The sequence below is a fragment of the Nocardioides sp. genome, from assembly GCF_036405735.1.
Classification (GTDB): Bacteria; Actinomycetota; Actinomycetes; order Propionibacteriales; family Nocardioidaceae; genus Nocardioides.
In genome coordinates, this window is the sequence record NZ_DASWXC010000096.1 from 1 (window position 1) to 56,220 (window position 56,220).

General features: G+C 72.5%; 50 protein-coding genes and 1 riboswitch (1 of these 51 only partly in view). Of the genes, 23 read left to right on the forward strand and 27 right to left on the reverse strand.

Translation table 11 applies throughout. The features are described from left to right. Positions 1–82: 82 nt before the first annotated feature. The 3 genes from VGE38_RS15525 to VGE38_RS15535 all read right to left on the reverse strand — a co-directional run bounded on the left by VGE38_RS15525 (position 83) and on the right by VGE38_RS15535 (position 3,428). Entirely contained in the window at positions 83–913 is an 831-nt protein-coding gene (locus tag VGE38_RS15525; RefSeq protein WP_331143461.1) for a hypothetical protein, read from the reverse strand. After that, positions 906–1,409: a SigE family RNA polymerase sigma factor gene (locus VGE38_RS15530; protein WP_331143462.1), complete on the reverse strand. Its 504-nt coding sequence runs from the start codon at positions 1,407–1,409 to the stop codon at positions 906–908. The genes VGE38_RS15525 and VGE38_RS15530 overlap by 8 nt, the downstream gene beginning before the upstream one ends. A 195-nt stretch (positions 1,410–1,604) precedes the next feature. Then, complete coding sequence (locus tag VGE38_RS15535; RefSeq protein WP_331143463.1) at positions 1,605–3,428, reverse strand: hypothetical protein; 1,824 nt, start codon at positions 3,426–3,428, stop codon at positions 1,605–1,607. Positions 3,429–3,507: 79 nt separating this feature from the next. Between VGE38_RS15535 and VGE38_RS15540 the strand changes: the two genes are divergently transcribed. The 5 genes from VGE38_RS15540 to VGE38_RS15560 all read left to right on the forward strand — a co-directional run bounded on the left by VGE38_RS15540 (position 3,508) and on the right by VGE38_RS15560 (position 8,628). Further along, positions 3,508–4,785: a cell division protein PerM gene (locus VGE38_RS15540; protein WP_331143464.1), complete on the forward strand. Its 1,278-nt coding sequence runs from the start codon at positions 3,508–3,510 to the stop codon at positions 4,783–4,785. A 10-nt stretch (positions 4,786–4,795) separates the two neighbouring features. Continuing rightward, a complete protein-coding gene (gene purN / locus VGE38_RS15545; protein ID WP_331143465.1) occupies positions 4,796–5,446 on the forward strand; it encodes a phosphoribosylglycinamide formyltransferase in 651 nt (216 codons plus the stop codon). A 12-nt stretch (positions 5,447–5,458) separates the two neighbouring features. Further along, a riboswitch (ZMP/ZTP riboswitch) is annotated at positions 5,459–5,535 on the forward strand. A gap of 38 nt (positions 5,536–5,573) precedes the next feature. Continuing rightward, entirely contained in the window at positions 5,574–7,196 is a 1,623-nt protein-coding gene (gene purH / locus VGE38_RS15550) for a bifunctional phosphoribosylaminoimidazolecarboxamide formyltransferase/IMP cyclohydrolase (RefSeq protein WP_331143466.1), read from the forward strand. A 160-nt stretch (positions 7,197–7,356) separates the two neighbouring features. Continuing rightward, the gene (locus tag VGE38_RS15555) at positions 7,357–8,211 is read left to right on the forward strand and encodes a bifunctional methylenetetrahydrofolate dehydrogenase/methenyltetrahydrofolate cyclohydrolase (protein WP_331143467.1); all 855 of its coding nucleotides are present in this window, start codon (positions 7,357–7,359) and stop codon (positions 8,209–8,211) included. Between the two features lie 21 nt (positions 8,212–8,232). Next, positions 8,233–8,628 carry a DUF3017 domain-containing protein gene (locus VGE38_RS15560; RefSeq protein WP_331143468.1) on the forward strand — a complete coding sequence of 132 codons (396 nt, stop codon included), beginning with the start codon at positions 8,233–8,235 and terminating at the stop codon, positions 8,626–8,628. Here VGE38_RS15560 and VGE38_RS15565 read toward each other — a convergent pair. The 3 genes from VGE38_RS15565 to VGE38_RS15575 form a co-directional block, all read right to left on the reverse strand. After that, a complete protein-coding gene (locus VGE38_RS15565) occupies positions 8,625–9,281 on the reverse strand; it encodes a TetR/AcrR family transcriptional regulator (protein WP_331143469.1) in 657 nt (218 codons plus the stop codon). The two genes, VGE38_RS15560 and VGE38_RS15565, sit on opposite strands and share 4 nt — an antisense overlap. A gap of 11 nt (positions 9,282–9,292) precedes the next feature. Beyond that, the gene (locus VGE38_RS15570) at positions 9,293–10,273 is read right to left on the reverse strand and encodes an AurF N-oxygenase family protein (RefSeq protein WP_331143470.1); all 981 of its coding nucleotides are present in this window, start codon (positions 10,271–10,273) and stop codon (positions 9,293–9,295) included. A gap of 67 nt (positions 10,274–10,340) precedes the next feature. Continuing rightward, positions 10,341–11,321: a malate dehydrogenase gene (locus VGE38_RS15575; protein WP_331143471.1), complete on the reverse strand. Its 981-nt coding sequence runs from the start codon at positions 11,319–11,321 to the stop codon at positions 10,341–10,343. A 79-nt stretch (positions 11,322–11,400) separates the two neighbouring features. Between VGE38_RS15575 and VGE38_RS15580 the strand changes: the two genes are divergently transcribed. Then, a complete protein-coding gene (locus VGE38_RS15580) occupies positions 11,401–12,057 on the forward strand; it encodes a hypothetical protein (protein WP_331143472.1) in 657 nt (218 codons plus the stop codon). Here the strand turns inward: VGE38_RS15580 and VGE38_RS15585 are convergent. Further along, positions 12,054–12,401 (reverse strand): hypothetical protein, encoded by a 348-nt coding sequence (locus VGE38_RS15585; protein ID WP_331143473.1) that lies wholly within the window; start codon positions 12,399–12,401, stop codon positions 12,054–12,056. The genes VGE38_RS15580 and VGE38_RS15585 overlap by 4 nt on opposite strands. A gap of 25 nt (positions 12,402–12,426) precedes the next feature. Further along, positions 12,427–13,422, reverse strand: coding sequence for an aquaporin (locus VGE38_RS15590; protein ID WP_331143474.1), 996 nt, complete (start codon positions 13,420–13,422; stop codon positions 12,427–12,429). 130 nt (positions 13,423–13,552) lie between these two features. On the opposite strand from VGE38_RS15590, the gene VGE38_RS15595 reads away from it, so the two are divergent. Both VGE38_RS15595 and VGE38_RS15600 read left to right on the forward strand, forming a co-directional pair. Beyond that, the gene (locus VGE38_RS15595) at positions 13,553–15,751 is read left to right on the forward strand and encodes an NADP-dependent isocitrate dehydrogenase (protein ID WP_331143475.1); all 2,199 of its coding nucleotides are present in this window, start codon (positions 13,553–13,555) and stop codon (positions 15,749–15,751) included. Positions 15,752–15,944: 193 nt separating this feature from the next. Continuing rightward, on the forward strand, positions 15,945–19,496 hold the full coding sequence (locus VGE38_RS15600; RefSeq protein WP_331143476.1) for an ATP-binding cassette domain-containing protein: 3,552 nt from the start codon (positions 15,945–15,947) through the stop codon (positions 19,494–19,496). A gap of 57 nt (positions 19,497–19,553) precedes the next feature. On the opposite strand, the gene VGE38_RS15605 is transcribed toward VGE38_RS15600, so the two are convergent. Both VGE38_RS15605 and VGE38_RS15610 read right to left on the reverse strand, forming a co-directional pair. After that, positions 19,554–21,170, reverse strand: coding sequence for a methyl-accepting chemotaxis protein (locus tag VGE38_RS15605; RefSeq protein WP_331143477.1), 1,617 nt, complete (start codon positions 21,168–21,170; stop codon positions 19,554–19,556). Positions 21,171–21,230: 60 nt separating this feature from the next. Then, positions 21,231–21,812 (reverse strand): phosphatase PAP2 family protein, encoded by a 582-nt coding sequence (locus VGE38_RS15610; protein ID WP_331143478.1) that lies wholly within the window; start codon positions 21,810–21,812, stop codon positions 21,231–21,233. Between the two features lie 120 nt (positions 21,813–21,932). Here VGE38_RS15610 and VGE38_RS15615 point away from each other — a divergent pair, with 120 nt between their 5' ends. Beyond that, the gene (locus tag VGE38_RS15615) at positions 21,933–23,195 is read left to right on the forward strand and encodes an MFS transporter (RefSeq protein ID WP_331143479.1); all 1,263 of its coding nucleotides are present in this window, start codon (positions 21,933–21,935) and stop codon (positions 23,193–23,195) included. Positions 23,196–23,234: 39 nt separating this feature from the next. Here VGE38_RS15615 and VGE38_RS15620 read toward each other — a convergent pair whose 3' ends face one another. Next, positions 23,235–24,332, reverse strand: a complete 1,098-nt coding sequence (locus VGE38_RS15620; protein WP_331143480.1) for a GNAT family N-acetyltransferase — start codon at positions 24,330–24,332, stop codon at positions 23,235–23,237. 115 nt (positions 24,333–24,447) lie between these two features. On the opposite strand from VGE38_RS15620, the gene trpS reads away from it, so the two are divergent. From trpS to VGE38_RS15640, 4 genes are read left to right on the forward strand one after another with little or no spacing between them, the layout of a single operon-like run. Further along, entirely contained in the window at positions 24,448–25,488 is a 1,041-nt protein-coding gene (gene trpS, locus VGE38_RS15625; RefSeq protein ID WP_414690979.1) for a tryptophan--tRNA ligase, read from the forward strand. Positions 25,489–25,498: 10 nt separating this feature from the next. Beyond that, positions 25,499–26,023 carry a 2'-5' RNA ligase family protein gene (locus VGE38_RS15630; RefSeq protein WP_331143482.1) on the forward strand — a complete coding sequence of 175 codons (525 nt, stop codon included), beginning with the start codon at positions 25,499–25,501 and terminating at the stop codon, positions 26,021–26,023. 31 nt (positions 26,024–26,054) lie between these two features. After that, positions 26,055–27,107, forward strand: a complete 1,053-nt coding sequence (locus VGE38_RS15635) for a YihY/virulence factor BrkB family protein (RefSeq protein WP_331143483.1) — start codon at positions 26,055–26,057, stop codon at positions 27,105–27,107. Further along, positions 27,104–27,331 (forward strand): SCO4848 family membrane protein, encoded by a 228-nt coding sequence (locus VGE38_RS15640; protein ID WP_331143484.1) that lies wholly within the window; start codon positions 27,104–27,106, stop codon positions 27,329–27,331. Before VGE38_RS15635 ends, VGE38_RS15640 begins: the two co-directional genes overlap by 4 nt. Positions 27,332–27,387: 56 nt before the next feature. Here the strand turns inward: VGE38_RS15640 and VGE38_RS15645 are convergent, their stop codons facing one another. The 3 genes from VGE38_RS15645 to VGE38_RS15655 are packed head-to-tail and all read right to left on the reverse strand — an operon-like array spanning position 27,388 to position 30,888. Continuing rightward, positions 27,388–28,131, reverse strand: a complete 744-nt coding sequence (locus VGE38_RS15645; RefSeq protein WP_331143485.1) for a succinate dehydrogenase/fumarate reductase iron-sulfur subunit — start codon at positions 28,129–28,131, stop codon at positions 27,388–27,390. Next, positions 28,128–30,176 (reverse strand): fumarate reductase/succinate dehydrogenase flavoprotein subunit, encoded by a 2,049-nt coding sequence (locus tag VGE38_RS15650; protein WP_331143486.1) that lies wholly within the window; start codon positions 30,174–30,176, stop codon positions 28,128–28,130. Before VGE38_RS15650 ends, VGE38_RS15645 begins: the two co-directional genes overlap by 4 nt. A 16-nt stretch (positions 30,177–30,192) precedes the next feature. Continuing rightward, positions 30,193–30,888, reverse strand: a complete 696-nt coding sequence (locus tag VGE38_RS15655; protein ID WP_331143487.1) for a succinate dehydrogenase cytochrome b subunit — start codon at positions 30,886–30,888, stop codon at positions 30,193–30,195. Between the two features lie 146 nt (positions 30,889–31,034). Here VGE38_RS15655 and VGE38_RS15660 point away from each other — a divergent pair, with 146 nt between their 5' ends. From VGE38_RS15660 to meaB, 3 genes are all read left to right on the forward strand, one after another. Further along, positions 31,035–32,849: a methylmalonyl-CoA mutase family protein gene (locus tag VGE38_RS15660; RefSeq protein WP_331143488.1), complete on the forward strand. Its 1,815-nt coding sequence runs from the start codon at positions 31,035–31,037 to the stop codon at positions 32,847–32,849. A 23-nt stretch (positions 32,850–32,872) separates the two neighbouring features. After that, entirely contained in the window at positions 32,873–35,011 is a 2,139-nt protein-coding gene (gene scpA / locus VGE38_RS15665; protein ID WP_331143570.1) for a methylmalonyl-CoA mutase, read from the forward strand. Between the two features lie 138 nt (positions 35,012–35,149). Next, entirely contained in the window at positions 35,150–36,148 is a 999-nt protein-coding gene (meaB, locus tag VGE38_RS15670) for a methylmalonyl Co-A mutase-associated GTPase MeaB (protein WP_331143489.1), read from the forward strand. Between the two features lie 4 nt (positions 36,149–36,152). Here meaB and VGE38_RS15675 read toward each other — a convergent pair whose 3' ends face one another. Then, positions 36,153–36,704 carry a DUF1697 domain-containing protein gene (locus VGE38_RS15675; protein ID WP_331143490.1) on the reverse strand — a complete coding sequence of 184 codons (552 nt, stop codon included), beginning with the start codon at positions 36,702–36,704 and terminating at the stop codon, positions 36,153–36,155. Positions 36,705–36,738: 34 nt separating this feature from the next. Between VGE38_RS15675 and VGE38_RS15680 the strand changes: the two genes are divergently transcribed. Continuing rightward, on the forward strand, positions 36,739–37,935 hold the full coding sequence (locus tag VGE38_RS15680; RefSeq protein ID WP_331143491.1) for an amidohydrolase: 1,197 nt from the start codon (positions 36,739–36,741) through the stop codon (positions 37,933–37,935). A 35-nt stretch (positions 37,936–37,970) separates the two neighbouring features. Here VGE38_RS15680 and VGE38_RS15685 read toward each other — a convergent pair whose 3' ends face one another. The 4 genes from VGE38_RS15685 to VGE38_RS15700 all read right to left on the reverse strand — a co-directional run bounded on the left by VGE38_RS15685 (position 37,971) and on the right by VGE38_RS15700 (position 43,166). Beyond that, the gene (locus VGE38_RS15685; RefSeq protein WP_331143492.1) at positions 37,971–39,257 is read right to left on the reverse strand and encodes an ABC transporter permease; all 1,287 of its coding nucleotides are present in this window, start codon (positions 39,255–39,257) and stop codon (positions 37,971–37,973) included. After that, positions 39,257–40,468 carry an ABC transporter permease gene (locus tag VGE38_RS15690; RefSeq protein ID WP_331143493.1) on the reverse strand — a complete coding sequence of 404 codons (1,212 nt, stop codon included), beginning with the start codon at positions 40,466–40,468 and terminating at the stop codon, positions 39,257–39,259. Before VGE38_RS15690 ends, VGE38_RS15685 begins: the two co-directional genes overlap by 1 nt. Next, on the reverse strand, positions 40,465–41,979 hold the full coding sequence (locus VGE38_RS15695) for an ABC transporter ATP-binding protein (RefSeq protein ID WP_331143494.1): 1,515 nt from the start codon (positions 41,977–41,979) through the stop codon (positions 40,465–40,467). The genes VGE38_RS15690 and VGE38_RS15695 overlap by 4 nt, the downstream gene beginning before the upstream one ends. A gap of 95 nt (positions 41,980–42,074) precedes the next feature. Beyond that, on the reverse strand, positions 42,075–43,166 hold the full coding sequence (locus tag VGE38_RS15700) for a BMP family lipoprotein (RefSeq protein WP_331143495.1): 1,092 nt from the start codon (positions 43,164–43,166) through the stop codon (positions 42,075–42,077). Between the two features lie 238 nt (positions 43,167–43,404). On the opposite strand from VGE38_RS15700, the gene VGE38_RS15705 reads away from it, so the two are divergent. Together VGE38_RS15705 and VGE38_RS15710 are read left to right on the forward strand one after the other, a co-directional pair. Then, on the forward strand, positions 43,405–43,815 hold the full coding sequence (locus tag VGE38_RS15705; RefSeq protein WP_331143496.1) for a cytidine deaminase: 411 nt from the start codon (positions 43,405–43,407) through the stop codon (positions 43,813–43,815). Further along, positions 43,812–45,107 (forward strand): thymidine phosphorylase, encoded by a 1,296-nt coding sequence (locus VGE38_RS15710; RefSeq protein ID WP_331143497.1) that lies wholly within the window; start codon positions 43,812–43,814, stop codon positions 45,105–45,107. Before VGE38_RS15705 ends, VGE38_RS15710 begins: the two co-directional genes overlap by 4 nt. Before the next feature lie 4 nt (positions 45,108–45,111). Here the strand turns inward: VGE38_RS15710 and VGE38_RS15715 are convergent, their stop codons facing one another. Next, a complete protein-coding gene (locus VGE38_RS15715; protein WP_331143498.1) occupies positions 45,112–45,567 on the reverse strand; it encodes a MaoC family dehydratase in 456 nt (151 codons plus the stop codon). A gap of 52 nt (positions 45,568–45,619) precedes the next feature. On the opposite strand from VGE38_RS15715, the gene VGE38_RS15720 reads away from it, so the two are divergent. Further along, entirely contained in the window at positions 45,620–46,714 is a 1,095-nt protein-coding gene (locus tag VGE38_RS15720) for an adenosine deaminase (RefSeq protein WP_331143499.1), read from the forward strand. 162 nt (positions 46,715–46,876) lie between these two features. Here the strand turns inward: VGE38_RS15720 and VGE38_RS15725 are convergent, their stop codons facing one another. Genes VGE38_RS15725 through deoC form a run of 3 tightly spaced genes read right to left on the reverse strand, consistent with a single transcriptional unit; the run spans position 46,877 to position 48,675 of the window. Then, complete coding sequence (locus VGE38_RS15725; protein WP_331143500.1) at positions 46,877–47,425, reverse strand: hypothetical protein; 549 nt, start codon at positions 47,423–47,425, stop codon at positions 46,877–46,879. Then, positions 47,422–48,033 carry an ATP-binding protein gene (locus tag VGE38_RS15730; protein ID WP_331143501.1) on the reverse strand — a complete coding sequence of 204 codons (612 nt, stop codon included), beginning with the start codon at positions 48,031–48,033 and terminating at the stop codon, positions 47,422–47,424. Before VGE38_RS15730 ends, VGE38_RS15725 begins: the two co-directional genes overlap by 4 nt. Positions 48,034–48,036: 3 nt before the next feature. Next, entirely contained in the window at positions 48,037–48,675 is a 639-nt protein-coding gene (gene deoC, locus VGE38_RS15735) for a deoxyribose-phosphate aldolase (protein ID WP_331143571.1), read from the reverse strand. A 66-nt stretch (positions 48,676–48,741) separates the two neighbouring features. Here deoC and VGE38_RS15740 point away from each other — a divergent pair, with 66 nt between their 5' ends. Further along, positions 48,742–49,299 (forward strand): hypothetical protein, encoded by a 558-nt coding sequence (locus VGE38_RS15740; protein WP_331143502.1) that lies wholly within the window; start codon positions 48,742–48,744, stop codon positions 49,297–49,299. 152 nt (positions 49,300–49,451) lie between these two features. On the opposite strand, the gene VGE38_RS15745 is transcribed toward VGE38_RS15740, so the two are convergent. Both VGE38_RS15745 and VGE38_RS15750 read right to left on the reverse strand, forming a co-directional pair. Beyond that, positions 49,452–50,438 carry an HNH endonuclease signature motif containing protein gene (locus tag VGE38_RS15745; RefSeq protein ID WP_331143503.1) on the reverse strand — a complete coding sequence of 329 codons (987 nt, stop codon included), beginning with the start codon at positions 50,436–50,438 and terminating at the stop codon, positions 49,452–49,454. Positions 50,439–51,090: 652 nt separating this feature from the next. Next, positions 51,091–52,743, reverse strand: coding sequence for a phospho-sugar mutase (locus VGE38_RS15750; protein ID WP_331143504.1), 1,653 nt, complete (start codon positions 52,741–52,743; stop codon positions 51,091–51,093). Positions 52,744–52,785: 42 nt separating this feature from the next. Here VGE38_RS15750 and VGE38_RS15755 point away from each other — a divergent pair, with 42 nt between their 5' ends. Both VGE38_RS15755 and VGE38_RS15760 read left to right on the forward strand, forming a co-directional pair. Then, a complete protein-coding gene (locus tag VGE38_RS15755; RefSeq protein WP_331143505.1) occupies positions 52,786–53,235 on the forward strand; it encodes an SRPBCC family protein in 450 nt (149 codons plus the stop codon). A gap of 236 nt (positions 53,236–53,471) precedes the next feature. Further along, on the forward strand, positions 53,472–54,302 hold the full coding sequence (locus VGE38_RS15760; RefSeq protein WP_331143506.1) for a hypothetical protein: 831 nt from the start codon (positions 53,472–53,474) through the stop codon (positions 54,300–54,302). Between the two features lie 21 nt (positions 54,303–54,323). On the opposite strand, the gene VGE38_RS15765 is transcribed toward VGE38_RS15760, so the two are convergent. Together VGE38_RS15765 and VGE38_RS15770 are read right to left on the reverse strand one after the other, a co-directional pair. After that, on the reverse strand, positions 54,324–55,118 hold the full coding sequence (locus VGE38_RS15765) for a purine-nucleoside phosphorylase (RefSeq protein WP_331143507.1): 795 nt from the start codon (positions 55,116–55,118) through the stop codon (positions 54,324–54,326). A gap of 44 nt (positions 55,119–55,162) precedes the next feature. Then, positions 55,163–56,220, reverse strand: the 3' portion of a protein-coding gene (locus VGE38_RS15770; RefSeq protein WP_331143508.1) for a YncE family protein. The gene runs 346 nt beyond the window's last position; only the last 1,058 of its 1,404 coding nucleotides appear in the window; its start codon lies off the right edge, out of view — the gene reads right to left on this strand; it ends in the stop codon at positions 55,163–55,165.

The window sequence follows — 56,220 nt, forward strand, 5'->3', positions numbered from 1 at the left end:
CGTCAGACGCCCTGGCTGCTTCGGCAGCCAGGGCGTCTGACGTTGTGACGGCGGTGACGGCGGTGGTACGCCGGGCGGCGGGTCAGCCGCCGTACGTGGACGCCATCGCGTCGACCGTGTCGGCGAGCTGGCGCTGCTTCAGGTCGACCATCTCCTGCACGACCGCCGGGTCGCCGGCACCGCCGAAGTAGCTCTGCAGCAGCACGAGCGCGTTGCCCTCCCGCACGACGACGTAGAGCGTGCCCTCGCCGGTCGGGTAGCCGGAGTCCTCGTCGAGATAGGTGTCGACGTAGGCGACCGCCTCGTCACCCAGGTCGGGGGCGGGAGCCGCGACCGGGTAGGGGCCGATCTGGCCGAGCCCCGGCTTCGTGCAGGCCGCCACCGTCGCGGAGATCTCGGACACCAGGCTGCTGGCCGTCGCCTCATCCGGGTAGGTGGCCAGCGTGCGGGCCTCGCCACCGGAGTTCTCGGCGGGGTTGGACCAGGTCGCCACCAGGGCGTCGCTGGCCTGCGACGCGTCCCAGGCCAGGTTGTCGCCGGCCGGACCGGTGCAGATGTGCAGCGAGAGCAGGCCGTCGCCGAGGTCGGGCTGGTACGGGTACACCTTCGCCGGCACACCGGACTCGCCGCCCATCCCCGCGTCGAGCGGGAAGTCGTCGGCGATGGTCGTGACGACCCGGGCAGGCGTGCTAGGGCCCTCGGTCGCGATCGGCGCGTTGCGGGCGGGGTCCGAGCCGCCCGAGAGGGCGAGGACCGGCGTGATGACGGCCGCCGCGGCGGCGACGCCAGCGACGCCCACCGCGACCTGGGTGCGGCGCCGGCGGCGGTCGCCGCGACGACGAACCTCCGACGGGGGGAGCGGGGTCGGCGCGGACATGTGGTCGGTGAACCCTTCGAAGAGCTGGTCAGGCATGGTTGGCCTCCGGAGCGATGGCGGGGTCGGAGAGCAGGGCGGCGAGCGCGGCGCGCCCACGGCTGAGACGGGCCTTGACGGTCCCCTCGGGGACGCCCGTCTCGCGGGCGACGTCGGCCACGGAGAGATCGGCCAGGTGGTGCAGGACGATCGTGCGGCGCTGGGCGTCGGGCAGCTGCTTGAGCGCCGCGACGAGCGCGACGTGCGCCTCGGACGGCGCCGGCGCGCTGACCGGCGCGGAGAGGGCCCGGTCGGCCGGTCGGCGGCCACGCGTCACGCGCCGCCAGCGGGAGACCGCGAGGCGGTAGGCCGTGGTGCGGACCCAGGCCTCGGGATGCTCGGCCGTGGAGAGCTGCCGGCGGTGCGCCCAGGCCCGGACGTACGCCTCCTGCACGCACTCCTCGGCCTCGTCGCGGTTCCCCACCATGGCGTAGACCTGCGCTGTCACGCGGGCGTACGACGCGGTGTAGAACTCGTCGAACTCGTCGGGTTCCATGGATCGTTCCTTGTCGCTGGGATGGTGAATCTCAGCAGGAATACGCCCGGGGTGGTAGCCCGGTTGCATCGGTTGCCCGGAATGTTTCCTGGTCCAGATGGGTCTCGACGCGCGGTCACGGCCTCGCAAGCTCGGCCGTGCGCTTGCTCGACCTGGCTGACCGTCGCGTCGGGCTCCTTCGTCGCCCGCCGCTGGTCAGCCAGCCTGGGCGAGGCGCTCGGCGGCGCGGTGCGTGAGCGCCACGAAGTCGGCCTCGGCGATCGTCGCGGAGTCCGACGGCACGAAGCCGAGCTGCGCGACGTTGTCGCCGGCCCGGATGATCGCCATGAGGAAGACCACCGACCGGGTCTCGGTGAGCTCGACGGTGACCCGCCACACCGTCGCGTCGAGCCGGCCCGTCGGCGTGGCGACCGCCTGGACGTCGGTGCCCAGGTCGCGTTGCGGGCAGGTGGCGAGCCGGTCGCGGACCGTCGCCACGAAGCGCTGCGCCGCCTTGGGGGTGCCGAAGGAGCCGACGGTCTGGGTGAGCCCGAACTGCGGCGGCAGCCCGCTCGCCTCGGGGATCACGAAGGTGCGCGTCAGGTCGCCGGTGACGCCCTTGCGGTGGAAGACGGAGCTGTCGCAGCGGGTGGCGGCGACGTTCGTGGTGGCCGGCGTCGGCGTGGTGCCCTCCCACGGGTGCGGCACCCCCGGCACCGGCGGCAGGTCCAGCTCGGTCAGCAGTCCGGGGTGCGCCCCGACGGGGAACGGAGGGATCTCCTCGGTGACCGGGGTGCCGGCGCAGGCACCGCCTCCGGGGAGCTCGCACAGCTTGCCGACGGCCTGGGCCAGCAGTCGGGTGGTGCGCGGGACCGGCCGCGGCAGCGAGGCCGGCACGGTGCTCGCCACGGTGGTGGTCGCGAGCCCGGTGCGGGCCACGCCCACGACGATCGCGCGCACCGGCTCGTCCCAGTCCCGCAGCACGAGCGCGGCCGCCTCGTCGCCGACCCCGCCGACGATGCGGGTGGAGACCAGCTGGACCCGGGCGTCGCGGCAGCCGGCGTACCACTTCAGCGTGGCGGCGTAGGCGTGGTGCGCGGCCTCGGGGGTCACGGCGATCTCGGTGGCCTGCGCGGCGGTCCGGCCGTCCGGGTCGCTGCCGGTCGGGTCCGTGGTGAAGGTCCGCAGCAGGGAGGCCTGCCGGCTCCGGTCGGCGAACCGCTGCTGGCACGGCATCACCATCCCGTCGCCGGTGTTGTCGGAGGTGAGGTCGGTGGTCCAGGACCCGGGCAACGCCTCGGCGACCTGGGCGTCGGCGAGCAGTCGCTCGGAGGTGAGCGGGTAGGCCGGCGGCGGGCCGGTGGTCTCCGGGGTGAGCAGGTGCATGCTCTGGAGCCGTGGGCGGACGCCGTCGGTGTCGCTGACCGCGACGCCGGAGCCGAGCAGCGCGGCGACGGCGGCGAGAGCGCCGACCGCCGTGTGGGCGCGCCGCCGGGCTCCACCGGCTCGGGTGAGGATGGAGGGCCGCGGCCAGCGCACGTCGGTGAGCTCGGCGGCCAGTGGCTCGAACAGCGCCAGGATGCTGGTGGTCGGCACGCCACGGTGCAGCGAGAACGCCGCCGTCGCGGTCTGCAGCTCCCGCTCGGCGCGGGCCTGGGTGATGCCCACCTCACGGGCGAGCTGGTCGAGCGGCAGCGTGGTGAGGTGCGCGAGCAGCAGCACCTTGCGCTGCAGCAGCGGCAGCTTCCCGAGCGAGGCCAGGGTGGCGCGGACGTCGTCGGCGATGCCCTTCTCGCGGTGGAAGGGCCGGGTGGAGTGCCGGCGCTGCGCCCGCGACCAGGCCAGCGGGCGCACGTAGCTCTCGGGGTCGGCCAGCCGGCTGATCTTGCGCCAGTGGTGCCAGCCGATGACGAGCGCGTCGCGCACGGCCTTCTGCGCGGCCGGCAGGTCGCCGGTCAGGGCCCAGGTCTGGAGGAGGAGGCGACCACGGACGTCCTTGTAGAACGCCTCGAAGTGGTCTGGATCCGGCCTGTTCCTCATGAGCATCGGACAGGTTACCCGTCGGTCCCGCGGCGTGCCTTGTCCGCGTCGACCCGGCGGCGCGGTGATGATGGGGGCGATGTCCTCGCTGCTCACCTCCCCGACCCGGTCCGCCGCCGAGCTCCAGGCCGAGCTGCGGCACCGCCGCCCGCTCGCGCTCGTGGCGACGCTCGGGGGGGCCTGGGCGGCGCTGGCCACGCTGGTCGTGTGCCTGGCGATCGGGGTGGTCGGGTGGTTCCTGACCGATTCCGGCGCGTACGGCGCGCCCCGGGACGCCCTGCGTGCCGGAGCGACCGGTTGGCTGATGGCGCACGGCTCCGGGCTGCACGTGCGCGGCGTGCCCGTGACCGTCGTGCCCCTCGGCCTGACCCTCGTCTGCGCCTGGGCGCTGTGGCGGGTCGGCCACAAGGTCGGCGACTCGATCTCGGGCCACGGGCCGGACGCCGACCGGATCGCCGACGGCGAGCGCGACCTCACCGTGCCGCTCGCGGCGCTGCTGTTCGCCATCGGGTACGCCGTCAGCGCGATCGTGGTCGCCTCGGTGGCCGGCACCGCGGCGACCGGCCTCGACGTCGGCCGGGTGGGCCTGTGGGCGACGCTGCTGTCGGCCGGCGTCGGGGGCGCGGGCATCGCCGTCGGCTCCGGCCGCGCCGCGATCTGGCTGACCGGCGTCCCGGCGACGCTGCGCGCGGGCGCCGCGGCCTGTCGTGCGGTGCTGCTGGCCTGGCTCGCGGTGAGTGCCGCGGTGCTGGTGGTGAGCCTCGTGGTGGACGCCAGCACGGCGGCGAACATCCTGTCCCAGCTGCACACCGACGCCGGCGCGAGCACGCTCTACTCGCTGCTCACCGCCAGCGTGCTGCCCAACGCGACCCTCTTCGCCGGCTCCTACCTGCTCGGCCCCGGCTTCACCGTCGGCGCCGGCACCCTGGTCAGCCCGTCGGCCGTCGTGATCGGGCCGCTGCCGATGTTCCCGCTGCTCGCCGCGCTGCCCGGCTCGGGGGCGACGCCGGGATGGGCGCCCTGGCTGATGGTGCTGGCGCCGCTGTCGGCCGCACTCGGCGTGGCACGGGTGCAGCGCCGCTTCCCGACCCCGCGGTGGGAGGACGGCGCCGTGCGTGGTCTGGCGGGCGGTGTGACGGCGGGGCTGGCCTACGGCGTCCTCGCGGCGCTGGCCGGCGGTGCCGTCGGACCGGGGCGGATGGCCGACGTCGGCCCGCTCGTCGGCGAGGCCACGCTGCGCGCGGTGGTCGGTTTCGGCGTCGGCGGCCTGGTCGCCGGGCTGGCGATGACGTGGTGGCAGCGCCGCCGCTTCCTCGCCGACGCCGACGCTGACGCCGGTGACGCAGCGACCTCCTAGACTCCCCGCCGTGGCCGAACCCTCCGCAGGATCCTCCCGAGAGCTCTCCGCAGCTCCCGCCCGCCTCGTCGTGCTGGTCTCCGGATCCGGCACCAACCTGCAGGCGCTGCTCGACGCGTGCGCCGACCCGGCGTACGGCGCCGAGGTGGTGGCCGTCGGCGCCGACCGGCCCGGCATCGAGGGCCTGGCCCGCGCCGAACGGGCCGGGATCGCGACGTACGTCCTGCCGGTCAAGGACTTCGCCAGCCGGGAGGAGTGGGACGCCGCCCTCATGGAGACCACCGCCGGCCACGCGCCCGACCTCGTCGTGTCGGCCGGCTTCATGAAGCTGCTCGGCCCCTCGTTCCTCGCCCGCTTCGGCGGCCGCACGATCAACACCCACCCGGCGCTGTCGCCGGCGTTCCCCGGCACCCGCGGACCGGCCGACGCGCTGGAGTACGGCGTCAAGGTCTCCGGCTGCACGCTGTTCGTCGTCGACGAGGGCGTCGACACCGGCGCGATCGTCGCCCAGACGGCGGTGCCGGTCGAGGACGACGACACCGTCGAGACGCTGCACGAGCGGATCAAGGTCGCGGAGCGGGCGATGCTCGTCGACACGGTCGGCCGCATGGTGCGCGAGGGCTTCGCGGTGGAGGGGCGCCGGGTTCGCATCGGCCGCTGAGTTCACGGCATGATGGGTGCACACGACTGGCGCGGGTGGGTGACCACCAGGGAGTGTGTGAGCCGGCATCGACCGCCTGGGTGCCCCTCGTCGAAGAACGACCCACCGATGAGGAAGTGAGCCGCACATGGCTGGCCAGCAGGACAAGATCGCGATCAAGCGGGCCCTGGTGTCCGTCTTCGACAAGACCGGGCTCGAGGACCTCGTCCGCGGTCTGCACGAGGCGGGCGTCGAATTGGTCTCCACCGGCGGCTCGGCGGCGCTCATCGAGTCGCTCGACCTGCCGGTCACGAAGGTCGAGGACCTGACCGGCTTCCCCGAGTGCCTCGACGGTCGGGTCAAGACGCTGCACCCGCGGGTGCACGCCGGGATCCTCGCCGACCGCCGCCTCGACGACCACGTGGCGCAGCTGGCCGACCTCGGCGTCGAGCCGTTCGACCTGGTCGTGGTGAACCTCTACCCGTTCGCCGCGACGGTGGCCTCCGGCGCGAGCATCGAGGACTGCATCGAGAAGATCGACATCGGCGGCCCGTCGATGGTCCGCGCCGCGGCCAAGAACCACCCGAGCGTCGCGATCGTCACCGACGGCGCCGACTACCCGTCGGTCCTCGACGCCGTCCGGGCCGGCGGCTTCACCTACGAGGCGCGCAAGGCGCTGGCCGCCAAGGCGTTCGTCCACACCGCCACCTACGACGTCCAGGTCGCGTCCTGGATGGGCAACGTGCTCACGGACACCTCGGTGGTCGACGGTCGGAGCACCGGCTTCCCGGCCTGGGTCGGCGCGACCTGGGACAAGGCCGCGGTGCTGCGGTACGGCGAGAACCCGCACCAGCCGGCGGCGCTCTACACCTCCGGCTTCGGCCCGGCCGGTCTCGCGACCGCCGAGCAGCTGCACGGCAAGGAGATGTCGTACAACAACTACGTCGACAGCGACGCGGCCCGCCGCGCGGCGTACGACCACGGCGACCAGCCCACGGTCGCGATCATCAAGCACGCCAACCCGTGCGGCATCGCCGTGGGGTCGGTCGAGGGGGGCGTCGCGGAGGCGCACCGCCGCGCCCACGAGTGCGACCCGGTGTCGGCCTTCGGCGGCGTGATCGCCACCAACGTCCCGGTGTCCGTGGCGATGGCCGAGCAGGTGGCGGAGGTCTTCACCGAGGTCATCGTCGCGCCCGCCTACGAGGACGGCGCCGTGGACGTGCTGGCGCGGAAGAAGAACATCCGCATCCTCGTCGCCCCGCCGCTGACGTCCGGCGGCGCGGAGATCCGGCCGATCTCGGGAGGCCTGCTGATGCAGCAGGTCGACCGGTTCCAGGCCCCCGGGGACGACCCGGCCAACTGGACCCTCGCCACCGGTGAGGCCGCCGACGAGGCGACCCTGGCCGACCTGGCCTTCGCGTGGCGTGCCGTGCGGGCCGCGAAGTCCAACGCGATCCTGCTGGCCAAGGACGGCGGCGCCGTCGGCATCGGGATGGGCCAGGTCAACCGGGTCGACTCCTGCCGGCTGGCGGTCGAGCGGGCCAACACGCTCGCGGTCGAAGGTGAGCGCGCGCTGCGCCGATCCGAGGGCGCGGTCGCCGCCTCCGACGCGTTCTTCCCGTTCGAGGACGGCCCCCAGATCCTCATCGACGCCGGCGTCAAGGCGATCGTCCAGCCCGGCGGCTCGGTCCGCGACGAGCTCACGATCGCGGCCTGCGAGGCGGCCGGCGTCACGATGTACTTCACCGGCACCCGGCACTTTTCCCACTAGAGACGGAGCTTGCTCCGGCTCGTAGGTGGGAAGGTCGAGCAAGCGCCGCGACTGAGGAACGAAGTCGCGACGCGCGTGTCGAGACCCATCCACGCCAAGAGACACAGGCGTGGGGACATAGGCGCGAGGGACAGTAGTTCAAGGACAACAGGGAGCAACGATGACCGCACACAAGCTCGACGGCACCGCGACGGCGAAGGCCATCAAGGACGAGCTGAAGCTCCGCGTCGCAGCGCTGCACGAGCAGGGCGTGAAGCCGGGTCTCGGCACGATCCTGGTGGGCGACGACCCCGGTTCGCGGTGGTACGTCAACGGCAAGCACAAGGACTGCGCCGAGGTCGGCATCGAGTCGATCCGGATCGACCTGCCCGCCACGGCCACGCAGGACGAGATCGAGGACGCCGTCCGGGCCCTCAACGACGACCCCGCCTGCACCGGCTACATCGTCCAGCTGCCGCTGCCCGCGGGGATCGACGAGAACCGGGTGCTCGGCCTGATCGACCCGGCCAAGGACGCCGACGGCCTGCACCCGACCAACCTGGGCTGGCTGGTGCTCGGCAAGGAGGCGCCGCTCCCGTGCACGCCCTTCGGGATCGTGGAGCTGCTGCGCCGCCACGGCGTGGAGCTGCGCGGCGCCGAGGTGGTCGTCGTGGGCCGCGGCGTGACGGTCGGCCGCCCCCTCGGGCTGCTGCTGACCCGTCGCTCCGAGAACGCCACCGTGACCCTGTGCCACACCGGCACCCGCGACCTCGCCGCCCACACCCGCGCCGCCGACATCGTCGTGGCTGCGGCGGGTGTGCCCGGCATCATCACCGCGGACATGGTCAAGCCGGGCGCCGCCCTGCTCGACGTCGGCGTCTCCCGGGTCGACGGCAAGCTGGCCGGTGACCTCGCCGAGGACGTCTGGGACGTCGCCGGCTGGGTCTCCCCGAACCCCGGTGGGGTCGGGCCGATGACCCGCGCGATGCTGCTGACCAACGTGGTGCAGGCGGCGGAGCAGTCGGTCGGTCGTTGAGGACCCACTAGGTTGAGCGTCGTGCCCGAGCCCACCGAACGACCCGCCGCGGGGGAGGAGCCCCGGGACGAGCGCGTCCCCACCCCGGAGGAGGTCGCCGCCGAGCTGGTCGCCGCGGGGGTGCAGGCGCCCGAGGACGACGTACGCCGCTACCCGTCCACCATCGGCGGTGTCTGCTACCTGCTGGTGCTCGCGGCGACCCTCGTCGGCCTCGGGGTCGTCACCACCGGGCACTGGCGCGGCGGTGTCCATGTCGTGGCGGGCGCGCTGCTCGCAGCGGCCGGGCTGCGACTGGTCCTCCCGGCCAAGGACGCCGGCATGCTCGCCGTACGCCACCGGCTGCTCGACAGCGGGCTGCTCGCCGCGGTCGCGGTGGCGTTGTGGTTCCTCGCCAGCACGATCCCCGAGCAGGTCTAGAGCCCGGCGCCCACCTCGGGTCGCGGGCTGAGCACCAGGTCGGCGGGGATGTCGAGGCCGAGCTCCTCGGCGACGTCGCCGAGGATGCGGGTCACGTGCCGGGAGAGGCGCACGGCGACGGCCGCCTGGGTCTCGTCGCGGTGGTCGAGCCACCACACGATGCCGGCGTCGACCAGCCCCATCAGCGAGGCGAGCACGCCACTCGGCACCTCGGCGCGCATGCCGCCGGCGGCCAGGTAGGACTGGATCGCGCCGACGAACTCACCCAGCAGCCGGTCCCAGCCGATGCGCACGCCGCTCGAGCGGTGGTGCTGGGTGGCCAGCAGCCGGTAGAGCTGCGGATGCTCGTCGGCCCACGCGACGCCGGCACCGATGACGCCGGCGACGAGCTGTGCCATCGTGCCGCGCTCGGACAGGTGCGGTCGGACCGCGGCGTTGAGCTGGGCGCCGGCGTACCGGGCCACCTCGGCGTCGAGCTGCTCCTTGCTCGTGAAGAGGCGGTACAGGTTGGGCCGCTGGATCCCGCTGCGGGCGGCGACCTCGCCGAGCCCCACGCCCGGGCCGAGCTCCTCGACGGCGGCGACCGCGGCGAGCACCACCTGGTCGCGCCGGTCCTGCTCGCCGCCGCCCCGGGCCGCCGTCGTGCCGCTCACCGGTCGGCCGCTCAGGAGCGCGCCGAGGCGACCGCGCCCCGGAACCGCGAGGGTCGCCCGTCGATGCCCATCCGCCGCCACGCGAACCGGGCGACCGGACCGCGCAGCCCGAGGTCGTCGAAGAGCATCCGCACGTCGCCGTACAGGTCGCGCAGGAACTTGCGCGACTCCTCGGAGTCCCACCAGATCTCGCGCGCGACCTGGTCCGGGATGCCCATGGCGGCGAGGTCCTCGCGGCTCGGCTTCATGATCACGTCGCCCAGCAGCCGCATCACCAGCGGCGTCGCCACGCCCAGGAGGCTGCGCGAGACCGCGCCGAGGTAGGGGACGTACTGGGTGAGGTAGTGGTGGGCGAACCCGATGTGGCGGGCCTCCTCGGCGACGTGGATCGACATGATCCGCTCCAGCAGGGGGTGCAGGTCGCCGTTGCTGCGCAGCAGCCGCTTCTGCAGGTGGTCGATCGGCTCCTCGCCGGCCAGCACACCCATCCAGAAGCCGACGGGCGCCCACTTCGCTGCGCTGGCGATGAGCGGCGACCAGCGGCGGAACCAGGCCGGTCCGCCCTTCACGTCCAGGCCGGTCCGGTTGACGAGCTCCTGGAACATCTGGATGTGGTGGCACTCCTCGGTCGCCTCGTGCATGGCGTACCGGAACTCCGGGTTGCGGTTGCGCAGGTCCGCGTTGCCGAACATGATGCCGGCGATGAGCAGCTGCTCGAACGTCAGCCCGACCTTGGTGAGCAGCGCCCAGCGGTAGATGCCGATCTCGATCTGGCGCTGCTTCGGCAGGGAGCGGTACCACGGGTGGGCGCCGAGGTTGTCCTCCGGGCCGAGGATCCAGCGCTCGTCGTCGCGGCGTACGACGAAGTCGGGGTTGTCCCAGTCGATGTCCTCGAACGCGTCGAAGTGCTGGTGCACGGACGCCTCCGAGAGCGTGGCGAGGTTGCGGCGGTACTCCTCGCGGGAGGTGCGAGGACGGGTGGCTGCGGGCATGGGGGCTCGTCTCCTGGCGTTGATACAGCGTGTATCCGCTAGGGATGATACGCCATGTATCAACGCCTCACACCAGTCCGAGCGCCTTGACCGCGTCCGCCTCCTCCTGCAGCTCGGCGACCGAGGCGTCGATGTGCTGGCGGGAGAAGTCGTCGATCGCCAGGTTGGGGACGATGTGCCAGCTGCCGCCGCCGGTCGTCACCGGGAACGAGGAGACCAGCCCCTCCGGCACGCCGTAGGAGCCGTCGGAGACCACCGCCATCGACCCCCAGTCGTCGGCCGGCGTACCGAAGAGCCAGTTGCGGGCGGCGTCGATCGTCGCCGAGGCCGCCGAGGCGGCCGAGGACAGTCCGCGGGCCTCGATGATGGCCGTGCCGCGCTTGGCGACGGTGGGGATGAAGTCGTTCTCCACCCAGGCCCGGTCCACCAGGTCCAGGGCCGGGCGGCCGTCCACGAGGGCGTGCGAGAGGTCGGGGTACTGCGTGGCGGAGTGGTTGCCCCAGATCGTCATGCGGGTGATGTCGTGTGCCGGCACCCCCGTCTTGCGCGAGAGCTGGGCGATGGCGCGGTTGTGGTCGAGCCGGGTCAGCGCCGAGAACCGCTCCCGCGGGATGTCGGGCGCGTTGGCCGCCGTGATGAGGGCGTTGGTGTTGGCGGGGTTGCCGGTCACCTGCACCCGGACGTTGTCGGCCGCCACGTCGTTGAGCGCTCGGCCCTGTGCGGTGAAGATCGCGCCGTTGGCCTCGAGCAGGTCCTTGCGCTCCATGCCCGCGGTGCGAGGGCGGGCGCCGACGAGCAGGGCCAGCTCGACGCCGTCGAACACCTTCTTCGGGTCGTCGCCGATCTCGACCTTCGCCAGGTGCTGGAACGCGCAGTCGTCGAGCTCCATGACGACCCCCTCCAGCGCCCGGAGCGCCGGGGTGATCTCGAGGAGCCGGAGCTCGATCTCGCGCTCGCCGCCGAGGGCGCCGGAGGCGATGCGGAACAGGAGGCTGTAGCCGATCTGGCCGGCGGCGCCGGTGACGGCCACCTTCAGGGGAGTAGTCACGGCGGCCACGCTAGCAGCGCCGTGACGCGGCTCACAGCCTCTCGCGACCTGCGATGCTGGCGCCGTGCGGGTACGACGGATGGCCGGAGCGGTGCTGCTCCCGCTCGTGCTGCTCCTGGCGGCCGGCTGCGGGACCTTCGCCCAGGAGTACCCGCCCACCGGGGTGGACCAGCTGACGATCCCCACACCCAGTCCGAACCCCGCCGACTTCGTCGCCGGCGTCGACAACCCGTGGCTGCCGCTGCCCGCGGGCGGCGTCCGTCCGGTGCGGGTCACCCGTCCGGGACTGCCGGTGGCCGAGGGGGCCGTGACCGTGCTGGCCGACCCCGTAGAGGTTGCCGGCGTCCCCGCGACGGCGGTCCGCACCGCCGTCGGTGCGACGGTCGCCACCGACTACTTCGCCCAGGACACCGACGGCAACGTCTGGTGGCTCGGCCACGACGATCCGGTCCCGGCGCTGTCGTGGCGCGCCGGGACCGCCGGCGCCCGCGCCGGCCTGGCGATGCCGGCGACGCCGCGGGTCGGCGACGGGTTCCGCCGTGCGCTGGCTCCCGGTGTCGAGGAGCGGGTCGCGCGCGTCGTCGAGATCGCGCCAGAGGAGCCCCGGGCGCCCGAGCAGGTGGTCCTGGAGGTCACCTCGCCGCTCGACGCGGCGTACGAGGCCCGCGAGACCTACCGGCGCGGCGCCGGGCTCGTCAGCCGCAGTGGCAGCGAGGGGCTGCAGCGACTGGACTAGTCGCCGGGCTGGTCGCTGGTCTGGTCGCCCCCGGCCGCGCGCTCCCGCTGCTCCCGCCGCTCCTGCAGGCGCTGCTGGGCTGCGGTGAGGTAGGCCAGACAGGGGGCCTCCGCCCCCGGGTGCCGCTCGGTCAGGTGGAGGATCCAGCGGTCCATGGCCGCCAGGTAGCCGTTGTCCTCTCCGGGGCGGTACGTCGACCACGGCCGGTCACCCTTGGTCAGGCACGTGGTGCACGCGACCTTGTAGACGAACTGCCGGTCGGCGCCGAGGTCGATCCGGACCCTCGCCAGCGGGCCGGCCTCGACAGCCGCCTTCCGCTCGCGCGCCGAGCGGGTCGCGGTCATCGGCCGATCCCTGCGTCGGGGTGGCTCAACCGCGCTGCTCCGGCGTGTCCTGGACCGGCTTCCACTGCTGGGCGGCGTAGTCCCACTCCCAGCCGTCCTGCACGATCCGCGGCGGGGTGCCGGCCGGCTCGGCGGCGGGGTAGTAGCCCGCGCCGGTGGCCGTGTCGTCGCGGACGGTGGTGGTGCCGGCCTCGGCGTCGCCCACGGCGGGGACGACGCCGGTCGCGTCCTGGTTCCACTGCTGCTGGAACGCGTCGGACGCGCCGTACGCAGGCGCCGCGGCGGTGGTGGACCGGCGCCGCGCCAGGCCCGATCCGGGGACGGGCTCGCCGGCACGGCCGAAGAGCAGCGGGTAGGTGATGCCGGCGACGGCGGCTCCTGCCAGCGGCGCGAGGATGAACAGCCACAGCTGCGCGATGGCGTCCCAGCCGGCGAAGAGGGCGGGGCCGAGGGAGCGTGCGGGGTTGACCGAGCCGCCGGTCATCGGGATCGCGACGAAGTAGATTGCCGTCAGCGTCAGGCCGATCGCCGCCGGCGCGAGCGCGGGGTGCTCGTGGCGCTCGTCGGTGACGCCGAGGACGACGTAGACGAACAGTGCGGTGAGCACCGCCTCCGCCAGGAAGGCCGCCCACCAGGCGTAGTCGTTGGCGTTCTGGTCGCCGAAGCCGTTCTGGCCCATCGCGGTGCCGGCCTCGTAGCCGGGGAAGCCCTGGAGGAGGACGAACAGCACCAGCGCGCCGAGCACCGCGCCGACGACCTGCGCGCCGACGTACCACGGCACCTGCCGCCACGGGAGCCGGCCGCCGAGGGCGGCGCCGACCGTGACGGCGGGGTTGAAGTGGCCGCCGGTGATTCGTCCGACGACGTAGGTCATGGTCAGGACGGCGATGCCGAAGGCCAGGCCGGTGGCGACGACGTCGGCGCCGGTGGTCACGGCCGCGCCACAGCCCAGGGCGACGAGGACGAAGGTGCCGAGGGCCTCGGCAGCGATCTTCTGGACCGAGGAGGGAGTCTCTGCCATGGGCAGCACCCTAGTCCTTTGGTCCCAGCCGCGGAGGATGCCAAGGTGGCGGGGGAGCGACGGTCAGGTATCTTGACGTCAAGGAACTTTCTCCCGACCCGAAGCAGTCGACACCCAGGAGTGACGCCGCATGGCTGGAAACGCCCGGATCATCTACACCCACACGGACGAGGCGCCGCTGCTGGCGACGTACTCCTTCCTGCCGATCGTCCAGGCGTACGCCGGCAAGGCGGGCGTCGAGGTGGAGACCCGTGACATCTCGGTGGCCGCGCGCATCCTCGCGCAGTTCGGTCTGGCCGACGACGCGCTCTCCGAGCTCGGCGAGCTGGCCAAGACGCCCGAGGCCAACATCATCAAGCTGCCCAACATCTCGGCCTCGATCCCGCAGCTGAAGGCGGCCATCAAGGAGCTGCAGGCGCAGGGCTTCGCCGTCCCGGACTACCCCGACGACCCGCAGACCGCGGAGGAGAAGGAGATCCGGGCCAAGTTCGACAAGGTCAAGGGCTCCGCCGTCAACCCGGTGCTGCGGGAGGGCAACTCCGACCGTCGCGCGCCCGCCTCGGTGAAGAACTACGCCAAGGCGCACCCGCACACCAACAAGCCGTTCGCCGCCGGCTCGAAGACCAACGTCGCCACGATGGGCGCGCACGACTTCCGCTCCAACGAGAAGTCGGTGACGCTGCCGGCCGACGACACCCTCTCCATCGTGCTCGAGACCTCCGGCGGTCAGCAGATCACCCTCAAGGAGGGGATCAAGGTCCTCGAGGGCGAGATCGTCGACGCCACCAAGATGGAGGTCGCGCACCTGCAGGCGTTCCTGCGCAACGCGATCGCCCGGGCGAAGGCCGACGACGTGCTGTTCTCGGTGCACCTGAAGGCCACGATGATGAAGGTGTCGGACCCGATCATCTTCGGCCACGTCGTGAAGGCCTTCTTCGCCGACGTGTTCGCCCAGTACGGCGAGCAGCTGGCCGAGGCCGGCCTCTCGGCCAACGACGGCCTGGGCGCGATCCTGTCCGGCCTGGACGCCCTGCCGAACGGCGCGGAGATCAAGGCGGCCTTCGACGCCGCCCTCGCCGAGGGTGCGCGGCTGTCCTACGTGAACTCCGACAAGGGCATCACCAACCTGCACGTGCCGTCGGACGTCATCGTCGACGCCTCGATGCCGGCGCTGGTCCGCAACGGCGGCAAGCTGTGGGGCGCCGACGGCGGCGAGGCCGACACGCTCGCGGTCATCCCGGACTCCTCCTACGCCGGCGTCTACCAGACCGTCATCGACGACGTGAAGGAGCACGGCCCGCTCGACCCGGCCACGATCGGCAGCGTCCCGAACGTCGGCCTGATGGCCCAGGCGGCCGAGGAGTACGGCTCGCACGACAAGACCTTCGAGATCCCGGCCGCCGGGACCGTCCGCGTCCTCAACTCCGCGGGCGACGTCCTGCTCGAGCACGACGTCGAGGCGGGCGACATCTGGCGGGCCTGCCAGACCAAGGACGTGCCGGTCCGCGACTGGGTCAAGCTGGCCGTCACCCGGGCGCGCGCCTCGCAGACGCCCGCGGTGTTCTGGCTCGACGAGTCCCGCGCCCACGACGCCGAGCTCATCAAGAAGGTCGCCACCTACCTGACCGAGCACGACACCGAGGGGCTGGAGATCAAGGTGCTCAGCCCCGAGCTCGCGACGGCGTACTCCCTGGAGCGGATGCGCCGCGGCGAGGACACCATCTCGGTGACCGGCAACGTGCTGCGCGACTACAACACCGACCTCTTCCCGATCCTGGAGCTCGGCACCTCGGCGAAGATGCTCTCGGTCGTCCCGCTGATCGCGGGCGGCGGCCTCTTCGAGACCGGCGCCGGCGGCTCGGCGCCCAAGCACGTGCAGCAGCTGGTGGAGGAGAACTACCTGCGCTGGGACAGCCTGGGTGAGTTCTTCGCCCTGGTGCCGTCGCTGGAGAAGTACGCCGAGCAGGCCGGCAACCCGCGGGCCCGGATCCTCGCCGACGCGCTGGACCGCGCGACCGGGACGTTCCTCAACGAGGACCGCTCCCCGGGGCGCAAGCTCGGCACCATCGACAACCGGGGCTCGCACTTCTACCTGGCGCTCTACTGGGCCCAGGAGCTGGCCGCCCAGACCGAGGACGCCGACCTCGCCGCCGCCTTCGGGCCGCTCGCGGAGTCGCTGGCGGCCGACGAGGCGACGATCGTCGAGGAGCTTCTCGCGGTGCAGGGTCAGCCGGCCGAGATCGGTGGCTACTACCGACCCGACGCCGAGAAGACCGCCGCGGTCATGCGTCCCTCGCAGGCCTTCAACCAGGCGCTCGCCTCGCTCTGATCGATCCCGCTGCTGACTGAGCAGCGCCCTCGGACCGTCGACGTGCGTCGCGGAATCCCCGGTTAACCGGGGATTCCGCGACTTCGGGGGCGTTGCAACGCCCCCGAAGTTCAAGTTTCGCCGGTTAACCGGGGATTCCGCGGCGGGGAAAACCAGGGGCGAGATGTCGGTGGTCCGACGTAACGTCGTGTCGATGGCCGACACGATCACGCTCGGGCCCCCGCCGGTCTCGACCCCTTCCTCCACGCCGCCGGCCGACCCCTCGCGTCAGGTCGACTGGCGCCGGCTGCGCGGCCCGCTGACGGTCGCCGCGCTCACCGCCGCGGCGGTCGCGGCGGTCATCGCCACCCTCGGCACCGTCATCGCCGGACGGCTCGCCGAGGACCCCGGCAGCCGCCTGGTCGCGCTGCTCGCGCTGTGCGTCGTCGGTGCCGCCGTCATTGACACGGCCGGCAAGGTGGCCTGGGTCGGCATCTCGGACCGTGTCGAGGGCCGGCTGCGCGAGGACGTCCTGCACGCCGCGCTGCGGCAGCCGCTCGGCGCGCTCAACGAGCAGGCCGTCGGCGAGATCCTCGACCGGGTCGACGACGACTCCCACGAGGTCGGCAACCTGATGCGCTGGCAGCTGTGGATGATGTTCCGCTCGCTGTTCGGCACGCTGCCGATGTGGGTCGTCGCGGGCCTGACCTGGTGGCCGGCGTTCCTGCTGTTCCCGCTGCTGGGCGGCGTGACCTGGCTCGCGATCCGCCGGCTGCTGCGCGAGATCTCGACCCGCAAGGTCGTCGAGGAGATGGCCTGGACCGACCACGCCGCAGCGCTCGAGGAGGGCATCGCCGGCCGCGACGACCTGCGCACCAGCCTGGGGCAGGCGCACGTCCTGGCCCGGGTCGCCGCGCTCTCGGCGGGGGTGCACACGACCTTCCGCGCGGTGGTCGACATCGAGAGCAGGCTGGCCCGCCGGGCCGGCGTACTCCTGCACGGACTGCTGGCCGGCATCGGCGTCGCCGGCGTCGCGCTCGCGGTCGACGGGGACCTCTCGGTCGCGCGACTGGTGACGCTGTTCCTGGTCACCTCGACCTTCGTCGGCCAGATCGCGATGCTCGCCAACCACCTTCCGGACCTGCAGGCGGGGCTGGGCGCCGTCATCCGGCTGCGGCAGATGCTCGCCGTCGAGCCGGAGCCCGAGGGCGGCCTGCCGCTGCCGACCGGATCCGCGCTCGGCATCGAGATCCGTGGCCTCGACTTCGCGTACGCCGAGGGACCGTTCGCACTCCAGGGCATCGACCTCACCGTGCCCGCCGGCCAGACGATCGCGCTGGTCGGCCGCACCGGGTCGGGGAAGTCGACGCTGGCCTCGCTGATCTCCCGGGCGGTGGAGCCGCCCCGGGGGACGGTGTTCGTCGCGGGCGCCGACGTCCGCGACGTCGACCTGCAGCGGCTGCGGGCGGCGGTCGGCGTCGTCACGCAGCGCACCGAGATTCTCGCCGGCACGCTGGCGGAGAACATCGCGCTCTTCGACGACGACCTGCCCCGCGCGGCGATCGAGGCGGCGGTCGCCGAGCTCGGACTCGCCGGCTGGGTCGCCGGCCTGCCCGACGGCCTCGACACCCTGCTCGGGCCGGGCGGCACGTCGCTGTCGGCCGGCGAGGAGCAGCTGGTCGCGTTCGCGCGGCTGCTGGTGCGCGACGTCCGGGTCGTCATCCTCGACGAGGCCACGGCGCGCATGGACCCACTGACCGAGCGCCGCGTCGTCGCAGCCTCCGACCGGCTGCTCACCGGGCGCACCGGCGTGCTCATCGCGCACCGCCTCTCCACCGTCGAGCGGGCCCCGCTCGTGGCGGTCCTCGACCACGGCAGGGTGGTCCAGCAGGGCCGCCGTGCTGACCTCGCGGCCGACCCCGGCCCGTTCCGCGACCTGCTGCGGGCCAGCCGCGACACGCGTGAGGACCCCGTGCCGCCGGGGCCGCCGGCGCCGGCGGCGGTCCCCGACCGGTCCGACGACATCGCTGGCGTCGGCGGCCGGCGGCGGTCCGGCTCGCCCCCGGCCCCGCCGGAGATCGGCAGCGGCCCGTCCCTGGCCCGCGGCATCGCGCATGCGCTGTTCGTCCGGCCCGAGTGGGGGATCCTGGGCGCCGCGATGTTCCTGATCGCGTCGCTGAGCGGCGCGCAGGGCGCCGTGACCGGCCTGGTCTGGGGTCACGTCGTCGAGTCGCTCCAGGACGGCGGTACGCCGCGCTGGCTGCTCGTGGCGCTGGTCGCCAGCCTGCTGGCCGCCCCGGTGGTGCTCGCCGATGCGTTCTGGCGCTACCCGCGCTGGTGGATCGAGGTCATGCTGCGCGCGCGGATGGCGGTCCTGCACGGCCAGACCACGCAGCGCCGCCTGGTCCGCACCCCTGCTGGCGAGGTGGTGGCGCGGTCGATGGACGCCGACCGCTACGCCCGGTACGCCGACCGCTGGGTCGACTTCGTCAACGGCCTGCTGATCGCGTCGGTGACGGCCCTGCTCGGTGGCACCTGGCTCGCCGGGGCCGTGCTGCTCGTCGTGATGGTGACCTCGGCGGTGGCCTCCAGCATCGGCCGTCCGATCGCGGGTCGCTCGGCGGCCGCCTCCTCGGCGGCTCGGGCCCGGTTCGGGCGGGCGCTGGTCTCGGCCCTGGAGTCGGCCCGCACCGTCAAGCTCGCGGCGGCCACCCCGCAGGTCCAGGCGCACCTGAAGAAGGTCGACGGCGGGCGGGTGGCCGCGGCGATCAGGGAGCACCGGGTGCAGGCCTTCCTCGACGGCGTCCCCACGGTGATGGTCCAGTGTGGCGTCGTGGCGGCGTGGGGGATCTACGTCGGCGGAGGCTGGTCGTTGGCCACCGCGCTGCTGGTCGCCAACGCGGTCTCGGGCTTCGACTGGTTCGGCCGGGTCGCCGGCATGGTCGTCACCGAGGCGCCCGGCACCCGTGCCTGGCAGAAGGAGACCAGCCGGTTCGCCGGTGGCGCCGACCTGATGGACCTGCCGCCCGGGGTCGACCTGGTCTCCGGTGCCGCTCCCCGGCCCGCGCCCGTGGAGCGGGTGCCGCTGCGCCGGCTGGAGCTGTCCGGCTTCGCCGCCGTGCACGAGGACGGCACCATCGGCGTCACGGGCGTCGACCTCACCGTCGCGGCGGGCGAGCTCGTGCTCCTGCTCGGCCAGGTCGGGGCGGGCAAGTCCAGCCTGCTGTCGGCGCTGGCGGGGCTCATCGACCACACCGGCACGATCCGGTGGAACGACGCCCCCGTCACCGACCCGCAGGTCTTCCTGCGGCCGGCCCAGGTGGCCCACGTCGCGCAGGTGCCGCGCGTGCTGTCCGGCACCTTCTCCGACAACGTGCGCCTCGGCCACCAGCGCGCCTTCGACGGGCCGGTGGCCGACGCGCGGCTCGAGCCCGACATCGCGGAGGCCGGCGGCAAGGACGCCCTGGTCGGACACCGCGGCGTGCGGCTCTCCGGCGGTCAGGTGCAGCGGCTCGCGCTGGCCCGCGCGCTCGCCACGGACGCCGAGCTGCTGCTGGCCGACGACGTGTCCAGCGCGCTCGACGCCGCCACCGAGCTCGAGCTGTGGGCGGCGCTGCGCGCCCGCGGCGCCACGGTGATCGGCGCCACCTCGAAGCGCGCCGCGCTGGGTCTGGCCGACCGCGTGGTCGTGCTCGCCGACGGCGAGGTCGCCGCGACCGGTCCCTGGCACGAGCTCGCCGCGGACTGGTCCCACCTCGCCGGGTGAGCGCGCGGCCTTGCCCCGGCCACGGGGGCCGACCGCGCCGTCCCGGGCGTGGCGCCGTCAGTACCGGAAGGTGGCGACGAGCTCCTGGAGCCGGAGCGACATGCGGGAGAGCTCGCCGACCGCGGTGCTGATCTGCTGGACGCCGTCGGTCGTCGCCTCGGAGGCCCCGGCCAGTGTGTCAGTCGCGGCGGCGATCTCACCGGTCCCGCCGGCGGCGTCGGACACGCTGCGGTTCATCTCCTTGGTGGTCACCGACTGCTCCTCGACCGCCGCGGCGATGGTGTGCTGCGACTCGCTGATGCGGGCCACCACCCCGCCGATGCGGTCGATCGCGGCGACGGCACCACTGGCGTCGGCCTGGATGGCGCCCACCCGGGAGGAGATGTCGTCGGTGGCCTTGGCGGTCTCCTGAGCCAGGTCCTTGACCTCGTTGGCCACGACCGCGAAGCCCTTGCCCATCTCGCCGGCGCGGGCCGCCTCGATGGTGGCGTTGAGCGCGAGCAGGTTGGTCTGCTCGGCGATCGAGCTGATGAGCTTCACGACGTTGCCGATCTCCTGGCTGGAGACATCCAGCTGGTCGATGGTGCGCCGCGTGGTGTCCGCCTCCGCCACGGCCTCCTGGGCGACGCTGACGGCGTGCTGGGCGCTGCGGGAGATCTCTCCGATGGAGGCGCCCATCTCCTCCGAGGCCGCGGCCAGGGTCTGCACGTTCTCGGAGACCTGGCTCGCCGTGGAGCTCACGCCCCGGGCGCGCGCCGATGCCTCCGCCGCGGAGCTCGAGATGCGCACCGACGTACGCTCGATGTCGTCGGCGGTGCTCGCCATCGTCCGTGCGGAGTCCGCGAGGGTCGAGACGATCGTGCGCAGCGAGGCCATGGTGGTGTCGAACGCCGCCGCCAGCCGGCCGACCTCGTCGCGCTGGTCGAGCTGGGGCGAGGCCGTGAGGTCGCCCTCGGCGACCTGCGTCAGCGCCGTCACGCACCGACGCAGCGGCAGCACGATGGAGCGGGTGACGACGACGCCGAGGATGACCGCGGCCAGCAGCGCGAGGAGCGCCGCGCCCACCACGGCGGTGCGCGCGAGGCCGGCGACCTCGTCGGAGCGCTCGGCGAGCTCCTGTCCACGCGCGTCGACGGACGCCGCGATCTTCTCGGTGCTCTCGAGCAGGTTCGACCACGCGCTGTCGAGGTCGTTCTGGAGCAGGTGCCAGGCCCGCGCCATGCTGGTGTCCGAACCCTCCCCGATCGCGGCGAGCATGTCGTCGTTGATCGCGAAGTAGTCGTCCCAGAGCTCGTCCATCGAGTCGAACTCGGCGCGTTCGGTCGTGCTGAACGCCTCGGTGTCGATGTCGTGCAACAAGGCGTAGACGGCGTCCTTCGAGGCCGTCAGCCCGACGATGTTGTAGGCGTCCGGTGCGATGGCCGCGGCCGGGTCGTTCACCATCGCATCGGCGTAGATGTAGCCCTGCCAGCCACTGATGTCGGCGTCGAGGTAGCGCAGCTCCTGCACGTCGTCTCGCAGTGCCTGCAGCTGCTCGGTGTCGGTGCGCAACTGCTGTTGCACGCTCATGCCGTAGGCGCCGGCGGCGGCCACGGCGACCAGCAACAGGCAGACGATGCCGAAGGCGATCGCCAGCCGACGTCCGATGGCGACATTGCTCAGGAGCCTCTTCACGTACGGCACCATCGGCAGGGTGCGTCAGTGGTCTGAGTCACTGAGCCCCAGCAGTTCGCGTCAGCGTGCCGCCAGGCGGGCCGCCGCCTCGGACACGCCGAGCGCCACACCGACACCGAGCACGAGCCCGGCCACCGCGTCCGTCGGATGGTGGGCGCCCTGGTGGACGCGGACGTACGCCGACAGGCCGGTCAGCGCCGCCAGCGCTGCTCGTGCCCATGGCGGCACGGCCGGCAGGAGCAGGGTCGTGCCGCAGGCGGCAAGCGCCGCGTGGCCCGACGGCATCGCACCACCCTCCAGCGGGGCGTCGTCGCGCAGGTGGGTCGGCAGCACGTAGAGCGGCCGTGGCCGAGGGCGGAGCTTCTTCGTCGCGACCTCCAGCCCCTTCTCGACGGGCAGGCAGGCGAGTGCCACCGCCGCGTCGACGGGCCGTCCCCGCGCGGTCGCGACCGCCGCGACGGCGGGGAGGGTCCACGGCGTGCCCCACTGCTGCGGGACGCGCAGCCACGGCCGGCGTCCGCCGCCGTTCGCGCGGGTGAAGACGGCCTGCTCACGCCGTCCCGGCTCTCGCGCGAACCCGACCGCCAGGCCGGCGTACGCCAGCAGCAGGCCGCCCGCTGCGTACGCCCGCGCTCTCCCCATGGCAGGCCGTTGCCCGGCGCGCGGGTGACGCATGCCGGTCCCTGCCGACGGCTGTCGGGGAATACCGCGGATCGCGGGCCGGTTGCGTCGGGGCACACCTCGGATCGACGAAAGCGACGGATGACGAGCCCCGTATCGAGCCCTGCCACCAGCGAGTCGACAGCCGCCCCGGCGGCCAGCGCGACCGCCACCCCGCTCAGCAGCGCTCGCGTCAGCGTCGCGATCCTGGCCCTGGCCGTCGGTGGCTTCGCGATCGGCACGACCGAGTTCATGACCATGGGCGTGCTGCCCCAGATCGCCGACGGTCTCGACATCTCGGTCCCGCAGGCCGGGCACGTCATCTCGGCGTACGCCCTGGGCGTCGTGGTCGGCGTCCCGATCCTGTCGCTCTTCGTCGCGCACCTGCCGCGCAAGGGCCTGCTGCTGACGTTCATGGGCGTGTACGCGGCCTTCAACCTGCTCTCGGCCGCCGCACCCGACTACGAGGTGCTGATGCTGGCGCGGTTCCTCGACGGGCTACCGCACGGCGCCTACTTCGGCGTCGCGTCCCTCGTCGCCGCCAGCCTCGTCTCACCGGAGCGGCGCGGTCGGGCCGTGGCGATGGTGATGCTCGGCCTCTCGGTCGCCAACGTCCTCGGCGTGCCGGCGGCCACCTGGCTGGGGCAGCACGTCGGCTGGCGCGTCACGTACGCCGTCGCCGCCGCGCTCGCGCTCGCCACCGTCGCCCTGGTGATGGCCGTGGTCCCGACCAGCCCCGCGGCCGAGAGCACCGGACGGTCCGAGGCGCGCGGCTTCTTCACCAACGCCCAGGTCTGGCTGACGATGGTCGCCGGCGCAATCGGCTTCGGCGGCCTGTTCGCCGTCTACTCCTATATCGGCAAGATCGTCCCCGACGTGGCCGGACTCTCCGAGGGCACCGTCCCGGTGTTCGTGCTCGCGCTCGGCCTCGGCATGGTCGTGGGCACGATCCTGGCCGGGGAGCTGGCGCGCTGGTCGGTGTTCAAGTCGCTGCTGCTGTTCAGCGCGCTGTCGGCCGTCATCATGGGCGTCGTCTGGGTGGTCGCCCCGCACGGCTGGCTGCTGCTGCCGGCGGTCTTCGCGACCACCGCGATCGGCTCGGTCGTCGCGGTCAACATGCAGATCCGCCTGATGGACGTGGCCGGCGACGCGGTCACCCTCGGCGCGGCCATGAATCACGCCGCCCTCAACATCGCCAACGCCCTCGGCGCCTGGCTGGGCGGGCTGGCAATCGCGTGGGGCTACGGCTACCGCTCGACCTCGCTGGTCGGCGGCGGCCTCGCGGTGCTCGGGGTGCTCATCCTGCTGTGGAGCGCAGCCGTGCACCGGCGTACCGCCCCGCGCGCCGCTGACCCGGGCACCTGACCTGGCTCACCGCGACACGCCGGAAACCGGTTGGTGAGGTCAGGTGCCCGCGGCCGGGTCGGTCGCGAGCAGGTCGTACGACGCCAGGTCGACCACCTCGCCGGCACCCGTGCGGGCGGCACGTCGGGCGATGCCGATCTGGCGCATGCCGATCCGCTCCAGGACACGTCGCGAGGCGAGGTTGGGCGCCGCGGCGTTGCCGGTGATCCGCTCCAGCCCGAGCGCGCTGAACCCGTGCCCGACCGCCGCGGCGGCCGCGCGGGCCGTCAACCCCCTGCCGCGGCTGTCGGGATGCGTCCAGTAGCCGACCTCGGGCTCGGGGAAGCGGTAGAGCCCCACCACGCCGGCGAGCCGCTCGTCGCCAGGGGTGCAGAAGGCCCAGGTGACGGTGTGGTCGGTGGCGAGTCGCTCGGTGACCTGCTCCAGGTAGGAGCGGGCGTCGGCCTCGTCGGGGTCGCGCGGCAGGAACGACAGCCAGTACTGCGTGTCGGCGTCACCGATGCCCTCGACGATCCGCGGCACGTCCGCCTCGGTGAGCGGGCGCAGCACGACGCCGTCGGCCGCGATCCGGGGATTGGCGAGCCAGCGCGTCCGCGGCTCGCGCGGGTCCTCGCGCAGCAGCGTGCCGACCCACGCGTCCGTCGGCTCGCCGCGGTGGTCCAGCCACCGCCGCACGGTCCCGTCGAGCGAGAACCCGACCCTCCACGCCAGCCGGCGGCTGGCCCAGTTGCCGCGCGGTGCCCACCACACCACCGTGTGCAGGCCGAGCTCCTCGAACCCCCACGCCAGCAGCAGCCGGACGGCACGCTCCATCACGCCGGTCCCGCGCACGTCCGGGTGGGAGCCGTAGGCGAGCTCGGCCCGGTGCGAGCCCTCGTTGCGCAGCGAGACGGTGCCGGCGTACCGGCCCCCGAACTCCACGGCGAAGCCCCACTCACGGTCCGAGACCCAGCCGCCCGGCATCACCTCGCCGAGGAACGCACGCGCGTCGTCGAGGCCGTATGGCGACGGCACGGTCGTCCACCGCACCGAGTCCGGGTCCACCGACTGCTCGACGATCCGCTCGGCGTCGGAGGGCCGGTGCACCCGCAGGGTCACGGTCCCGTCGGTCAGCGTCGGCGGGATGCGGAGCGTCATGGCCGCACCCTGCCAACCGCTCGACGGCGCGGCAACCCGATTCGGCGCGGCGCCCCGTGTCCGGCGCCCGCACCCAGCGACGGGCGTCGCGTCGCGATCAGGGAGAATGACCGCCATGTCGTCGACGCAGGAGCCCCAGGCCCGGCCCCGGATCCTCTCCGGGATCCAGCCGACCTCCGACACCATCCACCTCGGCAACTACCTCGGTGCGGTGCGGCAGTGGGCGCAGCTGCAGGAGGACTTCGAGCCGTTCTTCTTCATCGCCAACCAGCACGCCATCACCGTCGAGCACGATGCCAAGCTGCTGCGGGAGCGGACCTACCGCGCCGCCGCGCAGCTCGTCGCGGCCGGCGTCGACCCCGAGCGGTCGGCGATCTTCGTCCAGAGCCACGTGCCCGAGCACGCCCAGCTCGGCTGGATCATGGAGTGCATCACCGGCTTCGGCGAGGCCCGCCGGATGACCCAGTTCAAGGACAAGTCGGCCAAGATCGGCGAGGGCTCGGTCTCGGTGGGGCTGCTCACCTACCCGATGCTGATGGCGGCCGACATCCTGCTCTACCGGCCGCAGTACGTGCCGGTCGGCGAGGACCAGCGCCAGCACCTGGAGCTCACCCGCGACCTGGCGCAGCGGTTCAACCACCGCTTCAAGAAGACCTTCCGGCTGCCGGAGGCCTACATCCCGAAGGCCACCGCGAAGATCATGGACCTGCAGGACCCGACCTCGAAGATGTCGAAGTCCGCCTCCTCGCCCGCCGGACTCATCGACGTCCTCGACGACCCCAAGGTCACGGCCAAGAAGATCCGCAGCGCGGTCACCGACTCCGGCTCGGAGGTGCGCTTCGACGAGGCCGAGAAGCCGGGCATCGCCAACCTGCTGCGCATCTACAGCGCGCTGTCCGGCACCGAGATCGAGGCGCTCGAGAAGCAGTACGCCGGCAAGGGCTACGGCGACTTCAAGAAGGACCTGGCCGACGTGGTGGTGGAGTTCGTGACGCCCTTCCGCGACCGGACCCTGGCGCTGCTCGACGACCGGGCCGAGCTGGACCGGATCCTCGCCGCGGGCGCCGAGAAGGCGCGCGCGGTCGCGGCCCGGACGCTCGTCGACGTCTACGACCGGGTCGGCTTCGTGGCCCCGGTCCGGTCCGCGGACCAGTAAGGTCGCTGGCGTGCGGACCATCGGTGTAGCCGTCGCGATCCCCGAGCCCTGGGCAACCCAGCTCCAGGACTACCGTGCGTCGGTCGGCGACGCGACCGCCTCGATGATCCCCACGCACATCACGCTGGTCCCGCCGACCGAGGTCGACGACGCCCTGATGGCCGAGATCGAGGCCCACCTCGCCGACGTCGCGGCCGGCGTCGAGGCCTTCAGGGTCCACCTGCGCGGCACCGGCACCTTCCGCCCGGTCTCGCCGGTCGTCTTCGTGGCCGTGGTGGAGGGCATCTCCTCGTGCGAGCAGCTCGCGGCCGCCGTACGCCGGGGCCCGCTCGCCGTCGACCTCGCCTTCCCCTACCACCCGCACGTCACGGTCGCCCACGACCTGCCCGAGGAGCGGCTGGACCAGGCCTTCGCCGAGCTGGCCGACTTCGACGCGTCCTTCGAGGTCGCCGAGTTCCATCTCTACGTCCACGAGGACGGCAGCGGCTGGCGGCCCACCAGGGACTTCGCGCTCCGCACGGTCTCGGACCGCTGACCGGCGCCGGCCACTGGGGTACCAGGGGGCCATGGCAGCACTCACGGAGCGACTGACCGGCCGACTGCAGGCCGTGCGGCAACGGCGTCCCTTCCTCGACCACCTGGTCCGCATGCAGGAGCACTACGGCGCGGTCACCGCCTCCCAGCAGGCGGGTGCCATCACCTACTTCGCGTTCCTCTCCTTCTTCCCGGTGCTCGCCCTCGCGGTCTTCTGCGTCGGCCTGCTGGCGGGCGTCTATCCCGACGCCCAGGACCAGCTCGTCGAGACGATCGACCAGCTCATCCCCGGGCTGGTCGGCACCGAGGAGGGCCAGATCTCGCTGGCCGACGTCGAGCGGTTCCAGGGCCTGGCCGGCGTGGTCGGCCTGGTCGGCGTCCTGTACGCCGGCCTCGGCTGGATCGGTGCCCTCCGCGAGGCGCTGGAGGTGGTCTTCGAGCAGCCGAGGTGGCGCCAGCCCGGGTTCGTCGCCGCGAAGCTCCGCGACCTGGTCTCGCTACTGGTCATCGGCGTGGTGCTGTTCGTGAGCGTGGTCGTGGCCGGCTTCCTGACCGGCTTCTCCACCGACGTGCTGGACTGGCTGGGTCTCGACGACGACCTCGGCTGGCTGCTCTACGTGGTGACGCGGGCGGTGGGCCTGGTCGTCAACGCGCTGCTGTTCTTCGTGATCTTCCGGCTCGTGGCCCGGCCGCGGACGCCCGCGCGCTCGCTGTGGCAGGGCGCCGCGCTGGGCGGCATCGCCTTCGAGGTGCTCAAGGCGGTCTCCTTCCTCGTGCTCGGCTCGGCCAAGGGCAGCCCGGCGTTCCAGGCGTTCGGGGTCGCCCTCGTGCTCGTGGTCTGGATGAACTACTTCTCGCGCGTGGTCCTGTACGCCGCGGCGTTCGCGCACACCTCGCCGCAGGCCCGTGCCCAGCGGGCGGCGGAGGCGCCGCCGACGGTCGTGCAGGGCCCGCAGACGCCGTCGCTGGCTGTGGGCGAGCCCACGCCCGCGATGGCCACCGGTCGCCCCGCCGGTGCCTTCCTGGCCGGGGCTGCCACGATGGTGGCGGCCTTCGGCATCTTCAGGAAGTGGGGACGATCATGAGGTTCGAACGCAAGCACGCGCTGCTGCTCGTCGGGGTGGCGGTGTGGAACTTCGTCACCTGGTTCATGTTCGCCAAGAACCTCTCCGAGGCTCACTCGGCGGGGGAGGACCGGCCTACCGGCTACTGGGTCGCGCACTCGGTGCTGATCGTCGTGAACCTCGTCATCGGCGGCGTCCTCGGCGCCCTCGGCGTCAAGGCGTTGCGAGCGGCGAAGCGCGACTGAACATGCACGACGGCCCGCCCCCATCGGGAGCGGGCCGTCGTCGTGCTACGTGAGGCTCAGAGGCCCTGCTTGATCGCGGTGCGCAGGTCCTTGTTGAGCTGGGAGATCACGTCGAGCGGGATCTCCTTGGGGCAGGCGGCGGTGCACTCACCGATGTTGGTGCAGCCGCCGAAGCCCTCGTGGTCGTGCTGGGCGACCATGCCGGCGACGCGGGTGTAGCGCTCCGGCTGGCCCTGCGGCAGCTCGCCCAGGGCGGTGATCTTGGCGCCGAGGAACAGCGAGGCCGACCCGTTCGGGCAGGCCGCGACGCAGGCGCCGCAGCCGATGCAGGTGGCAGCGCTGAAGGCGCGCATCGCCTTGTCGCGCGGCGCCGGCACCGAGTTGGCCTCGGGGGCGGAGCCGGTGTTGGCGGAGATGTAGCCGCCGGACTGGATGATCCGGTCGAAGGCCGACCGGTCCACGACGAGGTCCTTCATCACCGGGAACGTCGAGGCGCGCCACGGCTCGATGGTGATCTCGTCGCCGTCCTTGAACGAGCGCATGTGCAGCTGGCAGGTGGTGGTGACCTCCGGGCCGTGCGCCTGGCCGTTGATCATCAGCGAGCACATGCCGCAGATGCCCTCACGGCAGTCGGAGTCGAAGGCCACCGGCTCCTCGCCGCTGGTGACCAGCTGCTCGTTGAGAAGGTCGAGCATCTCGAGGAAGCTCATGTCCTCCGACACACCGTTGAGCTGGTAGCTGTGCATCGCGCCCTCGGAAGACGCGTTGGCCTGACGCCAGATCTTGAGGGTGAGGTTCACTTGTAGCTCCGCTGCTTCATCTCGATGGCCGTGTAGATCAGGTCTTCCTTGTGCAGGACCGGAGCGCCGTCCTCGCCGCCCCACTCCCAGGCCGCCACGTAGGCGAACTCGTCGTCGTGGCGCAGCGCCTCGCCGTCCTCGGTCTGCGACTCGGCCCGGAAGTGGCCACCGCAGGACTCGCGACGGTTGAGCGCGTCGATGCACATCAGCTCACCGAGCTCGATGAAGTCGGCGACGCGGCCTGCCTTCTCGAGGTCCTGGTTGATGTTGTCGGCGGAGCCCAGCACGCGGACGTTGGTCCAGAACTCCTTCTTGAGCTCCCGGATCAGGCCGATGGCCTTCTTCAGGCCCTCCTCGGTCCGCTCCATGCCGCAGTACTCCCACATGATCGCGCCGAGCTCCTTGTGGATGGAGTCGACGGTGCGGGTGCCGTTGATCGAGAGCAGCTTGTCGATCCGCTCCTGGACCGCCTGCTTGGCCTCAACCACGGCCGGGTGCGACTCGTCCACGGCCGGGAACGGCCCGTCGGCGAGGTAGTCGCGGATGGTGTTCGGCAGCACGAAGTAGCCGTCGGCCAGGCCCTGCATCAGGGCGGAGGCGCCGAGCCGGTTCGCACCGTGGTCGGAGAAGTTCGCCTCACCGGCGCAGAACAGGCCCGGGATGTTGGTCTGCAGCTCGTAGTCGACCCACAGGCCACCCATGACGTAGTGCACGGCGGGGTAGATCCGCATCGGGACCTCGTAGGGGTTCTCGCCCGTGATCCGCTCGTACATGTCGAGGAGGTTGTCGTACTTCTCCTCGACCTTGTCCTTGCCCAGCCGGCGGATCGCGTCGGTGAGGTCGAGGTAGACCCCGCGCCGCACCAGACGCTTCTCGCCGTCGGGGCCGGTCTCCTCGATCTCGGGGCCGACGCCGCGGCCCTCGTCGCACATGTACTTCGCGGCGCGCGAGGCGATGTCGCGGGGGACCAGGTTGCCGAAGGAGGGGTAGATCCGCTCGAGGAAGTAGTCGCGGTCCTCGTCGGGGATCTCGCGGGGGTCCTTGTCGCAGTCCGCGGCGTTCTTCGGCACCCAGATCCGGCCGTCGTTGCGCAGCGACTCCGACATCAGCGTCAGCTTCGACTGGTGCGCTCCGGTCACCGGGATGCAGGTCGGGTGGATCTGTGTGTAGCAGGGGTTGGCCATGTAGGCGCCCTTGCGGTGCGCGCGCCACGTGGCGGTCACGTTGGAGCCCATGGCGTTGGTGGAGAGGAAGAAGACGTTGCCGTAGCCACCGGTCGCCAGGACGACGACGTCGGCCAGGTGGGTCTCCAGCTCGCCGGTCACCATGTCGCGGGCGATGATGCCGCGCGCCTTGCCGTCGACGATGACGACCTCGAGCATCTCGTGACGGGTGAACTGCTCGACCGTCCCGGCCGCGACCTGCCGCTCGAGCGCCTGGTAGGCACCGAGCAGCAGCTGCTGGCCCGTCTGGCCGCGGGCGTAGAACGTGCGGGAGACCTGGACGCCGCCGAAGGAGCGGTTGTCGAGGAGGCCGCCGTACTCGCGGGCGAACGGCACGCCCTGTGCGACGCACTGGTCGATGATGTTGGCCGACACCTCGGCGAGGCGGTAGACGTTCGACTCGCGGGAGCGGTAGTCGCCGCCCTTCACGGTGTCGTAGAAGAGACGGTAGATCGAGTCGCCGTCCTCCTTGTAGTTCTTCGCCGCGTTGATGCCGCCCTGGGCGGCGATCGAGTGGGCGCGGCGCGGGGAGTCCTGGTAGCAGAAGACCTTGACGTTGTAGCCGGCCTCGCCGAGCGTGGCGGCCGCCGCGCCACCGGCGAGGCCGGTGCCGACGATGAGGACGTCGAGCTTGCGACGGTTGGCCGGGTTGACCAGCCGGTTCTCGAACTTCCGGTTGCTCCAGCGGGTCGCGATCGGACCGGTGGGGGTCTTCGGGTCCACGAGCTTCTCGCCCAGGACGTAGTAGCCGGCGGCGTCGTCGGACTTCTGGACCGGGGGCTCGTTGGTCTCGGTGAGCCCCGGGAGAACGGTGAATGCCATCTTCAGTGGTCCCTTACTAGTCGATGACGCCGAAGAGGATGAACAGGGGAGTCAGCGAGAAGCCGCCGGCGATCACGACCGCGACCACCCAGCCGGCGATCCGCGCGCGGATCCGCGACTCTGCGCTGTTGGTCAGACCCAGCGTCTGCAGGGCGCTGAACGTGCCGTGGTGCAGGTGCAGGCCGAGGGCGACCATCGCGACCAGGTAGATCAACGTCATCCACCACAGGTCGAAGCTGTCGACCAGGAGCCGGTAGGGGTCGTCGGTCTCCCCGCCGGCGGGGTTCACCTTGCCGATGGTGAAGTGGAGCAGATGCCAGATCACGAAGACCAGCAGCGCCAGGCCGCCCCAGCGCATGGTGCGCGAGGAGAACGACGAGCCGCGGTTCTTCTTGACGGCGTACTTCACGGGACGGGCCTTGGCGGCACGGCGCCACAGCGCGACGGCGCAGGCGACGTGGACGACGAGCGAGACGATCAGGCCGACGCGGATGATCCACAGCAGTCCGGTGTGCGGGAGCATCGGCTCGCCGAACTCGCGGAGGTGGTGCGCGTAGTCATTGAAGGCGTCGTGCCCGGCGAAGGCCTTCAGGTTGCCGTACATGTGAACCAGCACGTAACCGATGAAGACGATGCCGCTGACCGCCATGAGCAGCTTCAGGGCGATGGTCGAGCGCGTTGCTCGCGCGCCGTTGACGAGAGTGGTTGCCACGGAACAGCACCGTACTCGCCGTGACGGCCGCCATGGACGGCGGGGAGTGTGACATATGCCCGGTCGGGTCTCGGGACACGTGTTGCGCTCGTCATAAACCTCACACTCGGTGGTCAGCGCCACGTCGCGCTCCTAGGGTTCGCGACATGACCGACCCTCAGACGGACGGCGAGCGCCTCGCGCTCGCCCAGCCCGGGGACGAGCACAGCCTCGCCGAGTGGGAGGCCGCAGCCGCGGCCGTGCTGCGCAAGACGCGCCGGCTCGGCGAGGACGATGCCGACGCCGCGGTGTGGGACCAGCTGACCCGCTCGACGCTGGACGGCATCGCCGTCACCCCGCTCGGCGTGCCCGGTGGTGACGCCACCGCCGTCCGGCCCACCCGCGAGGGCGCCTGGGACATCCGCTCCCTGGTCGCGGACCCGGAGACCAAGCTGGCCAACGAGGCCGCGCTGGTCGACCTCGACGGTGGCGTGACGAGCCTGTGGCTCGCCGCGGACGAGAGCACCGACGTGGCCGGAGTGCTGGCCGGCGTACTCCTCGACCTCGCGCCGGTGGTGCTCGACGCACCCACCGCGACCGCCGCGGTGGCCGACGCCTTCCTGGCGCTCCCGGGGGCCAAGCACCCCGACTCCAACCTGGGCATCGACCCGCTCGGCGCGCTGCTGCGGGCCTCGACGAGCACGCCCTCCGGGGAGCGGTCGCTCGACGAGGCCGTCGACGAGCTCGCCACCTATGCCCGCAAGGCGTGGCAGGCCGACGTCCGGGCCATCGTGGTCGACGCCACCGCCGCCCACGACCTCGGCGCCAGCGACGCCCAGGAGCTGGGCTGGGCGGTCGCCGCCGGCACCGCCTACCTGCGCTGGCTGACCGGCCCGGGCGGGTTCTCGGTCGACGAGACCGCCGCTCTCATCGAGTTCCGCCTCGCCGCGACCGACGAGCAGTTCCCGACGATCGCGAAGTTCCGCGCGCTGCGGACGCTGTGGGCGAGCGTGCTCACCCACTCCGGGGTCTCGACAAGCTCGACCAGCGGAAGCAGTTCGACCAGCGGAAGCAGTTCGACCAGCGGAAGCACCGAGGCCCGGATCCACGGCGTGACCAGCCGCCCGATGCTCAGCAAGTACGACCCCTACGTCAACATGCTGCGCGGGACGGTGGCGGCCTTCGCCGCCGGCGTCGGTGGCGCGGACGCCGTCACGGTGCTGCCCTTCGACAGCACGCTCGGACGCCCGGAGGCCTTCGGCCGGCGGATCGCGCGCAACGTCAACCATCTCCTGATCGACGAGTCGCACGTCGCGGCGGTCGCGGACCCGGCCGGCGGCGCGTACGCCGTCGAGCGGCTCACCAACGACCTGGCCCTCACGGCGTGGAGCGAGTTCCAGGCGCTCGAGGCCGAGTGGGAGGGCGGCCACGACTTCGCCCCGTTCAAGGAGCGGGTCGCCGCGGTCGCCGCCCGACGCGAGGCGGAGATCGCGAAGCGCCGCCGTCCGATCACGGGCCTCTCCGAGTTCCCGAACCTCGCCGAGGTGCTCCCCGAGCGGGAGGCGGACCCGCTCAACGACCGGGTCCGCCGTTACGGTGCCAGCTTCGAGGCGCTGCGCGACGAGCCGGCCGGTCGGCCGGTCTTCCTGGCCACGCTCGGCCCGGTCGCGCACCACACCGCCCGGGCGACCTTCGCCGCCAACCTGCTCGCAGCCGGCGGCGTCGCCGTCACGGTCGCCGGTGCGACGACCGGTCCCGACGACCTCGTCGCGGCGTACGACGGCGAGCCGGTCGTCATGCTCGCCGGCACCGACGCCGCCTACGAGGAGTGGGGCGCCGCCGCGGCCGAGGCCCTGCGCCAGGCTGGTGCCCGCCACGTCGTCATCGCCGGCAAGCCCGTGACGTACGCCGACGGCTCGGCCGCGATGGGCGTCGACGCGCTGGCCTTCCTCACCCAGATCCGAGAGGAGCTCGCGAAGTGAGCATCCCCGCCAACTTCTCCCAGATCCCGCTCAGCGTCGAGGAGCTCGCCGAGCCGGTCGTGCCGACCGGCGCGGGGTGGCAGTCGCCCGAGGGGATCGAGATCAGGCCGGCGTACACCGGCTCGGACCTGCTCGGTCTCGACGCGCTGGACACCTACCCGGGGCTGAGCCCGTTCCTGCGCGGCCCGTACCCGACGATGTACACCACCCAGCCGTGGACGATCCGGCAGTACGCCGGCTTCTCCACCGCCGAGGAGTCCAACGCCTTCTACCGCCGCAACCTCGCGGCCGGGCAGAAGGGGCTGTCGGTCGCCTTCGACCTCGCGACGCACCGCGGCTACGACTCCGACCACCCGCGGGTGCGCGGCGATGTCGGCATGGCCGGCGTGGCGATCGACTCGATCTACGACACCCGGACGCTGTTCGACGGCATTCCGCTGGACCAGATGTCGGTGTCGATGACGATGAACGGCGCGGTGCTGCCGGTCATGGCGCTCTACATCGTGGCGGCCGAGGAGCAGGGGGTGAAGCCTTCGCTGCTCGCCGGGACCATCCAGAACGACATCCTCAAGGAGTTCATGGTCCGCAACACCTACATCTACCCGCCGGCGCAGTCGATGCGGATCATCTCCGACATCTTCGCGTTCACCTCGCAGGAGATGCCGCGGTTCAACTCGATCTCGATCTCCGGCTACCACATGCAGGAGGCCGGGGCGACCGCCGACCTGGAGCTGGCCTACACGCTGGCCGACGGTGTGGAGTACATTCGGGCGGGCCTGGCGGCGGGCATGGACGTCGACGCGTTCGCGCCGCGGCTGTCGTTCTTCTGGGCGATCGGCATGAACTTCTTCATGGAGGTCGCCAAGATGCGCGCCGCCCGCGCGCTGTGGTCGCGGCTGGTGCGCGACTTCGACCCCAAGAACCCGAAGTCGCTCTCGCTGCGGACCCACTCGCAGACCTCCGGCTGGTCGCTCACCGCGCAGGACGTCTTCAACAACGTCGGCCGCACCTGCATCGAGGCGATGGCCGCGACCCAGGGCCACACCCAGTCGCTGCACACCAACGCCCTCGACGAGGCCATCGCGCTGCCGACCGACTTCTCGGCCCGGATCGCCCGCAACACCCAGCTGCTGCTGCAGCAGGAGAGCGGCACCACCGGCACGATCGACCCGTGGGGCGGCTCGTACTACGTGGAGCGGCTCACCCACGACCTCGCCGAGCGCGCCTGGGCGCACATCCAGGAGGCCGAGGCGGCCGGCGGCATGGCGAAGGCCATCGAGCAGGGCATCCCGAAGATGCGCATCGAGGAGGCTGCCGCCCGCACGCAGGCGCGGATCGACTCCGGCGCCCAGAAGGTCATCGGCGTCAACACCTACCGGCTGGCCGCGGAGGACGCCCTCGACGTGCTCAAGGTCGACAACGACGAGGTCTACCGCCAGCAGGTCGCCAAGCTCGAGCGGCTCCGGGCGGAGCGCGACGACGACGACGTACGCCGCGCGCTGGAGGCGCTGACCAACAGCGCGTCCCAGGCCAACAGCGGGCCGGGACTGGACGGCAACCTGCTCAAGCTGGCCGTCGACGCGGCGCGCGCCAAGGCGACCGTCGGGGAGATCTCCGACGCCCTGGAGAAGGTCTGGGGTCGCCACCAGGCCGTCATCCGTACCATCTCCGGCGTGTACCGCGACGAAGCGAGCGAGGCTGGGGACCCGAAGGTCGCCGAGGTGCTGCGGGCGACCGAGGAGTTCGAGGAGGCCGAGGGGCGCCGTCCCCGCATCCTCGTGGCCAAGATGGGCCAGGACGGCCACGACCGCGGCCAGAAGGTCGTCGTCTCCGCCTTCGCCGACCTCGGCTTCGACGTCGACGTGGGCCCGCTGTTCTCGACGCCGGAGGAGGTCGCCCAGCAGGCCGTCGACGCCGACGTCCACATTGTCGGGGTCTCCTCCCTCGCGGCCGGGCACCTGACGCTGCTGCCGGCGCTCAAGCAGGCGCTGGCCGACCAGGGCCGGCCCGACATCATGGTCGTCATCGGCGGCGTGATCCCGCCCGACGACGTACCCACGCTCAAGCAGATGGGGGCCGCGGAGGTCTTCCTGCCCGGCACCGTCATCGCGGAGTCGGCGCTGGACCTGCTCGCCCGGCTGCGGGAGCAGCTCGGTCACTGACCAGCGTCAGTCGCGGCGGCTCCCCACACTGTCACCGTGACACTTCGCGTCGGGAGTGACACCTCCAACTGTCACTCCCGGCGCCAACTATCACCGTGACACTTTGGCGACACTTTGGCGGGCCGGGAGGAGAGGCAGATGGCGCTCGACGTCGCGGAGCTGCTCGAGGGGATCGCCGCGGGCAAGCGGGCGGCGGTCTCGCGCGCGATCACGCTGGTCGAGTCCACCAGGCCCGCCCACCGTGAGTCGGCGCGCGAGCTGCTCGTCGGCCTGGAGTCGCTCGGTAACCGCGCCAGCGGGGGCGCCGTACGCGTCGGGATCTCCGGCGTGCCCGGCGTCGGGAAGTCGACCTTCATCGAGGCGCTCGGCTCCCGGCTGACGGCCGATGGTCACCGCGTCGGCGTGCTGGCGGTCGACCCCTCGAGCGTGCGCACCGGCGGCTCGGTGCTCGGCGACAAGACCCGGATGCCCCAGTTGGCGGTCGACCCGAACGCCTTCATCCGGCCCTCCCCGTCGGCCGGCACCCTCGGCGGCGTCGCCCGGGCGACGGTGCAGGCGATGGCCGTGCTCGAGGCGGCGGGGTACGACGTCGTGCTGGTCGAGACCGTCGGCGTCGGTCAGTCCGAGGTGACCGTGGCCGGCATGGTCGACACCTTCCTGTTCCTGACGATCGCCCGCACCGGCGACCAGCTGCAGGGGATCAAGAAGGGCATCCTCGAGATCGCCGACGTCATCGCGGTCAACAAGGCCGACCCCGACGACCCGGCCCGCGAGCAGGAGGCCCGGGCGGCCGCCCGCGAGCTGGCCGGGGCGCTGCGCCTGGTGCGCGGCCGGGAGGAGTGGGCGCCGCCCGTCGTGACGGCGAGCGGGCTGACCGGTCACGGCGTGGACGGCGTCTGGGAGCAGGTCATCGCTCACCGTGACCACCTCGGCGCCGACGGGCTGCGCGACAAGCGCGCCCGTCAGCAGCTGGACTTCACCTGGGCGCTGGTCCGCGACGAGCTCGAGCAGCGGCTGCGGCACAGTGCGTCGGTGCGGGCGATCCGCGAGGCGCTCCGCCAGCAGGTGCTGGCCGGCGAGGTCCCCGCCACCGTCGCGGCCGACCGGATCCTCGCCGCCTACGACGCGGACGAGTAGCGGGCTAGGCCGCGCGCTCGTCCAGCATCGCGAGCAGCTTGGTGGTGGTGTTCCAGTTCCGGATCGTCATCTGCTGGTAGATCGGGGTGCCGATCACCTTGGTGAGCCGGCTGCGTGTCGCCTGCGCCGTCAGCCGCCGGAACAGCACCGCGCCGGGAGCGGGCCACACCTCGTCGACCCCCTCGGCCAGCGTCGGGAAGCTGGCGAGCGCCTCGTCGGCGGTGACGGGATGCTTGAGGAACAGCACGTCGCAGCGGTGGTCGGGACCGCCGAAGTCGGCCGGAGCTGCCGCGACCGTGGCGGCGAGCTCGGCGTGGGACCGGACCACGACCCGCAACGGCAGCCCGAACCGGTCGACCAGGGTCTGCTCCAGCTCCTGCTCGAGGGCAGGACCGCCCACGTGCTCGGCTGAGAAGAGGACGTTGCCGCTCTGGATGTAGGTGCGGACGTCGGCGTACCCCGCCTCGCCGAAGCAGGCGGCGAGATCGGTCATCTTGACGATGTTCTTGCCGCCCACGTTGATCCCACGGAGCAGCGCCAGGAACTGGTCGGCCACAGCAAGAAACTACCCGCCCGATAACCTGCAGGTGATGGACACGGTGGCCCTGATCAGTGACGTCGTCGACGAGCACGCCGACGAGCTGGTCGGCCTGCGCCGCGACCTGCACGCCCACCCCGAGCTCTCCTGGCAGGAGCAGCGCACCACCGAGGTGGTCGCCCACTGGCTCGAGCGGGCGGGCTGGACCGTCGCCCGGCTGCCGCGCACCGGCCTGGTCGCCGACATCGGCGACCAGGGCGACAAGGAGGCGACGGTCGTCGCGCTGCGCGCCGACATGGACGCCCTGCCGGTCCAGGACATTACCGCCGACCCGTGGGCGAGCGGTGTGGACGGTGTCGCCCACGCGTGCGGCCACGACGTCCACGTCGCCTGCCTGGTGGGGGCGGGCGTCGCGCTCGCCGAGACCCACGCCCGCGGCCTGCTCGACGGCCGGGTGCGGCTCCTGCTGCAGCCGGCGGAGGAGGTCATGCCCGGGGGAGCGGTGCACCTGATGAGCCTGGGCGTCCTCGACGAGGTCGACCGCATCTTCGCCCTGCACAGCGACCCCGGCGTCGACGTCGGCAAGGTCGGCCTCAAGCTGGGGCCGCTGACCAGCGCGTCGGACCGGGTCGAGGTCACCGTGACGGGTCCCGGCGGCCACACCAGCCGCCCGCACCTCACCGCCGACCTCACCTTCGCCCTCGCCAAGCTGACGACCGAGCTGCCGGCGGTGCTCTCCCGCCGGATGGACCCGCGCGCCGGGGTCAGCGTCGTGTGGGGCGTGCTGCAGGCCGGCGCCGCCCCCAACGTCATCCCCCAGAGCGGGCTGGTCGCCGGGACGGTGCGCATCCTCGACGCCGTCGCCTGGGCCGACTGCGAGCGGGTGGTGCGCCAGGCCGTCGCCGAGATCGTCAGGCCGTACGGCGTGGAGGCGCTCGTCGACTACCACCGCGGTGTCCCGCCGGTGGTCAACGACGAGACCTCCCACCGCATCCTCGTCCGCGCCGTGGCCGACATGCTCGGCGTCGCCGGCCAGGTGTCGACGCCGCAGAGCCTCGGCGGGGAGGACTTCGGGTGGTACCTCGACCAGATCCCCGGCGCGATGTTCCGGCTCGGCACGCGTACGCCGGGCGGGCCGACGTACGACCTGCACCAGGGCAACCTGCGCGTAGACGACCGCGCGGTCGCGGTCGGCGCGAAGGTGCTCGCCGGGGCCGCCGCCACGGCGCTCGCGCACGGCAAGGACTGAGCCGCGACGCGGCGCCGACGCGGGACCCGGCTGCCTCAGGCCTTGCGGTACGGCACCCCGTCGGCGGCCGGTGCCCGCGAGTGACCGACCAGGCCGGCGACCGCGAAGACCGTGACGACGTAGGGCAGCATCAGCATGAACTGACTGGGCACCGGCGAGCCGAGCACGGACAGCACGCCCTGCAGGTTGGACGCGAACCCGAACAGCAGCGCCGCCAGCGTCGCCCGGATCGGGTCCCACTTGCCGAAGATGACCGCGGCCAGGGCGATGTAGCCGGCGCCACCGGTCATCTCCCGGTTGAACTGCGAGACCGAGACCAGGGTGTACGTCGCGCCGCCCGCCCCGGCGATCAGGCCGCCGAGCAGGAGCGTGCGGTAGCGGGTGCGGTTGACGTTGATGCCGACGGTGTCGGCCGCCTTGGGGTGCTCGCCGACCGCGCGGACCCGCAGGCCCCACTTGGTGCGGTACAGCGCCCAGGCGACCAGCGCGACGGCGGCGTACATCAGGTAGACCAGCACGGTCTGCCGGAACAGGATCGGCCCGACGACCGGGATGTCCCCGAGCACGGGGATCGGCATCCGCTCGAAGCGCGGCGGCGAGTTGAGCTCGGCGGAGTTGGGGGCCAGCACCTGGCTGAACATGAAGCTCGTGATGCCGATGACCAGCACGTTGAGCACGACGCCGACGATGACCTGGTCGACGTAGTAGGAGATCGCGAAGACGCCGAGCAGCAGCGCCACGAGCGCACCGGCGGCCATGGCGCCGGCCAGGCCGGCCCACGTAGAGCCGACGATCGAGCCGACCAGCGCGGCCGCGAAGGCGCCGAACAGCAGCTGGCCGTCGATGGCGATGTTGACGACGCCGGCTCGCTCGCCGAGCACGCCGCCCAGGGCGCCGAACGTGAGGGGTACGGCGAGCGCGACCGCTCCGCCGAGCAGCCCGATCACCGGCAGGGTGCCGCCGGCGGCCGCCCAGCACAGGAACGCCGTCACGGCGGCGACGGCGAAGACGACCGTCAGCCACAGCGGCGTACGCCGCCCGGTGGCGCGCTGCCAGACCGCGAGCGCGGTGCAGGCCGCGAGCAGGAGGACCAGCACCCAGGTCGCGGCGTCGGCAGGGACGGTGATCTCGGGGAGCTGGACGAAGTCGGAGTCCGTGGCCAGCCGGAACGTGGTGTCCTCGTCGCGCGGGGCGAGGAGGACCAGCACGCCGAGCAGCACCGTGACGATCCCGAAGAGGATCGACGGCTTGGCCGAGGTCGGGGTGACGACGGCCGGGGTCGCCGCGGCCGGGACGGGGGTCTTCACGCTGAGGTCGGACATCACACGGCCTCCTTCGCAGGCAGCCGGAAGATCGCGCGCACCAGTGGCGGTGCGGCGATGAAGAGGACGATGAGGGACTGGACGACCAGCACGATGTCGACCGGGATGTTCTGCGACGCGCTCATCGCGAAGCCGCCGGCCTTCAGCGCTCCGAAGAACAGGCCGGCGCCGAGGATGCCGAGCGGCCGGGAGCGGCCGAGCAGGGCGACGGTGATCGCGTCGAAGCCGATGCCGGCGTCCAGGTCGACGGTCACGCCGCTGGTGACGGTGCCGAGCACCTGGTTGACGCCGCCGAGGCCGATCAGCGCCCCCGAGATCAGCATGACGGTGGTGTAGGTGCGGCCCACATCGATGCCGGAGGCGCGGGCGGCGTCGGGGTTCTCACCGACCGCGCGGAAGCGGAAGCCGAGTGCGGAGCGGTTCAGCAGCCACCACACCAGCGCCACGGCGACCAGCGCCAGCACGAAGCCGAGGTGCAGGTTGAACCGGTCGCCGAGGATCTTCGGCAGCACCGCGGAGTCGGCCATCGCGGCGGACTTCGGGTTCACCGAGCCCGGGGCCTGGAGGATCTCCTGGCGCGAGAGGGCGAAGAAGACCAGGTAGAACGCGACGTAGTTGAGCATGATCGTCACGATCACCTCGTGCGCCCCGGTGCGGGCCTTGAGCAGGCCCGCCAGGCCGCCCCACAGCGCGCCGGCGAGCAGGCCGGCGACCAGGGCGAGCGTGATGTGCAGCGGCGCCGGCAGGTCGAGCTCGACGCCCACCCAGCCGGCCGCCGCACCCGCGAGGAGCATCTGGCCGCGACCGCCGATGTTGAACAGTCCGGCGCGGAAGGCGAGACCGACGCCGAGGCCGGCCGCGATGAGCGGTCCGGCGAACTTCAGCGTCTCGGTCAGCGGCCGGATGGCGGTGACGAAGGAGTCGGCCCGGGTGTTGAAGACGGCTCCGCGGAACAGCGCCGAGTAGGCGCCGGTGATGGCGTCCCACGACGCGCTCAGGAAGTCGCCCGGCCGGGCGGTGACGTAGCCGACCGTCTCGCGGACCCGGTCGTCGGTGAAGATGATCATCAGTGAGCCGGCCAGCACGGCCAGCACCACCGACAGCACCGCGACCATGGCGTTGCCGCTGGTGATCTCGCGCAGGGTCGCGCGCCACTGCGGCCGCGGCTGCTCCTGCTCAGGAGCGGGAGGAGTGGTGGTCTGCTCGGTCATGCCGCGCTCCCCTCGGGGCGCTCGCCGGCCATCATCAGGCCGAGCGTCTCACGCGGTGTGTCGGCCGGGACGATGCCGACCACCCGGCCGCGGTAGAGGACCATGATGCGGTCCGACAGGGCGATCACCTCGTCCAGCTCCGTGGACACGACCAGCACCGGGACGCCCCGGTCGCGGGTGGCCACGATCTCCTTGTGGATGAACTCGATGGAGCCGACGTCGACGCCACGCGTCGGCTGCGCCGCCACCAGCAGCCGCAGCTCGCGGGAGAGCTCCCGCGCGACCACGACCTTCTGCTGATTGCCACCCGACAGCTGGCCGGCGGGCGTGTCGATGCCGGGCGCGCGGACGTCGTACTCCTTGAGCTTGGCCCGCGCGAAGTCGCGCAGCGCCTTGATCTGCAGGCCACCGCGGCGTACGAACGGCGCGCCGTGGCTGCGGTTGAGCATGAGGTTCTCCGCGATGGTCATGCCGGCGACGAGGCCGTCGGCCTGCCGGTCCTCGGGGACGAACCCGACGCCCGCGGCGAGGATCTGCCGCACCGAGCGGCCCACCAGCTCGCGGCCGTCGAGCCTGATCGATCCCTGGACCCGGCCCGCGAGACCCAGCAGCGCCTCGGTGAGCTCGGTCTGGCCGTTGCCCTGCACGCCGGCGACGCCGAGGATCTCCCCGGCGGCGATCGTGAAGCTGAGGTCGTCGAGATGCACGTGGCCGGTGGCGTCGGTGACCCGCAGGTCGCGTACGACGAGCGCGTCGTCGCCCGCCCGGGCCGGCTCCTTGTGGACCGTCAGCTCGACGGGACGGCCGACCATGAGCGCCGCCAGCTCGGCGTTGCTCGCGGTCGGCTGGGCCTCGCCGACGACCTTGCCGAGCCGGATCACGGTGATCCGGTCGGCGACCTCCCGGACCTCGCGCAGCTTGTGGGTGATGAAGACGATGGCGGTGCCCGACTCCTTGAGCTGACGCATGATCGCCATCAGCTCGTCGGTCTCCTGCGGCGTGAGGACGGCGGTCGGCTCGTCGAAGACGAGGACGCGGGCGTCGCGGGAGAGGGCCTTGATGATCTCGACGCGCTGCTGCACGCCGACCGGGAGGTTCTCGACGACCGCGTCGGGGTCGACGTCGAAGCCGAAGCGGTCGGAGATCTCCCGGACCTTGGCGCGTGCGGCCTCGAGGTCGAGGGTGCCGCCGAAGCCGGTGCTCTCGTTGCCGAGCATGACGTTCTCGGCGACCGTGAACACGGGCACGAGCATGAAGTGCTGGTGCACCATGCCGATCCCGGCGGCGATCGCGTCGCCGGGGCCGTCGAAGCGCTGCGGCGTGCCGTCGATCAGGATCTCGCCTTCGTCGGCCTGGTAGAGGCCGTAGAGGACGTTCATGAGCGTGGACTTGCCGGCGCCGTTCTCGCCCAACAGGCAGTGGATCTCACCGGGCTCGACCGTGAGCGAGATGCTGTCGTTGGCGACCAGGGTGCCGAAGCGCTTGGTGATGTCGCGCAGGGCCAAGGTCATGGGGGAACCCTACCTAGAAGTGTGGGCGTGGAAATGCCACGTGGGGGCCGACCGGAGCCGACCCCCACGTGAGCAGGTGGATCAGTGCCGAACCGTCACTCGGCGAGGTACGAGGTGACCTTGATCGAGCCGTCGATGATGCCGGCCTTCACCTCGTCGAGCTCCGACTTCAGGGTGTCGGAGATCTTGTCCTCGAAGTTGTGGAACGGCGCCAGGCCGACACCGTCGTTCTCGAGGGTGCCGACGTAGGCCTCGGCGTCGAACTCGTCGTTGCCCGCGGCCATGATGGCGTCGTACGTCGACACCTTCATGTTCTTCAGGATCGAGGTGAACACGACGTCGGCGGTGTTCGGGTCGGTCTCGAAGAAGTCGGCGTCGACGCCGACCAGCGCGACGTCCTTGCCGGAGTCGGCGATCGCGGTGAGCGCGCCCTGGTAGATCGGGCCACCGACCGGCAGGATCACGTCGGCGCCCTGGTCGAGGATCTGCTTGGCGGTGTTGGTCGCGGTCTCGTTGGCCTCGAAGCCACCGGTGAACACGCCCTTCTCGCCGCCCTCGAAGCCGACGACCTTGACGTCCTTGCCCTTCTCCTTGGCGTAGTACTCCGCGCCCTGCTTGAAGCCGTCCATGAAGATGGTGACGGTCGGGAACGGCTGGCCGCCGTACGTGCCCACCGTGCCGGACTTGGTGTAGTCGGCGGCGGCGTAGCCGGCGAGGAACGCGGCCTCGGCGGTGTTGTACAGGACCGGCTTGATGTTCTCCGCGTCCTTGGTGCCGTCGAAGTCGTTGTCCGCGGCGTCGTCGATGAGGACGTAGTTGACGTCCGGGTTGGCCTTGGCCGACTCGACGGTCGCGGCCGAGAGGGCGAAGCCGACGGTCGCGATCACGTCGCAGCCCTCGGCGACGAGGCTCTCGAGGTTCGGGCCGTAGTCGTTCTCGCTGTGCGACTCGACGGCCTTGAAGTCGGCGCCGAGCTCGTCGGCGGCCTGCTTCACGCCCTCGTAGCTGAGCTGGTTGAACGACTTGTCGTCGAAGCCGCCCGCGTCAGAGACGATGCAGGGCAGGAAGTCGCTCTTGGCGTCGCTGCCCGACTCCTCCTCCGGCGCGTCGCCGCACGCGCTCAGCGTGGCCGAGGCCAGGAGCGCCACGAAACCAGTGGCAGCGGCGCGCTTGATGTTCTTCTTCACAGACGTCCTCCCAATCGATGCTCCGCCGGGGCGGCGGGGCGAAAGCGTTCCGGTGCATGATGTCGCCGTCGCCGTCCGCGCACATCGGCTTGGGCAAAACGGTTACCAACTTGCGACCGAGGCGCAGCCTAGAGGCTGGTCGCCGACAGTGGGCATCGGCCCTGCCAGCTCCCGTGCCGCGCCTGTGGGGACCACGGCCTCGTCCTGGCGCGGCGGCCGTGACTAAGGTGGGCCGACCATGACTGGCGACGTTGACTTCGACTGGCAGGCACTCCGTGACGAGGCGGTCCGGGCGGCGGGGCATGCCTATGCGCCGTACTCCGGCTATCGGGTCGGCGCGGCCGCCCGCGTGGAGGACGGCCGGGTGGTGACGGGCTGCAACGTCGAGAACGCGGCGTACGGCGTCACGCTCTGCGCCGAGTGCGGCCTGATCGGCCAGCTGCACCTGACCGGCGGCGGCCGGCTCACCCACTTCGTGTGCGTCAACGGCGAGGGCGCGGTGATCATGCCGTGCGGCCGCTGCCGGCAGCTGCTGTGGGAGAACGGCGGTGCCGCCCTGGAGGTGTGGACGGTGTCCGGGGTGAAGCCCATGACCGAGGTGCTGCCGGACGCCTTCGGGCCCGACGACCTCGCGGAGGTGGCGCGATGAGCGCGGCGACCCGGCACGACGCCGTCGAGGTGATCGTGGCCAAGCGGGACGGCGGCGAGCTGTCCGACAGCCAGATCGACTGGGTGGTCGACGCCTACACGCGGGGGCAGGTGGCCGACGAGCAGATGTCGGCGCTGGCCATGGCGATCCTGCTGCGCGGCATGAACCGCCGCGAGATCGCCCGCTGGACCGGCGCGATGATCGCCTCCGGCGAGCGGATGTCCTTCGCCTCGCTGAGCCGGCCGACCGCCGACAAGCACTCCACCGGCGGGGTCGGCGACAAGATCACGCTGCCGCTCGCGCCGCTCGTCGCGGCCTGCGGCGTGGCGGTGCCGCAGCTGTCGGGCCGCGGGCTGGGCCACACCGGCGGCACGCTGGACAAGCTCGAGGCGATCCGCGGCTGGCGGGCGGCGCTCTCGAACGAGGAGATGTTCGCCCAGCTCGAGGACGTCGGCGCCGTCATCTGCGCCGCCGGTGCCGGCCTCGCGCCGGCCGACAAGAAGCTCTACGCGCTGCGCGACGTCACCGGCACGGTCGAGGCGATCCCGCTCATCGCCTCCTCGATCATGAGCAAGAAGATCGCCGAGGGCACCGGTGCGCTCGTCCTCGATGTCAAGGTCGGCACCGGGGCCTTCATGAAGTCGCTCGACGACGCCCGTGAGCTCGCCCGGACCATGGTCGACCTCGGCACCGACGCCGGCGTCCACACGGTCGCGCTGCTCACCGACATGTCCACGCCGCTGGGCCTGACCGCGGGCAACGGCCTCGAGGTGGCCGAGTCCGTCGAGGTCCTCGCCGGCGGCGGCCCGGCCGACGTGGTCGAGCTGACGCTCGCGCTCGCCCGGGAGATGCTCATCGGAGCCGGCGTGACCGACGTCGACCCCGCCGACAGGCTCGCCGACGGCTCGGCCATGGACGCCTGGCGCCGCATGATCGCCGCGCAGGGCGGTGACCCGGACGCGCCTCTTCCGGTCGCGAGGGAGCAGCACGTCGTCGCCGCACCCGCCTCCGGCGTACTCACCCGGCTGGACGCGATGGCCGTCGGCCTCGCCGCGTGGCGGCTGGGCGCCGGCCGGGCCCGCAAGGAGGACCCGGTGCAGGCCGGCGCCGGCGTCGTCTGGCACGCGCGACCGGGTGACGCCGTGACCGAGGGGCAGCCGCTGTTCACGCTGCACACCGACGAGCCGGAGCGGTTCGAGCGGGCGCTGGCCTCGCTCGAGGGTGGCTGGGACATCGCCGCCCCGGGCACGGCGTTCGCGCCGTCGCCGCTGGTGATCGACCGGATCAGCTGATCGCTCAGCCCTCCAGGAGGAGCACGACCGTCTCGGCGACGCAGGCGGGCTTCGTCTCGCCCTCGATCTCGACCGTGTAGTCGATGATCAGCTGCTTGCCGGCCGGCAGGTCGGTGACCGCACCGAACGCCGCGCGGCCCTTGACCCGCTTGCCGACGCGCACGGGGTTCGGGAAGCGGACCTTGTTGAGCCCGTAGTTGAGCTTCGCGCCCGGCGTCTCGAGGCGGAAGATCTGGCTGCCGAGCCAGGGCAGCAGCGACAGCGTGAGGTAGCCGTGGGCGATGGTCCCGCCGAACGGGCCGTCCTTCGCGCGCTCGACGTCGACGTGGATCCACTGGTGGTCGCCGGTGGCGTCGGCGAACCGGTCCACCCGCTCCTGGGTGATCTCGATCCAGTCGGTCTCGCCGAGGGTCTCGCCGCTCGCCGCGGCGACCTCGTCGAAGGTGGTGAACACGCGCATCCCGCAGCCCCTTCCTCGCGGGCCGGGGGTGGCCCTTTGGTTGGATGTCGTCATGGAACCTACCGCCGTCGTCACGCCCTCCCGCGAGCTGGTGCAGCAGGCGCCGAAGGTGGTGCTCCACGACCACCTCGACGGCGGGCTCCGTCCCCAGACGATCATCGACCTCGCGGTCGGGATCGGGCATCCGCTGCCGGCCTCGGACGCGGGAGCGCTGGAGGAGTGGTTCGTCGAGAGCGCGACCTCGGGTTCCCTGGAGCGCTACCTGGAGACCTTCAGCCACACCGTCGCCGTGATGCAGGACGCCGACGCGATCGCGCGGGTCGCGCGCGAGTGCGTGCTCGACCACGCCGCCGACGGCGTGGTCTACGCCGAGATCCGCTACGCGCCCGAGCTGCACGTCGAGCAGGGACTCACCCTCGACGAGGTGGTCGCCGCCGTCCATCGCGGCTTCGACGACGGTATGGCGGCCGCCGCCTCGGCCGGCCGCAGGATCGTCGTCCGGCAGCTGCTCACCGCCATGCGCCAGGCCGCGCGCGCCACCGAGATCGCCGAGCTCGCGATCACCTGGCGCGACCGCGGCGTGGTCGGCTTCGACATCGCCGGTCCGGAGAAGGGCTTCCCGCCCACCCGGTTCCTGGGTGCCTTCGAGCGGCTCGCCGCCGAGAACGTCCGCTTCACCATCCACGCGGGCGAGGGCTTCGGCCTGCCGTCGATCTGGGAGGCCGTGCACCCCTGCGGAGCGGACCGGCTGGGGCACGGCGTGCGGATCGCCGAGGACATCACGACGGGATCCGACGGCGTCGCGCGGCTGGGCCGGCTGGCGGCGTACGTCCGCGACCGGCGCATCCCGCTGGAGATCTGCCCCCGCTCCAACGTGCAGACCGGGGCCGCCGCGTCGATCGCCGAGCACCCGATCGGACTGCTCAGCGACCTCGGCTTCCGGGTCACCGTCAACACCGACAACCGGCTGATGTCGCGCACCTCGATGACCGAGGAGCTGTGGGGCCTGGTCGACGCGTTCGGATATGGCTGGGACCAGCTGGAGAGGTTCACCGTCAACGCGATGAAGTCGGCGTTCCTGCACTACGACGAGCGGGTGGACCTGATCCACGCCATCAAGGACGGCTACGCCGCCCTGCGCGGCTGAGGTTGTGCCCGCACAGTCTCGCAAAGTGTCTCCGTGACACTTGCAAACTGTCACGGTGACACTTGGCCGCAGGGGTGACACGTTGAACTGTCACTCTCGGCGCGAACTGTCACGGTGACACTTTGCGGCTGTGGCTCAGGGTGCGGCTGAGGCCGTTCGGTCTCAGCGCGGAGCGACGACGAACCACGGCATCGGCCAGCCGCCGAGCCGCAGCGTGGCGTCGGCGAACGCCTGCCGGGTGACCGTGACGAGCCGGCCGTTGGCGGGGTCGTAGCAGCGCAGCGCGTCCGTGCCCGGCTCCACCGCCGAGACCGCCAGCACCACGTGGCGGGGGAGCGTGGGCGAGCCGACGTACAGGGCGACCGGGTGGCGGGCGGCCGCCGTGAGCGCGCGGTCGAACGCGTCGGAGCGGTCCCAGCGGGCCAATGACGACCGGTAGTCGACGCCGTGGATCGCCCCGAGCGCGCCGGCCACCGCCCAGGGCGGGGTGCCGAGTGCGCGCGGCCAGGGCAGCTGCGTGCGTCCGGTGATCCCGCCGAGGCCCGTGAGGCGGCGATGGGCCTCCAGCACCTGCAACCCGAAGGCGGCCGCCAGCCGCCGGTCGTCGCGTCCGGCGCTCCCGTCCGCCAGGATTTGGGCCACGACCACGCAGGCAGCGCCGCAGGACCGCTGGTCCGGTTGGCGCAGGGCGGGCCCGAACATCGGGGTCACGGCCTGCTGCCGACCCGTCGCAGTCGCTGTACGCCGGCGTACGCCTGGTCTGGTGTCACCTGCTCGCAACCCTTGGCCACGGCGTCGGCGACCACGCGCCCCTGGTCCCGCATCAGCTGCCACCCCCGGCGCAGCAGCACCAGCGGCGGCTTGCGGTGCTCGCGCAGGTCGCGGGTGAGCCGGCGCCAGAAGGTGCGCACCGGGTGCTGCGTCACGCAGTACGCCGCCGCGAGGATGCCCTCGTCGCGGCAGTCGGCGACGATGTCCTGGGCGAAGATCCCCTCGGCCAGGAAGAGGTCCTGCCCGTCCAGTGACAGCTCGTGCCAGCCGACCCGGCCGCTGCGGGAGATGTCGTAGGCCGGCACCTGCGCCCGGCCGTCGCGGCACAGCGCGTGCAGCGCCGTCATCGCGTCCTCGGGCAGCCAGGAGTCCGGGTGGTCCCAGTCGACGATGCCGGCGTTCGGGCCCTCGGTGATCAGGGGGAGCGTGGGGTCGCCCTCGCTCTTGTAGAAGTCGTCGAGCCGCAGCACGGGAAGGGCGAGCCGCTCGGCGAGCCGGGACTTACCGGCCCCCGAAGGGCCGGCGAGGACGATGACGCGAGCGGGCATCGCTCAGTAGGAGCCGGCGGACGACTCGCCCGCCAGCAGCGCGCGGGAGCCGGAGACGCCGAGCCGGGTGGCCCCGGCGGCGATCATGGCGCGTGCCTGGTCCAGGGTGCGCACGCCGCCGGAGGCCTTGACCTGCAGGCCCGGCACGGTCTCATGCATCAGCCGCACAGCGTGCTCGGTAGCGCCGCCCGCGGGGTGGAAGCCGGTGGAGGTCTTCACGAAGTCGGCGCCGGCCGCCTCCGCCGCGCGGCACACCCCGACGATCTCGTCGTCGGTGAGGGCCGCCGACTCGATGATGACCTTCAGCACCGTCGGCGACGGTGCGGCGGCACGGACCGCGGCGATGTCGTCCCGCACGTCGGCGTACCTGCCCTCCTTGGCAGCGCCGACGTCGATGACCATGTCGATCTCGTCGGCGCCGAGACGGACCGACTCCGCCGCCTCGGCGGCCTTGACCGCGGAGGTGTGCTTGCCGCTCGGGAAGCCGCACACCACGGCGACCTTGAGGGTGTCGGGCACGTCGACGGGCAACATGGAGGGGGAGACGCAGACGGAGTAGGTGCCGAGCTCGACGGCCTCGGCGACGAGCGCGGCGACGTCCGCGCGGGTCGCCTCGGGCTTGAGCAGGGTGTGGTCGATCATCCGGGCGACATCGGCGGCACTGGGGGTCACCGACCCAGCATAGGTGGCGACATAGGGTGACTCGTCATGAGCGCACAGCCGGTGGAGTGGTTCAAGCCGACCAGTGGTCGCGTGACCGGGGTCCTGGCGATCGTGGTGGCTGCCGTCGTGCTGGTGATGGCGGTCGTCGGGAAGGCGCCGGCCGTCTTCGCGGTGGGGGCGCTGCTGTTCGGTCTACTGGCCTGGGTGACGTTGCTCCGACCACGGCTCGGCCTGCGTGGCGACACGCTGCTGATGCGCGGGATGGTGTCCACCGTCGAGATTCCCGTCGCCGCTGTCGACAGCGTGGCGGTCCGGCAGGTGCTAGCGGTGTGGGCGGGGGAGCGTCGCTACGTCAGCGCCGCCGTCGGGCTGCCGTACCGCGACATCGCCCGCGAGCGCCGCCGTCCCGACCACCTCGCCCCGGAGCGGCCCGGGGCGGACGCGGCCTACGCCCACCACGTCGGCGACGCGATCACCTCCCGCGCCCGGCAGGCCCGGGCGGACGGCGTTCCTGGCGGCGACGTACGGCGTCACTGGGCGCGCCCCGAGCTCGCCGGCCTCGCCGTGCTGGCCGTGGCGTTCGTGGTGGCACTCGTCCTCTGACGCACCCGTTCGCTCGGGGCCGGCGAGCCGGCGGTTCTTCGTTGGTCGAGCCGGCGTTTCTCGTTGGTCGAGCCGGCGAGCCGCTAGGCGAGCCGTGTCGAGACCTGCCGGGGGCGTGCGGATGGCCCCGCTACCGAGTGGGGGTGGCGGGGTCAGGGGCGGGACGGATGTCGAGTGGTCTCGATGCTGGTGGTGCCGTCGGGATCGACGTGGAACGTCAGCCCGTGTGGGCTGCGCCAGACATAGCGACCGGTGTCGAGGAGGTCGTAGGTCCAGGCGGTGTGGGTCTTGATGCGGTGGTGGCGTCGGCACAGGGGTGCGAGGTTGCAGGAGCAGGTCGGCCCGCCGGCGGCATGACCGGTGGCGTGGGCGGTGATGTGGTCGGTGTCGCAGCCGCGGGCGGGGCGGGTGCAGTGGGGGAACACGCACCGGCCGTTGACCATGGCCACCTGCTCCCGCAGCCGGTGGGTGGGTTGGTAGCCGGTGGTCTCGAGGTGTTCGTTGAGGTCGAGTACCGGCCGTACCGTCATGGTGGTGTTCTGGATGGTGAGCCACTCGCGGAGCTGGTCGAGGGTGATGAGGCTGCGGGTGTTGTCCACCCGCACGAACGGATCCAGCCCGTGGCTGTTGACCGTCAGGTGGGCGTAGAGCATCACCTGGCGCCGCGGCACCGGCACCTTCTCAGCCGAGGCCATGGGTTCGGCGCCAACCTCGTCGGTAACCGGCAGCGTGAGGTTGAGGGTGAGGTCGTTGCGGGCGATCTCGCCCAGTGCTTTGGCGCGGCGCACGTCCAGGGAGTCGGCCGAACCGAGGCGGGCCAGGGTGGTGGCGACCGCGTGGAGGGCGTCGTCGAGGTCGAGGGCGTCGGCCAGGTCCAGGATGCCGTGGACCTGGACGCAACCGTCGGTGGTGACGTGCCGGGTCTCCACGGTCACGTACCGCGACTCCCGCGCGGCCCGGGCTTCGGCTTCAGCCCGGTCGGGGTCGAAGCGGGTGAGGGCCTCGGTGATGGTGCGGTCCAGCTGAGCGGGGCCCACCTTGTGCGCCACCGGCGCCAGCTGCCGGTCCACCCACGCCGCGGCCTCGAACGACAGGCCGAGGGTGGCCTCGGCGACGCGGCGGGCCTGCCAGGGCTGCACCCGACCACCGGTCAAACCCGGCCCAGATGCGAGGGAGCCGGTAGCGGCACTCCATGACCTGCCCGAGCCAGATCCGGCCGGAGTCGGTGGACCGGCCCAGCACCGCCGCCAGTTCGGCGACGGCGAACTCCGCCACCAACGGCGCCCCCACACCCGCGATCGCCACACAGCCTTCGGTGCCCGGCAGCGTCGCCGCCCGGTCTAGGGAGTCGACCGAGTGCATCGCCGCCCAGGCGATCGCATCCACCATCATTTGCACCTCGGCGGCCCGGGCGGTCTCCCGGTGGGTGCGCAGGTCGGCCAACACCCCGGCCGGGGAGTCCGGCGTGGTGTCGACATCGATGCCCGGGCTGGTCATGAGTCCACTCAAGCACCCGCCACCGACAGTCACCGCGAGCCGACCGCCGCACTTGTGGAGGGCCCATCACGGGTCCGACACCCTGGCTCCCAGCCGCATCACGGGTGGTCTCGACACGGCTCGCTAGCGCTCGCCGGCTCGACCAGCGAGGGGACGCGGCTCGCCGGCTCGACCGACGAGGCGGTGCGGTGGTCTCGACACGGCTCGCCTGGCGGCTCGCCGGCTCGACCAACGAGAGGCGGCGGCTCGCCGGCTCGGCCGGCGAGGGACGGGCTCGACTGACGACGGACCCCGTCAGATGCCGGCGGCGGCCCTGATGTCGCGGCCGAGGGCGGCGAGCCGGTCGGCGGCGGTGGCGCGGGCGGCGTCGAGGCCCTCGGGGCCGCCGGTGACCGGGATGACGACCTCGAGGTAGCACTTGAGCTTGGGCTCCGTCCCGGAGGGCCGCACGATCACGCGGGCGCCGCCGTCGAGGCGGTATCGCAGACCGTCCGTCGGGGGCAGCTCGGCCGAGCCGAGCGCGAGGTCGTCGACGCCGACGACGTCGTACCCGCCCAAGGTCGTCGGTCCCGCGGCCCGCAGTCGCGCCATCGCCGCGCCGATCTCGGCGAGCTCCGTGACGCGGACGGAGACCTGGTCGGTGGCGTGCAGGCCGTGGGCGAGGGCGATCTCGTCGAGCAGGTCGAGCAGGCTGCCGCCCGCGGCCTTCTGCTCGGCGGCCAGCTCGCAGAGCAGCAGCAGCGCCGAGACGCCGTCCTTGTCCTTCACGTGGGCGGGGTCCACGCAGTAGCCGAGCGCCTCCTCGTAGCCGAACACCAGCCCGGGGACGCGGCCGATCCACTTGAAGCCGGTCAACGTGTCGACGTACGGCTGGTCGAAGGCGGCGGCGAGCTTGCCGAGCAGCGAGGACGAGACGATCGAGGCGGCGTACGTGCCGGCCACGCCGCGCCGCAGCAGCGCGTAGCCGAGCAGCGCGCCGACCTCGTCGCCGCGCAGCATCCGCCAGCCGTTACCGGCGACCGGCACGGCGGCGGCGCAACGGTCCGCGTCGGGGTCGTTGGCGACCACCAGGTCCGCCCCCGACGAGGCGGCCAGCGCCATCGCGAGGTCCATCGCGCCGGGCTCCTCCGGGTTGGGGAAGGCCACGGTCGGGAAGGTGCCGTCCGGCTCGGCCTGCTCGGCGACCACGCGCGGCCGGGGGAACCCGGCCTCCTCCAGCACACGCGCGGCGACGTCGCCGCCGACGCCGTGGAGCGGGGTGTAGACGATGTCGAGGTCGCGCGGCCCGGCACCGGCCAGCCCGACGACGGTGGCCAGATAGCGCTCGAGCACCTCTTCGCCGAGCACGGTCCCGCCGTCCCCCCGCGGTACGCCGGCCAGCGGGCCGACCTCGTCGATGCGGGTCGCGATCCGGGCGTCGGCGGGGGAGACGATCTGGGAGCCGTCGCCGAGGTACACCTTGTAGCCGTTGTCCTGCGGTGGGTTGTGGCTGGCGGTCACCATCACACCGGCCGCGCAGCCGAGCTCGCGGATGGCGAACGCGAGCACCGGCGTGGGCAGCGGCCGCGGCAGGAGCAGCGCCTCGAACCCGGCTCCGGTCATCACCTCGGCGGTGTCGCGGGCGAACACGTCGGAGTTGCGGCGGGCGTCGTACCCGATGACGACGGGGCCCGAGGCGCCGGTGTCGCGCAGGTAGGCGGCGAGGCCGGCGGCGGCGCGGGTGACGACCACGCGGTTCATCCGGTTGGGGCCGGCGCCGAGCGCGCCGCGCAGCCCGGCGGTGCCGAACTCCAGCGGCGCGGCGAACCGGTCGGCGAGATCGGCTGCCGCCTCGTCCGACGACGGCGCGGCGTCGATCAGGTCGGCCAGCTCGACCCGGGTCTCCTCGTCGGGGTCCTCGGCCAGCCAGGCGCGGGCGGTGTCCAGCAGGTCCTCGAGGCGGGTCATGGACGCAACCTACCTGCCGGCCCACCTGTCAGGATGACGGGCGTGACGACGGTCTTCGCGTTCACCGAGCGGTGGTGGCTGCCGGCCCCGCCGGAGCGGGTGCGCGACGTGCTGGTCGACCTCGAGCACTACCCCGACTGGTGGCCGCAGGTCGTGGCGGTCGCCTCGCTAGGCCCCGACGATGCCCGGGTGCTGTGCCGCTCGACGCTGCCCTACACCCTCGACCTGACCCTGCACGCCGTCAGCCGGGAGCTCCCGCTGCTCGAGGTCGCCCTGGGCGGTCACCTCGACGGCTGGGTGCGTTGGCGACTGGAGCCGAGCAACGGTGGGACGGCGATGTCACTGGAGCAGCAGGTCACCGTGCACGGACCCGTCGCGCCGCTCGCCCGGGTGGTCGCGCCCCTGGCGCGCTGGAACCACCGGCGGATGATGGCCGGCGGGCGCGCCGGCCTCCGCGCGCACCTGGCCCGGCCCGCCGAGCAGGAGCAGTAGCGGCGAGGAGCAGGGTGAGGTGACAGCCCGACACCTCACGTAGCGGCGGATCGGGCCGATGGTCCTGGGACGTTCGACCCAGACCCTGAGAGGGCAGCACCATCCGAGCCACCGTCCTGTTCCTGACCCTGTTCGCGAGTCTGCTTCTCGTCGACCTCGCCCCCGCGCGCGTGGCGCAGGCGGCGCCGCGGCACGACGGTACGCTGGTCACACCGCGTCCCAGCCGGTTCGTGCCGGTGCCGCTCGACCCGGTGGAGGCGCGGTCGCCGGCACGGAGCGCGAACGTGGTCGTGGCGACGTTCAACGTCCTGCAGTACCGCTCCGCCCGGAAGGTGCGCCGCGACATGCTGCGGCTGGCGCGTCGTCGCGACGTGGGCGTCATCGGCTGGCAGGAGGCCGACGGCCGGCGGCCGGTCTTCGCCCGGATGCGGGGTCGCGGCTGGCGGACCATGCGCTTCCGCGGGCCGGCCGCGGAGCTGCCGGTCTCGTGGCGGACCCGGGAGTTCACCCTCGTCTCGGCGGCGCAGCACCGGATGCACGGTGGCCGGGACCGGGTCGTCTTCCCGTTCCCCGCGCGCTACGTGACCCGCGTGACGCTGCGGCACCGGGTGACCGGCCGCACGATGACCGTCCTCAACACCCACGTGAACCACCGCACCACGCAGCTTCGGCACCCGGGTCGGTGGCGTCGCGGCGTCAACGCCGCGCTGGCGCGGCGCCACCTCGCGCGGCTCGCTCCGATGTGGCTGGCATCGCCCGGCCGCTACGTCGTCGGCACGGGTGACTTCAACATCGACTACCGGTCCGATCGCCGTCGCCGGCCGCACGGCGGCCCGACCCGGGTGTTCCGCGGTCGCGCGGTCGCCAACTGGACCGCCCTCGGCTCCCGTGGCGTCCGCCGCACGATCCGGTCGAGCAGTGCACCACACAACCGCTGGCTCTACGACACCGTCTACGCCTCGACCCGCTCGGTGAACAACGGCTGGCTGCGCTTCACCGGCCAGCGGGTGCTGCGCGGCTACCGCTCCGACCACCTCCCGGTGCTGGTGCGGTTCCGCCTGCGCTGAGCCGTACGCCGCCCGGCGGCCTCAGATGCTGGGGACGATGCGGGCGAGAAGGTCACCCATCCGGCCCGCGGCGAGTCGGCCGGCCTCGAGGACCTCCTCGTGGTTGAGCGGCTGGTCGGAGACGCCGGCGGCGAGGTTGGTGACGAGGCTGATCCCGAGGATCTCCAGGCCGGCCTCGCGGGCGGCGATCGCCTCCAGCGTGGTGCTCATGCCCACCAGGCTGCCGCCCATGATGCCGGCCATCCGAACCTCGGCCGGGGTCTCGTAGTGCGGGCCGGGGAACTGCACGTAGACGCCCTCGTCCAGGCTCGGGTCGAGCTCCCGGGCGAGGCCGCGCAGGCGGTGGGAGTAGAGGTCGGTCAGGTCCACGAAGTTGGCCCCGACCAGCGGCGAGGCGCCGGTGAGGTTGATGTGGTCGCTGATGAGCACGGGCGTGCCGGGCGACCAGGACGGGTCCAGGCCGCCGCATCCGTTGGTGAGCACGATCGCGCGGCAGCCGGCGGCCGCCGCGGCGCGCACCGGGTGCGCGACGGCGGCGACGTCGCGCGCCTCGTAGTAGTGGGTGCGGCTGAGGAACACCAACAGGTTCTTCTCACCGGACCGGATGCTGCGGATCTTGCCGGAGTGGCCCGCGACCGCCGCCGCCTGGAAGCCGGGCAGGTCGGTCGTCGCGATCTCCGCGGTCGCCTCCCCGAGCGCGTCCACGGCGGGCAGCCAGCCCGACCCGAGCACGAGCGCGACGTCGTGCTGTTCGATGCCGGTCAGCTCACGGAGCGTGGCGGCGGCGTCCTGGGCGAGGGAGTACGGCGAAGTCACGGCTCGACTCTAGTGGTCTGGACCGGCCACGTGTTCCTCGCGGGCTACTCGACCAGCGAGCTGACGAGGGACTCGGGCACCCGGCCGAGGCGCACCCGCTGCGGGTGGTCACCCACCGGCAGGTAGGCGATCTCCCGCTTGGTCTCGACGTCGAGCACCGCCACGTGGTCGCTTTCCGCCAGCGAGACCCAGCACGTGCCGTCGGGCCCTTCGGTGGTCCAGTAGGGCTTGCGGTAGGTGTGCCCGGTCGTCGCCTCGTCGAAGAAGGTGGGCCGGGACGTCGCGCGGTCGACCAGGGCGACGTAGTCGTCCATCGTGCCCGCCACGCACAGCGTCGTGCCCTCGTCGTCGATCGACAGGCCATGGTGGGCCGAGTCGTTGACGTACTGCTCCCGCGGCATGCTCGGCACCCGGTTCGGCAGTGGCACGAGCCGCGTCACCGCCCCCGTGCGCGGCTCGGCGACACCGTCGGTGGTGTAGTCCACCGTGCCGTTGAGGTCGGCGGCCTGGGTGTCGAACTCGACGTACCCGTGGAAGAAGGACACCTGGTAGTAGACGAACCGACCGCCGGGGGCGATCGCCATCGGCCGCACCGCGGCGCTCATCCGCGGGTAGCCGGCCTCGGCCAGCTCCTTGCCCATGTCCCAGCGCCGCTGGATCGAGAAGTCGCTGTTGCGGACGATCTGGAACCAGCGGTCGCCCTTGAGCCCGTCGAGCAGCGGGCTGTCGCCCGGGGTGTACACCAGCCCGATGGAGGCGTGGTAGATCAGCGACCCGTCGGCGCTGTAGTTGTTCTCGTGCGGCGTCTCGCCGGTCGAGAACGTGCGGAGCCGGTCGCCCATCCGGACGGCGCGCCCGTCGACGGTCTCGTCGACCATCGAGAACTCGATGACCTGGCGCTCGGTCGAGTCGGAGATCAGCAGCCGGCGGCCGTCGGGGGAGAGGCCCATGTGGTCGGCGCGGCGACCGTCGAGCGACTGCTCACGCACGATGCTGTCGCTCGCGCCGGCGGCGGCCTTGGCGATGTCGACCCAGACCACGTCGGCGAAGCTCGGACGGCTCACCGCGAGGTAGCGGCCGTCGCGCGTGGTGAACATGTCGT

Coding starts and splice junctions, on each gene's coding strand:
- VGE38_RS15530 (WP_331143462.1), bottom strand. CDS start 1,409: ATGGAACCCGACGAGTTCGACGAGTTCTACACCGCGTCGTACGCCCGC.
- VGE38_RS15680 (WP_331143491.1), top strand. CDS start 36,739: ATGGACACGGTGGCCCTGATCAGTGACGTCGTCGACGAGCACGCCGAC.
- meaB (WP_331143489.1), top strand. CDS start 35,150: ATGGCGCTCGACGTCGCGGAGCTGCTCGAGGGGATCGCCGCGGGCAAG.
- VGE38_RS15525 (WP_331143461.1), bottom strand. CDS start 913: ATGCCTGACCAGCTCTTCGAAGGGTTCACCGACCACATGTCCGCGCCG.
- VGE38_RS15535 (WP_331143463.1), bottom strand. CDS start 3,428: ATGAGGAACAGGCCGGATCCAGACCACTTCGAGGCGTTCTACAAGGAC.
- VGE38_RS15620 (WP_331143480.1), bottom strand. CDS start 24,332: ATGACGCTCCGCATCCCGCCGACGCTGACCGACGGGACCGTGACCCTG.
- VGE38_RS15650 (WP_331143486.1), bottom strand. CDS start 30,176: ATGGCATTCACCGTTCTCCCGGGGCTCACCGAGACCAACGAGCCCCCG.
- trpS (WP_414690979.1), top strand. CDS start 24,448: ATGTCGTCGACGCAGGAGCCCCAGGCCCGGCCCCGGATCCTCTCCGGG.
- VGE38_RS15635 (WP_331143483.1), top strand. CDS start 26,055: ATGGCAGCACTCACGGAGCGACTGACCGGCCGACTGCAGGCCGTGCGG.
- VGE38_RS15695 (WP_331143494.1), bottom strand. CDS start 41,979: ATGACCTTGGCCCTGCGCGACATCACCAAGCGCTTCGGCACCCTGGTC.
- VGE38_RS15640 (WP_331143484.1), top strand. CDS start 27,104: ATGAGGTTCGAACGCAAGCACGCGCTGCTGCTCGTCGGGGTGGCGGTG.
- VGE38_RS15730 (WP_331143501.1), bottom strand. CDS start 48,033: ATGCCCGCTCGCGTCATCGTCCTCGCCGGCCCTTCGGGGGCCGGTAAG.
- VGE38_RS15570 (WP_331143470.1), bottom strand. CDS start 10,273: ATGCCCGCAGCCACCCGTCCTCGCACCTCCCGCGAGGAGTACCGCCGC.
- VGE38_RS15660 (WP_331143488.1), top strand. CDS start 31,035: ATGACCGACCCTCAGACGGACGGCGAGCGCCTCGCGCTCGCCCAGCCC.
- VGE38_RS15740 (WP_331143502.1), top strand. CDS start 48,742: ATGAGCGCACAGCCGGTGGAGTGGTTCAAGCCGACCAGTGGTCGCGTG.
- VGE38_RS15715 (WP_331143498.1), bottom strand. CDS start 45,567: ATGCGCGTGTTCACCACCTTCGACGAGGTCGCCGCGGCGAGCGGCGAG.
- VGE38_RS15600 (WP_331143476.1), top strand. CDS start 15,945: ATGGCCGACACGATCACGCTCGGGCCCCCGCCGGTCTCGACCCCTTCC.
- VGE38_RS15590 (WP_331143474.1), bottom strand. CDS start 13,422: ATGGCAGAGACTCCCTCCTCGGTCCAGAAGATCGCTGCCGAGGCCCTC.
- VGE38_RS15540 (WP_331143464.1), top strand. CDS start 3,508: ATGTCCTCGCTGCTCACCTCCCCGACCCGGTCCGCCGCCGAGCTCCAG.
- VGE38_RS15720 (WP_331143499.1), top strand. CDS start 45,620: ATGGAACCTACCGCCGTCGTCACGCCCTCCCGCGAGCTGGTGCAGCAG.
- VGE38_RS15685 (WP_331143492.1), bottom strand. CDS start 39,257: ATGTCCGACCTCAGCGTGAAGACCCCCGTCCCGGCCGCGGCGACCCCG.
- deoC (WP_331143571.1), bottom strand. CDS start 48,675: ATGATCGACCACACCCTGCTCAAGCCCGAGGCGACCCGCGCGGACGTC.
- VGE38_RS15615 (WP_331143479.1), top strand. CDS start 21,933: ATGACGAGCCCCGTATCGAGCCCTGCCACCAGCGAGTCGACAGCCGCC.
- VGE38_RS15580 (WP_331143472.1), top strand. CDS start 11,401: ATGGCCGGAGCGGTGCTGCTCCCGCTCGTGCTGCTCCTGGCGGCCGGC.
- VGE38_RS15705 (WP_331143496.1), top strand. CDS start 43,405: ATGACTGGCGACGTTGACTTCGACTGGCAGGCACTCCGTGACGAGGCG.
- VGE38_RS15585 (WP_331143473.1), bottom strand. CDS start 12,401: ATGACCGCGACCCGCTCGGCGCGCGAGCGGAAGGCGGCTGTCGAGGCC.
- purH (WP_331143466.1), top strand. CDS start 5,574: ATGGCTGGCCAGCAGGACAAGATCGCGATCAAGCGGGCCCTGGTGTCC.
- VGE38_RS15750 (WP_331143504.1), bottom strand. CDS start 52,743: ATGACCCGCCTCGAGGACCTGCTGGACACCGCCCGCGCCTGGCTGGCC.
- VGE38_RS15690 (WP_331143493.1), bottom strand. CDS start 40,468: ATGACCGAGCAGACCACCACTCCTCCCGCTCCTGAGCAGGAGCAGCCG.
- VGE38_RS15555 (WP_331143467.1), top strand. CDS start 7,357: ATGACCGCACACAAGCTCGACGGCACCGCGACGGCGAAGGCCATCAAG.
- VGE38_RS15710 (WP_331143497.1), top strand. CDS start 43,812: ATGAGCGCGGCGACCCGGCACGACGCCGTCGAGGTGATCGTGGCCAAG.
- VGE38_RS15610 (WP_331143478.1), bottom strand. CDS start 21,812: ATGGGGAGAGCGCGGGCGTACGCAGCGGGCGGCCTGCTGCTGGCGTAC.
- VGE38_RS15595 (WP_331143475.1), top strand. CDS start 13,553: ATGGCTGGAAACGCCCGGATCATCTACACCCACACGGACGAGGCGCCG.